We start from the raw sequence: 40,458 nt of genomic DNA on the forward strand, positions 1-40,458 counted from the left end.
CGCCCTGGTCACTGCAGCCACCCGCGCTGCTGACGGTCCCGGGAGTATTCGTCGTCATCAGCCGGGGCTACCACGCGATCACGGTTGGGCTTGCGGGTGCCCGGGATGACGGTGTTCCCGGCGGGCATCGGCCGGTCCGGCGGCCGCTGGTCCTCTATTGGTTCAGACCGGAGTCGCACCAACTCGGCTTCGCCCTGGGCGGCCAGCCGTTGCCGTTCCTCCTCCGGCATGTCCGCGAACTGCTGCATGGCGGCGGGCAACGTGCGATCGAGCACCCGATTGAATGCCTCGCTGTGCATCAATTCGCGTGCGCTGCCCTTGCCTTCGAGGACACCGCGCAGCTGCATCTTCAATTGCGGATCGGTGGTGGTATCCATCAGCACCCGAATCGCCCGGGACAGTTGGCGTGAGGCCCCGAGATCGCCGTGGGCCAGATCAATGGCTCTACCTCCGTGGAAATGGCTGTCGAGAGCTGCGTGAAATAGACTTGGGCGCTGGTCGCCGCGTTACCGTCCCACGTCGCGTCGACAGTCGTCGCGGCCGTCGGGATCGCTGATGTCGAGGGCGGCGCCGTAGGGCCCACGGTCGTGGATCTCGCCGTGGGGTGCGCCGAGTTCGTCGGCGCGCCTGATCAGTTCGGTGAAGGTCTCGAGGGAGTCGACCTCGAGCGCAAAGGCGTCGAAGTCGTTGAGGTGGGGGTGGCTCGCGCAGTAGGCGCGTTCGCGGAGGCCGATGTGGAGATCGGCGTTGGGTTCGAGGAGGACTACGCCGCGGACGGCGTCTTCCTCATAGACCTCGAAGACGGGTTCGAGGTCCAAGAGTTCGCGGTACCAGGCGACGCTTTTGGCGAGGTTGCTGACGGGGAGCTTTACCTGGCGGATCTTGTTGATTCCGAGCGGCATCGGCGGGGTCCTCTGCGTCGACGGCGGTTGGGGTAACGCTACTCGGTGGGGCGTTGAGTGGGCTGTCGATCGGGGCCGCGCCACACCGTAGCCGGATTGTTATGGCAAACAACAAATATCTTTGCGAAACGGCTGTGCTTCGGGTCACAGTGGAATATGTTGCACCAAACAACATTCGCTGCCTGGTCTGATCGGGCGGTGGTTCGACGAAAGGCTCGCCCTCATGCGTAAGGGGATCCTCGGCATTGCGGCCGTATCGGTCGCGCTTCTCACCTCGCTCACTGCCTGCGGGGACGACAACAAGGACTCCGGGGGTGGGGGCGCCAAGATCGGGGTGATCCTGCCGGACAGTAAGACTTCCGCGCGGTGGGAGACGGCGGATCGGAAGTATCTACAGGCTGCGTTCGACGCGGCAGGGATCAAGGCGGATATCCAGAACGCGCAGGGGGATAAGAACGCCTTCCAGACCATCGCGGATCAGATGATCACCAATGGCGCCTCGGTGCTGATGATCACCAACCTCGACAGCGGGACCGGCAAGGCCGTGATCCAGAAGGCGAAGTCGCAGGGTGTGACCGTAATCGATTACGACAGGCTGACTCTCGGCGGTGGGGCGCCGTTCTATGTGTCGTTCGACAATGTGAAGGTCGGCAAGTTGATGGGGGACGGGCTGTCCAAGTGCCTCACCGATAAGAAGGCGGTCAATCCGATCGTCGCGTATCTGAATGGCGGTCCCACCGACAACAACGCGACGCTGTTCAAGAACGGCTACGACAGCGTGCTGAAGCCGAAGTTCGATTCCGGTGAGTATGCGAAGGGGCCGGATCAGGCGGTGCCGGAGTGGGATAACACCAAGGCGGGCACCATTTTCGAGCAGATGCTCACCGGCACGCCGAATCTCGGCGGTGTGGTCGCGGCCAACGACGGGCTCGGCAATGCCGCGATCGCGGTACTGAAGAAGCAGAAGCTGAACGGCCAGATCCCGGTGACCGGCCAGGATGCCACGGTCCAGGGCCTGCAGAACGTGCTCGCGGGCGATCAGTGCATGACCGTCTACAAGGCCATCAAGTTGGAGGCCGATGCCGGTGCGAAGTTGGCGATCGCACTCGCGAAGGGGGAGAAGGGCGAGGCGAACAGCGCCGTCGACGATCCCGAGGCGAAGGCGAAAGTGCCCGCGGTGCTGCTGGAACCGAAGGCGATCTTCAAGGAGAACGTCAACGACGTCGTCGCGGACGGCTATGTCACCAAGGCCGAGCTGTGCACCGGCGAATTCGCCAAGCTCTGCGCGGATAACGGGGTCCGCTGATCGTGTTATCACGCCCCTTCCGCGATTTCGATGAGGGGATCGCGGAAGGGGCGCCCCAACTTGAGGAGCTCCACCCATGCCGGATACCCCGGTCATCGAATTACGCGGGATAGAGAAGAGTTTCGGTCCCGTCCATGTCCTGCACAAGGTCGCGTTCTCCGCGTACTCGGGTGAGGTGACGGCGCTGGTCGGCGATAACGGCGCGGGCAAGTCCACCCTGGTCAAGTGCATCGGCGGCACCCATCCGATCGATTCGGGGGAATTCCTGTTCGAGAGCAAACCGGTGCGTGTGCACAGTCCGCGGGACGCCGCCGACCTCGGGATCGAGATCGTCTACCAGGATCTCGCGCTCTGCGACAACCTCGACATCGTGCAGAACATGTTCCTCGGCCGGGAGAAGAAGCACGGCCTGGTTCTCGACGAGTACGGGATGGAGGAGCTGGCCGGAAAGACCTTGGCGGGCCTCTCGGTTCGGACGGTGAAGTCGGTGCGACAGCAGGTGGCGAGTCTGTCCGGCGGTCAGCGCCAGACGGTCGCGATCGCGAAAGCCGTGCTGTGGAACAGCAAAGTGGTGATCCTGGACGAGCCGACGGCCGCGCTGGGTGTCGCTCAGACCCAGCAGGTGCTCGAACTGGTTCGCCGACTCGCCGACAAAGGCCTTGCGGTGGTGCTGATTTCGCACAATATGAACGACGTTTTCGCGGTCTCGGATCGGATCGCCGCACTGTATCTCGGCCGGATGGCGGCCCAAGTGCGCACCGCCGACGTGACGCACGCGCAGGTCGTCGAACTGATCACCGCCGGTCGCAGCGGAAGCCTCGGCCTCGGAAATGGAGCAAGTGTATGAGCGCCGTGGTTACGGATAAGTTCGAGGCCACGTCCTCGCCGGTGACCGAGCTGGTCAACTCGTATGTCGGACGGGTGCGCAGCGGGAATATGGGTGCGCTGCCGTCGATTATCGCGCTGGCCGTGCTGTCGGTGGTGTTCTGGATCGCGCGACCGGTGTTCATGACGCAGGGCAATTTCGCGAATCTCCTGACCCAGGGTGCGGCCATCGCGGTGATCGCGATGGGGCTGATCTTTGTATTGCTGCTCGGTGAGATCGATCTGTCGGCCGGATTCGCCAGTGGCGTGTGTGCGGCGGTGCTCGCCGTATTGCTCACTGATAAGGGATGGCCCTGGTACGCGGCGGTTCTCGTCTCGCTGCTCACCGGCGTCGCGATCGGGCTGACCATCGGTGCGATCGTGGTGAAGATCGGAATCCCTTCGTTCGTGGTGACATTGGCGGCGTTCCTGGCATTGCAGGGTGTCGCGCTGAAGATCATGGACAACGGGCGCAATATCTCGATCCACGACGAGACGATCGTCGCGATCGCCAATAAGAATGTGCCGCCTTGGCTCGGCTGGGTCATGTACGTGGTGCTGCTGGCCGGATTCGCGTTGATCCAATACCGAAAACTGCGGGCGCGCACCAAACTCGGTCTCACCGGTGAGACCGCGCCGGTGATCGCACTGCGGATCGCGGCGGTCGCCGTGGTGGCGGGCGCTGCGGTGCTGATCCTCAATGACGAACGCAGTCGCAACCCGGCGATCAACTCGCTCGAGGGCATGCCGATCGTGGTGCCGTTGATCGTTGCGCTGCTGCTGCTTTGGACGTTCGTGCTCAACCGCACCTCGTTCGGCAGACATATCTATGCGGTCGGCGGCAGTACGGAAGCGGCCCAGCGCGCGGGCATTCCAGTCGATCGGATCAAGATCTGTGCCTTCGTGCTGTGTTCGACAATGGCCGCGGTGGGCGGGCTGATCGCGGCATCGCGGGCCAACTCCGTCGATCCGAATACCGGCGGCAGTGATGTGTTGCTGACGGCTGTCGGAGCGGCCGTGATCGGCGGTACGAGTCTGTTCGGCGGGCGCGGCCGGATGCTCGACGCGGTGCTCGGTGCGGCGGTGGTCGCGGTGATCAATAACGGAATGGGCCTGATGGGCTACAGCGCGGGCACCAAATTCGTTGTGACAGGATTCGTGCTGCTGTTGGCAGCGGGAGTGGACGCGCTCTCGCGCAAGCGTGCGTTGCCAGGAAGTTGACCAACGACCGGGAGGAGGTTCGCCCGAATGAGAGCTGCACCTTCCCCGGACGAGATCCGGCGGCAGAACCTTGCCGTGCTGCTGCGGCATGTCCACTCCAGCGGACCCATGTCCCGGACCGCGCTCGCCGAGCGAATGGGGCTCAATCGCAGCACCATTCTGGCGCTGACCGCCGACCTCGCTGCCGCCGGTCTGGTCAGCGAGGAGCTGCCGGGACAGACGGGGAAGGCGGGACGGCCGTCGCTGGTGGTGCGGCCGGAATCGGAGCGGGTCTACGGGTTGGCGCTGGATGTCGGGGCGGATCGGCTCGCGGCGGCCCGGGTCGGCCTGGGCGGGGTGGTGCTCGATCGGCGGGAAACGCGCCGTCCCAGTGGGACATTCGATCCGACTGATGTGATCGGTGCGCTGGTGGACCTCGCGGAGAACATGATCCGCGGGTCCGGGCCCGAAACGGTGTGTGTGGGTGTGGGAGTCGCGTTCTGTGGAATGGTGCGCGAGGAGGACGGGGTCGTTCGGTACGGGCCGAATATCGGGTGGGTGGATGTGCCGGTCGGGGCGCTGCTTTCGGAGCGACTCGGGTTGCGCGTAGTGGTCGGTAATAATGCCAACCTCGGTGCGCTTGCCGAACGGGAGCGCGGCGTCGGCGTCGGGGTCGCGGACATGATCTATCTGCACGGTGAGGTCGGTATCGGGGGCGGAATCATCATGGGCGGCAAGCTGCTCGGTGGTGAGGGCGGATATGGCGGCGAGGTCGGGCACATGATCGTGAATCCGGGTGGGCGGGCGTGCACGTGTGGGTCGCATGGTTGTCTGGAGGCCGAGGCGGGCGAGCTCGCGTTGATCGCGGCCGCCGGGCGGCCGGATCTCACCGGGCGTGCGGCGGTGGAGGCGATCGTGGATGCCGCGGCGCGCGGTGATGCCACTGCCCGAGATGCGTTGCACCAGGTGGGGGATTGGCTCGGATACGGCGTTGCCAACCTGGTCAATATCTTCAATCCGACGATGGTCGTGTTCGGTGGGGTGCTTCGCGAGATCTACCTCGCCTCCGCCGCGCAGGTCCGCAGCAGGCTCGCGGTGAACGGTCTACTCGCGGTGCGTGAACGAGTTCGCTTGCGCACCTCCGCACTTGCCGACGACGCCCCCCTCGTCGGTGCCGCCGAACTGGCCTTCACCGACGTCCTCACCGACCCGCTGCAAACCCTGGCCCGCATCTCCGGCTGACTCGCATCAAGATCAGGTGGAATCTGTGCGGGCATCAGCCGAGAAGCCTCGACCAGCAGTGCCACCTGATCTTGATTGTTGACGCCAGAGCGGTCGCTTGGGTGGTTTACCTGCGGCGATATTCGTGGAATGCTGTCGCGGTCCGAGCTCGGGGGTAGTAGTTCGAACTCATTTGGGGGTGCTTCATTGGAGAGACATCCGTCGGGGCTTTCGTATGCGCCGAGGACCGAGCCGCCGTTGTTGCCGTACCGTCCGGCCGGGAGCCGGGCGGAATTCGAGGATCCGCCGCGTGCGTCGCCGTGCCGTACGCCGTTATCGCGGAACGATCAGACCGGACGATCCGGTCCGGCGGGTGTGCGGCGGGCGCTCAGTGCCGGGCATGCCGAGTTGCCGCCGGTCGTCGAATTGGATTCGACGGCACAGCAATTCGTCGAGCGAGCGCTGCGGCTGGCACTCGAGATACTCGACCACCGCCGCCCCGTCGCCCAACTCGCCACCATGGCAACGCCCGCGGTGGTCTCAGCGGTGCGGACCATAGTCCGAGCCGACCTCGCACCCGGCCGCGCACTCGGCGTAGCGGTGCTCTACCGCGCGGGCCTCATGATGGTCGACGCTTCGACCGCGGAAGTCTTCGCCACCTACGACCGCGGCCGCCAACACTTCGCCATAGCGGCACGCATCGCCCGCACCCGCTCAACGGACTGGCGGCTCACCGTTTTCCGGGTGCGGTAGGTTCCGACGCGCGATCCGATGGTCGCCACGGTGCTGATTTCGTTCCGCACCGTGGCTTGACCGCTCAGCCGCACCGATGAATTCTGGGTGGATCCGTCGTCGATACCTCTGGATACACCGACAGCGGTGCGTCAGAGCAGAAGCAATCGATCCGGGACAGTGATCCGGCGGGGTGAGTGGGAGGCAACAATGAGCGGTACCAGAGTGTTGGTGGCGGGGGCGAGCATCGCGGGACCCGCGCTGGCCCACTGGCTGCGTCGGCGGGGAGCCGAGGTGACCGTGGTGGAGCGGGCCCCCGAGCTGCGTCCGGGTGGACAGGCGGTGGACGCACGCGGGGTGACCAAGGAGGTCATCCGGCGCATGGGGCTGGACGCGGCGGTGCGCGCGGCCTGCACCCAGACCATCGGCGCGCACACCGTGGACGCGGACGGCAACGTGCTGGAGACCTTCCGCGTGGACGACGACGGCGGCGACGGATTCATCGCGGAGATCGAGATCCTGCGCGGTGACTTGTCGCAGGTGCTCTACGACGACACCCGCGACGGTGTCGAATACATTTTCGGCGACCGGATCGCCGAGCTCACCCAGGACGCCGACGGGGTCGACGTGGGTTTCGCGGGCGGCGACCGGCGACGTTTCGACCTGGTGATCGGAGCGGACGGGCTGCATTCGGCGCTGCGCACAATGGTTTTCGGACCGCATGAGCAGTTCGTCCGCCACCTCGGGCACGTGCTGGCCTTCTATAGCGTGCCCAACGAGTTCGGGCTGGACCGCTGGCTGATCGAGTACCAGGAGTCCGGGCGCTCCGCCGGGCTGCGGCCCATCCAGGACGCCACCCGGGCGATGGCCATGTTCTCCTTCCCGGCGGCCGACCTCGACGTCGACTACCGCGATGTCGCGGCCCAGAAGCACTTGCTGCGCGAGCGGATTGGCGGGCTGGGCTGGTTGACCCCGGGCATCCTCGCGCACTTGGACGACACCCCGGACTTCTACCTCGACCAGGTCGCCCAGGTGGTGATGGACCGATGGTCGAGCGGGCGGGTGGGGCTGCTCGGGGACGCGGCGTTCAGCTCGTCGCCGATGTCCGGGCAGGGCACCGGGCTGGCCCTGGTCGGCGCCTACCTGCTGGCCGGAGAGCTGGCCGCCGCCGGGTGGGACCCGGCGGCCGGGTTCGCCGCCTACGAGGGCCGGATGCGCTCGTTCGTCGAGGCCAACCAGGAGATCGCCCAATTGAACGCCCGCAGCCGCGACGTCCCCGGGCCGGACACCGAGCCGGGCCCCGATTTCACCGGAGAGTGGTTCGCCGAGTTGGTCGAGCGCGCGATCAACGGCGTCGAGCTGCCCGACTACGCGGGGGTGCCGGACGCCGGGGCCCCGGCCGGAACGCCGATCGCCTCCTCGGCCAGGCCGTAGGAGTCACATAACGTGCCGAGCGGGACAACGCCTCGGTCGGCCACCGCTGGACTGCGTCCGCTCACACCGCGATCCGCGCCCTGGGCAACGGTTGTCGCGTGTTGCCCAGGGCGTTCGAGTCAGCGGATGATCTCGCGTTCGGACAGCCCGTCGGCCGTACGTTCCGACCGATTGCCTGGTGTGCTCGGCGGCGAGTTCGGCAATGCGCCGCTCGAGCCGGTCTGGTTGGCGTTGCCGTGGCTGGCCGTCTCCCGGGGTCGGTATGTCCACGGCAGGCGCGGGTTGCGGGGCGGAACTACGCTGGCTGGATGATCGGCACGCGGCGCAGTTATGACCTGGTGGCCGAGCGTTACGCCGATGAGCTCGGGGATGAGTTGCTTGGGAAGCCGTTGGATCGGGGGATGCTGGAGGTGTTCGCCGAACTCACCGACGGGGGTGTGGTCGCGGATATCGGTTGTGGGCCTGGGCATGTCGCTGCTTATCTTGCGGGGCGGGGAGTGCGGGCTATCGCGATGGATCTTTCGCCCGCGATGTGTGGGGTGGCGCGGCGGACTACTTCGGTGGCGGTTGGGGCGGCCGATATGACCGCGCTGCCGGTGCGGGCGGAAGCGTTGGCGGGGGTGGTTTGCCTGTATGCGGTGATCCATTTGGACGAGCACCAGCGGGCGGCGGCCTATGCGGAGTTCGCGCGGGTGTTGCGGCCGGGTGGGCACGCGCTCATCGCGTTTCACACCAGCGATGCGGACTTTCCGGATGGTGGGGCCAAGACGCTCACCGATTGGTGGGGCCAGCAGGTCGACCTCACCTTTCGTTACCTGGACCCGGACGCTGAATCCGAAGCCTTGGTGAGGGCTGGTCTGGTTCCTGAGGCGCGCTTGGACCGTGAACCACATCCGGATACCGAACATCCGAGCCGACGCAGCTATCTGCTGGTCCAACGCGTGTAGGGAAAGGCGCGAATTGTGTTGCGAGCATTACTTTTCGATGTGCAGGGTACGGCGACGGATTTTCATTCGACCGTCTGCGCGGACGCGCGCCGCATCGGCGGTGCCCGATATCGCCACATCGATTGGCCCGGTTTCGTAGACCATTGGCGCGCCGAGTACTTCGCCGCGCTCCGGAAAGCCGAGCCCGACCGAGACAACTGGGTCACCGTGCATTCGGTCTACGCCAACGCACTGGACGGCCTACTGGGTGACTACGGCATCGACCTATCACCCGACCAACGCGCCGATCTCACCCTCGCCTGGCAACGACTCGAACCGTGGCCCGATGTCGTCGCCGGATTGACCAGGCTCGCAAGCAAATTCGCGATCGCAACCCTGTCGAATGCGGATGTCGCCGCCGTGATGAACATCTCGAAGCGCGCCGCGCTGCCGTGGGATGCGGTGTTCACCGCCGAGATGGCTGGTGCGTTCAAGCCCGACCCCACGGTGTATCGCATGGCCGCACGGTATCTGGGGCTGGAGCCTGCCGAGATCATGATGGTCGCCAGCCACAAATACGACATCCAGGCTGCGGGCGCACTGGGCTTCCGTACGGCCTTCGTCGCACGGCCACTCGAGTTCGGCGCCGGTGGTGACGTGGACGTTTCCTTCGACGACGATTTCGACGTCAACGCCACCGACTTCCTAGATCTCGCAGACCAACTCGGCTGCTGACCTACCCGGTTCGCATGGCACACAGCACATGTGGCGGAGCGATGGAACCCTGTCGGGGTTCGATACCGAGGTAACCGGCGACGAGATGCGGTGCGTCGCGATCGTCGATTCGGTCGAATCCCGCCTCCCGCAAGACATTTGCGATCTCATCGGCGGTAAAGAAGCTGAGCCATGGCTCGCCGATGGACGCCACCAAATCGGCTCGCGCGGTGCGCTGATCCATCTCCTCGCCTTTGGAAGCCGAAGCGGGATAGATATAGTCGAACACCAACCGCACCGGTGTCGCCTGACCCGCGACGAACCGTAGGGTGTCCAGGATCGTGTCCCGAGTCAGATACATGATGACACCGAGCCACACGAAAACGGCCGGGCGGCGCCGATCGAACCCGGCGGCAGCCAATCCTGCTGCGAGCGTCTGGCTTTCGAAGTCGACGGGCGCGAAGATCAGCGACGACGGAAGTTCGATGCCCGCCGCATCGAGCCGCTGCCGCTTCCACTCCTGGGTATCGGGATGATCGACCTCGAACACCCGCACATCCGGATGCGGGTTGCGGTAGGCGAAGGTGTCCAGTCCGGCACCCAGAATCACCACCTGCCGGGTGCCTGCGGCCACGGCGTCGGCAACGGTGTCCTCGGCGAAGCGCGCGCGGGCGGCCAGGAACAGACGGCGTCGGCGACGCATGTCGGTGTCATCCTGATATTTCGTGGTCTCCAGGTCGGCCAGTTGATCTGGCGTGATGCCCGCGATCCGAACGGCCAGCGGATCGGTGAAGATGCGCGGCTCACCCGCGATCTGATGGTAGGCGCGAGCGTAGGCCGTGGCGAGCGCGGTGCGACTTGGCTGACCGAGTTGCATACGCCGAACTTACGTGGACGCTGCCCGGCGCGCTATTCCTCGGTGATGATCAGCGAGGTGGCGATGGGCGCGAGCACCTCGACCAGTTGTGTGATCGGCGGGCGCGGGTCGGCCAGAATCCATTCGTGCGCGACGCCGTTGATCGCGCCGATGAGTGCGCTTGCCGCCCAGGTGATTCCACCACGGACGCGGATATCCGGGCCCGCGATCGAGATGAGCAGCGCCTCGATTGCCCCCGCCCACGCGTGGCGGCGCTCACGGCGGTGCTTCTCCATGCGTTCGCTGACCCCGACCACCTCGACGAAGGCGACCTTGGCCCGGTACGGATCGGAGCTGATCGAACCGATGAACGCCGTCAGCACCGCGGTGAGCCCGGCCGCGATATCCGTATCCGGACCCAGCGCCGCAACGGCCTGCCCGACAACAGCGGCGGACTGGTCCTGGATGTAGTCGTAGGACGCGATGAGCACGTCTTCCCTGGTCTGGAACTCCTCGTAGAACTGCCGCTTGGACAGTCCGGCCGCGGTGCACACATCGGCCAGCGAGCAGTCGGCATAGCCGCGCTCGGCGAAGGTCCGGATGGCGGCGTCCAGGAACCGCTGCCGTCGCTCGGCCTTGCGCTCGCTCACCGCGCGCCCGCCGTACTGCCTGTCCACGATGGTCACAGCTCCGCCTCGCTGGCGCTCGGTTCCGCTGCGACCAAGGGGGTTGTGTCTTTGGTTCCCTCGCTGTGCTCGGTCACAAGCACCACGGTATCCGAGCAGCCACGCGGACTGCTCGGTGTGCTGTGACGGCTCGGTCAGCCCAGGATGAAGGATCTGCCCAGCGCATCCTGTGCGCCATAGAAGAGTAAGAAGACGTAATACAGAACCGTCGAGACCGGTTCATTGAGCACGTGCATGTTTCCTCGGAGCTTCCCCAGCAAGCTATCCGGCACCAACCGGCCGGTTCGGTGAACCGAAAGTTACGGCATATTCCGCCGCTCGGCACATCGAGTCGGCGAATCGGGTCTATTTCTGCCCAAGACCGCGGCCGTTATTGCGATGCACATCACGTCTGTGTCATAGTCGCCAATATGTGAGACGGAGTGGTCTCACAGTAGGCGAAGGGGCTGGAAGTTGATCAATCCGCTGGCGGGTCGCGCCCGGCGAATCATGTTCTCGGCCGGAGTCACGGCCATCGCACTGCTCGCGACGACCGCGGTCACGGTCGCCGAGCCGCCGGAGGATCCGGCAGCGGTGCAACCCGCGGCACCGGTTCCGCTGCCGCCCGAATTGGATCCGGGTTTCTACCATCCGGCGGCAGAGCTCGTCGCGAGCAAGGCGCCGGGCGAGATCATCTCGGCGCGGCAGGTCAATGTCGCCAACTTCGGGTTGATTCCGGTGAATGTCGATGCGTGGCAGGTCTCCTACCGCTCGAACAACAGTCGGGACGAGGCGATTCCAGCGGTCGCGACGGTCGTGAAGCCGCGCGGCTCGGCACCGGACAAGCTCGTATCGATGCAGATCGCCGAGGATTCGTTGGCCGGGTACTGTGCACCTTCCTATGCGCTGCAACAGTTTTCGGTCAGTCCGTTCGTCGGGCAGGTCGTCGCTCCTGCCGAGTGGGTGATTGCGCAGGGCGCGGTGCAGCAGGGCTGGGCGGTCGTCATTCCCGATCATCAGGGACCGAACAATGCCTACGCGGCCGGACCGCTGGCCGGGCGGATCACTCTCGACGGCATCCGCGCGGCGCGCAATCTCGAGCCGATGCGGCTCGCGCCGGATACCCGGATCGGGCTGTACGGCTACTCGGGCGGGGCCATTGCGACCGGTCACGCGGCCGAGTTGAAGCAGGGCTATGCGCCGGAGCTCAATATCGTCGGCGCGGCCGAGGGCGGTGTGCCCGCCGATCTCGGGGTGACGCTGAATGTCGCGAACAACCAGCTCACCTCCGGTTTGGTCCTGGGCGCCATCAACGGGCTCACCCGTGAGTATCCGGATTTCGCCCGATTCATCGACGGGAATATCGATCTGCTCGGCCGGGCGGTGTCGACTGTGCAGGGCGGGCTGTGTGTGCAGTATGTATCCGCGTTGCTGCCGTTCCTGAACCTGAAGGGCATGCTCCGGGTGCCCGGCGATCCGATCCAGCACCCGGCGGTCGTCGATGTGCTCGACAAGACCCGCATGGGTAAGTCGGTACCCGATATGCCGATGTACATCTGGCAGGGCAATCCGGATGAAATCATTCCGGTGGGTCAGGTCAACACGCTGGTCGATACCTACTGCCAAAGCCCTTCCGCGAGTGTGCGATACACCCGCGAGCACTTTGCGGAGCATGTTGTCACCGAGGTGTCGGGCACTGCTCCCGCCCTCCTGTGGCTGCGTGACCGGCTCAATGGTGTTCCGGCACAACAGGGTTGCAGCACCGCCGAGGTGGGCTGGTTGGCCTTGGATCCGAACGGAATCGAGCTGTTGAAGTCGACCTTCGGCGAGACCTTCGCCTCATTCTTCGGTAAGCCCATCGGCGTGAAGTGAGCTGTTCCGGTCCGGATCGACCGATCCGGACCGGAGGTGAGCTAGCGGGTGCCGTGCTGGAGCCCTCGATGATCGGGCCGAAGTTGTTGCCATAGCTGCCGAAGAGATGGCACTCTCAGTCGGCGCTGAACATTTCCTCTGCGCGACGGGTGTCCATGTACTCGCGCACGCGGTGGATCAGACCGTCGCGCAGTTCGAAGATGAAGCAGTAGTCGTTGTCGTAGTGGTTGCCGTTCATCAATGTCGCCCGCATCCGCTCCTCCACGACGACCGTCGCGGCCTCGGCGATGACGGCAGTGAACTGCACGCTTCGATCGGATACGAACACGGCCGGAAACTCTCTGGTCAGAAAGTGCACGATGCGGTCACGACCGACCAGGTGATTGGTGCCGTCGAGGGCGCGGGCGGTGGCGTTCTGCGGCGGTGCGAGCCATTCGGCATCCGGGGTGAATACCGCGGCAATGCGGTCGGGGTCCTGGGTCGCGAATTCGCGCCAGGCTCGGATGATCACATCTTTGCTCGTCTGTGCGTCCATTCGGCCAATCCTGGGTGGGCCGCGGCCGCCGATCACGCCATATCCGGACAGACCGTGTCCGGATATGGCTGGTCGGTGCGCGGCTCGGAGCGCAGACTCGGGGGATGGGATCGTTCGAAGGCGTCGTCACGACCGGCATCTACTGCTTGCCGCCGTGTCCCGGACGCCCCCGAGCGGAGAATGTCGTCCCCTTCACCTCCGCTGCGGGTGCCGAGGCGGCGGGGTTTCGGGCGTGCCACCGCTGTCGGCCCTATCGGAGTGATCGAAAGCCCACGAGCGCATCCGAATTGGTCTGTCGCGCTATCGATCTCATTGCCGTGGGTGTACTGGACGAGGGCAATGAGGCGGAACTCGCCGCGCGGCTGGCAGTGTCGGAACGTCATCTGCGACGGATGTTCCACGAGCAGGTCGGTGCGACGCCGGATCAGCTGGCCCGTTCGCGGCGGGCGCATTTCGCGCGACGACTACTGGACGATACCGATCTGTCGGTCACCGACATCGCCTTCGCCGCCGGATTCGGGAGCCTGCGTCAATTCAATCGGGTGATGGTCGCGATATTTCGCGCAACACCTGTCGAGTTGCGCAAACGTCGGCGGCGTGCGGACCGGCTGGTCGCGGATGGCGGTCTCGCGCTGCGGGTGCCGGTGGCCGAGGGGACGAACATCGAGCGGCGATTGGCACAACTGGCGCGCAGCGCGATCGCTGGTGTCGAGAGCGTCACGTCGACCCGCTACCGGCGCACGATCGACATGGACGGTGATCCGGGCGTCATCGAAATATACTCAGCCGCAACAGATGCCGCGCTTCTCCTGGTGCATGTACCGCATATCGAGGGCCTGATCCATCTGGTGTCCAGGGTGCAGCGGCTGCTCGCAGGGGAGCCGTGGGACCCATTCGAAAATGACATCCGCGGTGTCGTGTCGGACAGCGATGCTCTCGACGATCTCGTCGCGGCCTATGGCAAACCCGTCGGCGGCCTGGAGCAGTTCGGCCTTTCCTATCTCTTCCCGACCCCGACGATGCTCGCCGATTACCCGAGCGGTCTCGATGCCATTGGCGCACAGGCGATCCTGACCGCGCTCGTGCACTGAGACTCCAGGCAGTTTATGAATCGGATGTCTTCATCCTGTCCAGTATTCTGGGTTGCCATTGGTAAAACCAACTGAATTTGTAGGATTCTCCCTTGGGCGACGAGGTCGCGGCATAGGTGAATCGACGGTCGTTTGTGCTGATCGGAACTTTGTCGACGAGTTGCTCGAAGCGCGGTTCGATCGGGACTGGGAGCGTTCTCGGGTCGGGTGTGATCACGGGGAAACAGAGGCGTTCGATCCGAGGAGATTCCCAGCTGAAGGTGGCGTATATATCGAATGCTTTCTCGGTGAGCGAGAGGAATTGGTCGCTCGGGTCCGGAAATCCGGCTTCTCGGTGCAGTGACGTGATGGCGCTGGGTTCGAAGCAGTCGGCAGGCAGACCGGGGAAATACACGTTCATCGTCTTGTCGTGGTAGTCGATGCCGAGCAAGCCGACTCTGTCCTCCAGGCCGTGACGTGCGAACATGCGGACGTGGTCGGCGAGACCGGGCGGCATGGACGGGAGTGCGGCAAGCTCCGATACCTTTTGCACGCCATCGGCAGGAAAGAACGGCCAGACTTTCTTGAAGCCGCCGACTACACCGATGTCGATCCCGTAGCTGTCGATGGGGCACTGTTTCCGGACCTGGTCCAGCAGAGCGCCAACCGGATGATCGGTCTCGGGAATCAGTTTGTTGGCAAGGGCGATGTTGTAAGGGTCGGTGTCTCTCGGCAGCGTCAAAAAACGGTAGTCGAGGTCTCCCGAGCGGCGGGCCTCGGTGACCACTCTGAAAGAGATCACGGACTGTGTGAGCATCGTGCCGTATGCGGTCAGGTTGGGCCAGACCGTGTCTCGCGTGCAGGGGACGTTCCACAACCGCGCGGATTTCTCAATGGCCGCATAGAGATCGTCCAGCTCGGATTCTGTGGTGGGCATGCGTCCTTCCAAAGATGATTGCTACGAACAACATCGCGGTCTCGCCAACCTCAGCTGGCGAGACCGCGAGTCTAGTCGCCTTCCATGCGCCAGGGATGTCACCGAAGGTGGGGAGGGTGGCCCAGGCCCAGTTGTGTTCGCGTTCACCGCGCAATCCGCCGCCAGGACCGGACTCGTTGCAGCGCAACGAAATACAACTCAGCGGCGGTATCCAACCGCCGCCGAGGGCGACCCGATGATCAGTGCGGGAGTGGCGAATTGATCGTGGTGAAGTACTGGATCGCGGCCGCGACGATTACCGGGGCGGTGACCAACAGCTGACCCGCAATGGTGCCGAGCGCGCCGACCGCGATGACGCCGCCGAGACAGCCGACCGCGGCTGCGGGCAGGATCGGACCGAAGAGCCCGATGATGGTGGCGGTGGCGGCCGCCGCTCCGACCGTCCCGCCGAGCACGCATCCAACGGCCGCGCCGCCGAGTCCGCCCACAACCGTGCCGACGATGGCCCCCATGGCGATGGTGCTGCTCATCCGATTCCAGGCCGCGACCTCGCGCTCGTATTCCGATCGGAAGGGTGCCTGATCCTCGAAGGGCAGTGCGACCGGCCGATACGCCGCGCGCGCGATATCGACTTGTGGTACGAGGGTCGTGCTGTGACCGTAAATCGCTGCGGCGATGGGGAATTCGAAATCATCGAGCCGTAGCCGCAAGGGCATCGCGGCGACCAAGGTGCCGTCGGCGGCCTTGATCTGGAAGACATCATTGTCCGACGACATTGTCCCCGAGTCGATATCGATCACACTGGCGCCGTCGACCGCGCGTGCGGTGAAGGCGACGCCGTCGCCCTCGTCCGCGGGCTGGGCCGCGGCCGTGCCCACGGCAGTGGCGACGGCAAGTGTGCAGGTGAGGATGAATGTGGTGACGCGCATGCTTGACCTTTTCGAGTGTGGTGCGTAGCCGGGGTATCGGTTCACGACAGTTGGGCCAGCGTGACGACGACCGCCGCGCTGATCTCCTGCTGGCCGAAGCCGGTCAGGTGGACGCCATCGTCGAGGTGTCCGTCGAAACCCGAGTCGGGGGTGGTTATCGCGAACACATCGACGATCGGCTCCGGCTGATCGGCCAGCAACCCGGCGGCATCGGCCATATCCGAAGTGCGCCAGGCGATTCCGGCCCGCTGAAAGTGCGGGACTGCGGCCGCCTTCGCCTCGTCCACTGCGGCCGGGGTGAGCCATATCCACCGTGCGTCGATGTCACGCATCGCCGAGTCGTGCAGCAGCAGCAGATTGCGGTTCGTTTCCAACAGGCTGACCAGCCGAGGTCCGTCGATCCCGCCGAGGCGCTTGGCATCGTTCGCGCCGAGATGGCAGAGCACCCAATCGGGCCGCTGACTGGTCAGCGTCGACAGTGCGGCGAGCGCCTGTGTTGTGGTGCAACCGGATACGGCCAGATTGCTGAGTCGGATGCCGTCCGGACGACGAATGGCCAGCAGCGCGCGCATTATCTCGAACCAGGACAGCCGATCCGCCGTCGTGCTCCCCCCGATGGCGACGACGTGTTGGCCGGGCTCGAATGGGAGCCGGTCCACCGCGTCGGCCACTTCGGGGTTGGCCAGGAGTTCGGTGGCCGCCGTGTGGACCTGTGCATCGAATCCGGCGCGCAGTCGCTTGTACTCGGCGGGATCCAGGCCGAACAGGCTCGCGATGCGGATGTCGTCGAGTTCGTCGAGATAGGGCAGCACCCGCTCGGGCCGCTGGAACCGGATCAGTTTCTCGATCAGCTCGGCATTCACGCCCAATTCAATTCTCCTATGTGAATCATTCAGTAAAGTGAATGATACTGCGCTGTGTACGATAGGGTCGTGATCGAAGCCGAGCAAGAGGATGCGCAGCACCCGCCACGCACACGGGCAGTGACCTTTCTGCTCGCACAGATCGGCGCGCACGCGGCCCAGCGATTCGCCGAGCGCATCAGCGATCTCGAACTGTCCCCGCCCGATATCGGACTGCTGCGGATGATCGCGACCCAGCCCGGACGCAGTCAGCGGTCACTGTCGGCCGAACTCGGCGTCGTCCCCAGCCGCGTCGTCACCCTGATCGACAACCTCGACCACAAGGGCCTCGTCGAACGCCGCCGTAGCGCCACCGACCGCCGCAACCACGAACTGCACCTCACCCCGAAGGCGCAACAGTTGATGGGCCAGGTGTGGCAGATCGCCACGGCACACGAGGGCGATATCTGCGCGGGACTGGACGACACCGAATACGAACACTTGGCGACCCTGCTCAACCGCATCGCCGAACAACAACAGCTCACCCCGGGCGTGCACCCCGGCTATCGGCGAATGCCGACCGCCGAGTAGGCGTCTGCGCCTTCCACCCCTACACCGTCAGCCGCGAGCAGATCGTGGCTGGCGCGAGGAGGAATTTCCATGCCGCCAAGGAACATTGCGGCCTGGACCACCACCGGTTCCGTCGCTGTATCTACCGCACAACGAAATACAACTGTCCTAACCGGTTGAGTCGTCCTGGCACGGAATCGGCCGCACTGTCGAACGATCGAGCGCATTGAGCACGAGTGCGGCGGTGGTGGGTGAGAAGACCGTGCCGTTGTGACCGGCTTTGCTTGCGGGGCAGACGTTTTGGAGGACGTAGTTGTCGACACCCGGCTCCGTGATCACGGCCTCGTTCTGGCCGAAGGACGAGATCGGGTCGAAACGGCTGCTGATGGTGGTGTAGGCGATGCCGGGGACGGTGATGGGGCTGGAGTTCAGTTCCCGTAGAAAGACCGATCCGGCCAGTAGATCCTTCACCGCGGGCGGTACCGGCAGCTCGTCGCGGAGATTTCCGAGCAGAGTCGCACCGAGCTCGCCGAGCGTGCCGTGTGTCGGCGAGGAAATGGTGGTCACCGAACGGACGCCACCGGCGATCTCCGGATCGGTTTTCACGATGTACTGCGCCATGATGCCGCCCTCGGAATGGCCGATCAGGTCGACCTTCGGGACGCCGAGCCGGGTGGTCAGCGCGGTCAGCTTCTGCTTGATCTCCACTGCCGAATCGGCGAGCGGACCATTGCCACCGCCCCGCATGGCATTGCTGCCGCCATAGGAGAAGGAATAGACGCACAGGCCCGCATTGGCGAGGGTCGGTCCGAGATAACCCCAGGCTCGGTACTCGTCGCCCGCGAAACCATGTAGCAGGACAACGGGAACCGCGCCGGGGACGGTGGGCACGCAGTCGTACCGGTTGACTCCGGGCGGCGTCGGGGCTTCGACCTTGCCCTCCTGTGCCCACCGGGTTTCCTCGTCCTGCACCTGCTCCCAAGTGGCGGTCGGATACGGTCCCGGCTCGGCGGCGGCCACGGGCATCGCTGCGGCGCACAGCGCAAATCCCGTCAGCAACAAGGTGATTCGGCGCAACGTCATGCGTGTGGTCCTTGAATGACCGTGGTCACGCGGATATCGGCGACCGATCGACCGGTCAGCAGGTCGTAGGCGGTGGCCGGTAGTACCCAGGTTTCCGTTGCCTCATCCCAGGATTCGGCGGCCCGGCGAGGGATCGGAATCGCCACCTCGGCAGTCTCGCCCGGCTCGGCTTCGACGACCGCGAAGGCGGCCAGTCGGCGTTCCGGTTGCGATGAATGCGCGATGTACGTCTGGATCGTTTCGTGGCCGGGACGATCGCCGGTATTGCGAACTGTCACGGTGAGCGTGCCGAGACCAGATGCCGGGTCGGGGGCGAAGGTAGCGCTCTCGTATTCCCAGGTGGTGTAACCGATTCCGTGCCCGAACCAGTACGCCGGTGCGGTCGTAAGTCGTTGCCACGCGCGGTATCCGAGAGAGATGTCCTCCTCGTAGGCGAGGGCACCATCGGTCGGCGTGACATTCAGCACCGGCGCATCGTCCTGATGCACGGGCCAAGTGGTGGGCAGCCGCCCGCTCGGTTCGGCCCGCCCCATGAGCACGTCGGCCAGCGCGGCACCTCCTTCCTGCCCTGGAAACCAGGTGAGCAGGATCGCCGCGACATCCGAGGCCCACGGCATGTGCACGGGTGACCCGGTATTCACCACGACCACGGTGCGCGGATTGGCAGCGGCCACCCGCGCGACGAGCTCATCCTGTCGACCGGGCAGCGAAAGCGATGTGCGGTCGAAACTTTCGCTCTCCACCTCGGGGGTGGTGGCGACGACCACGATGGCCACCTCGGCCGCGGCCGCCGCGGCCACGGCTTCTTCGATGAGGGCCTCGGGGTCGATATTCGGTTCCTGATGTCCGAGCGAGAACTTCTCGAAGGCGATGGGCATCTCGGGCAGCGTCGTCACGGTATGGGTAAGACTGATCGAAACCTGCTGTCCCGCAGTGAGTTCGACCTCGAAAAGCGTCTCCGACGGCTGGAGGAAGGCCGCCACCGGGTCGCCCTCGGGGAGGATCGCGTCGTCGAAACAGGTCACATCGCCGACCGTCAGCCGGAACGGCCCGATACCAGCAATGGCCAAGGTATGCGTTCCCGTCGCCCGTGAAGTGAAGGTGCCGGTGACAACGACCCGGTGCAGTTCCCCGACCCCGATACCGTCCGGGAACTCACCGATCCATTCGATCGTGGCCTCCGGCAGCGGATGCTCGCCGAGCACGCGGTCAGCCGCCCCGTAGAGCTGGACCCGCAGGTCGAAACCTTCCTTCGCGGCGGGAATCTTGACCCGGGGATCCGCGCCGACGGCATAGACCAGTTCGGTATCCGCATCGAGCACGGCCCGCAGGCCCGCGAGCGGAGAGACGGTATGCGGTGGAAACACTTGGGCGCTGCCGCCACCGAGCGCCCTCGGCTGGTCGGCGGTCTGGCCGATCAGCGCGATGCGGCGGACTTTGCCGAGCGGAAGCACACCACTCTCGTTGCACAGCAGCACAATCGAGCGTTGGGCGATCTCGCGGGCCAGCGCGTCGCCGTTGATCGTCGTGGGCACCGTGGCGACTTCAGGTGGTGCCCCGGCCAACGCGCCGACCCGGGCGGCGAGCCGGAGCACATGTCGTGCCATCTGCTCGACCGTCTCGGCCGGAACCCGGCCTGCGCGAACCGCTTCCGCGAGGGCATGGCCGAAAACGCTCTGCGGTCCCGGCATCGCAATATCGAGCCCGCCGACGGCCGCGCCGACGGTATTGCGCGCCGCCGTCCAGTCCGAGACGATAGCGCCGTCGAAACCCCAACGTGCACGCAGGAGTTCGTTCTGCAACCCACTGTGCTCGGTCATCGTGACGCCGTTGACGCTGTTGTAGGCCGCCATCAAAGCCCACGGTTCGGCCTGCTCGACCACGGTTTCGAACGGCGCCAGATACAGCTCGTGCAGTGCTCGCTGGGATACCCGCACATCAACGGTGAATCGGTCGGTCTCGGAATCATTGGCCACGAAATGCTTGGGCGTCGCGGCCACACCGCCCTCCTGCACGCCGGTCACATAGGCCGCGCCGATCGCACCGGTCAGCAGCGGATCCTCCGAATAGCACTCGAAATGCCTGCCGCCCAATGGGCTTCGATGCAGATTGAGCGTCGGAGCAAGCAGCATATGCACGCCCTTGCGCCGGGCCTCCTGCGCGAGCAACTGCCCGGCCCGCCGGGCCAGAGCCGGATCCCAGGTGGCGGCCAGCGCGGTCGGGCTCGGCAGGGCGATCGAGGGATCCTCCGGACTCCAGTGCACGCCACGCACGCCGATCGGACCGTCGGACATCACGAGGGACGCCAATCCGATCTCCGGAATCGCGGGCAGGGACCACATGTCCTGTCCGGCGAGCAGGCGGCAACGCGCGTCCAGATCCAGTGCGGCCAACGCCTTTTCGACCACTGCCTCGGCGTCGGCTCGGTGATTCGCCATGTCGGTCGACTCCCTTGTTCGTATGACGCGCGGGCATCTACCTCGAAGTATGGTCGCGCTACCTAGTAACTGGTAGGGAATGTTATCAATACGTTATAAATCCGGATCGCCATCCGGACAGATCAATCGCAGGAACTTGCGCAGCAGCGCGGGCATATCGACCTCATCCGGCGATAGCAACCATTGCTGCTGTAAACCATCCAGAACCGCGATCAGTAATACGGCGGCATCTCGATGTGAGACGCCATGCGGCGGATCGCCGCCCAGTGCGCGCTCCAGGAAGGTTGTCAACATCTCCCGGGCCTGCGCGTACCGATCGACGAAGTAGTCGCGCGCTGGATGGTCCTGGGTGACGCTCTCGGCCGCGAGCACCGTGAACGACTGCACGATTCCGGGTCGCTCGACATTGCGTTCCACCAGTTCGGCAAGGAGTTCCAGGGTTGTCGAACGGCCCTGCGCGGTGGCGAGCAGGACATCGAGATCGTTCTGATCGCGCAATGCGAGCACATTCGCCAGCAGTGTCTGCTTATTGGGGAAGTAGTGCAGCACGCCCTGCTGGCTGAGCCCGACCCGCTCCGCGACGATCGCGATGGTCGCGCCTTGATAGCCGCGTTCCGCGAAAACCTCGAGTGCCGCCTCCAGGATCGCTCGACGACGATCCTCGTGACCGGCCCGGCCCTGGGCCCGCCTCATGCGGTGCACTCTTTTGCTGCGTCCATTGTTCGCAGACTAGCGAATCGCCACCCGCGCCCAGCGCCGCGATCTCACCGCAGTGCGGCGACAACCTGCTGTGCGATGTTCTGCTCGCCGAAGGTGTTGGGATGCAGCGGGACAATGGATGGAGTCGACAGCGAGGGAATCAACCCGTTGATCCACTGCTGATCCGGCGCGGCGCACATATCGTGTCCGAGACTGGAGGTTGCGGTGTCGACGAAGATCGCACCGTGTGCGGCGGAGACATTGCGCAGCAGCGTATTGAGGTCGACCAGCACGTCCTGGAGGTAGTCGGCGTCGCGCGGCCAGGCGGGCTGTTGCGCCGGGCAAGCGCCTTCGCGCGAGGCGGTGGGGTATCCGACGATCACGATCGTGGCTTCGGGTGCGCGTGAGTGGATTTCATCGATCGCGGTGCCGTAGACCGGTGCCAGGGCCTTGGTCCGTTCCGCGAAAGTGTCGACGCCGTTCGCGGTGAAGGTGTCCGCGCATGACGTGCCGTAGGGCTCCGGCAGGAGATTTCCGCACCGCAGGGCCTGGCTCGCCAGGCCGATATCGTTGCCGCCCATGGTCATTGTCACCAGGGTGGTGTCCGGTGTCAGCGCATCGAACTGCGGTGCGGCGGTTCCGGAGACGACGCCGCGCTGCGGGCTCGCGAGGTCGTCCAAGGTGGCCCCACCGCAGGTGACGTCCTTGAAGGTCGCGACGCCGAGCTCCTTCGCGACCAGCGACGGGTAGTTGACCGCGGACCGTGAACACGTGGCGAGTTCGGTTTGCGGAAATACGCCCGCGCCCGCGGCGAAGGAATCACCGAGGGCTACATAGTGGGTGTCCGCGGCCGGGTCTGCGCTCGCTTGCCCGGTAATAGCGGCGCTCGCCGCGACTGTCATCGCGGCTGCGGCGACCGCCGGTCTCACCTTTCCGAATAGGTGGTTCCAGCTGCCGAAAACTTGCATGGTGTCTCCTTGTGAACCCATGACCGGACGAATTCTGGTCTGAACTCCCAGGAGTAACTCGCGCAGGCGGGATCGACCCTGGACATCCGACCGGTACGGGCAGAGTCTAGCCGCGATTCGCCGATCCCAAATAACTTCCGGTTTTGCCGCTGAAATTTTCTGATCGCTGTGCGCTCGGCCGCACGCTGAGATGCCGGGCAACGTTGGGGGATAGCGCATTTCGTCAGACCGTCAGCGACCAGGCCTTGTTTCAGATCATGCCTTTGGGTGGGGCACTGTTGCGTTCCTCACTAATTCGCCTCTACCTGCGGAAAGTCGACGATGACGAATCGTCAGGGTTGACACCGCCCGCTTGCGCTGGCTACGGTCGCCATTGTTCGCGCTGAGTCATCGCCCGCCTCGGCATTAATGGCGGCAGGCTGTCCAAATAGTCTGGCCGAATGTTTCGACTGCGGGGAGGCTGTCGTTATTCTTCGACTCCGGTCGCATTCATGAACAAACTCGGCGGACCTTTCTTTGTGCTTCGAGACAAGATTCTCGCGGCTTTTTCTCGTCCGCCGAGACTCCACCAGTTCCTTTAGACGTTAGGCCAGCTTTGTCCGTCTCGATCTCACCCGCCAAGACCGTGGATGATCTCCCGGGGCCGAGCCGATGGCCGTTGCTGGGGAATCTCCCGCAGATGCGGCCCTCGTTGCTGCACCGTCAGTTCGACGAGTGGTGCGATGAGTACGGCCCGCTCTACCAGTTGAAGATGCCGGGGCGGCACATCGTGGTCGTGAGTGATCCCGATCTGAACCGCGAGATATTCCGTGACCGGCCCGGCGGGTTCCGGAGGCAGTCGGCGATCGAATCGGTCATGGACGAGATGGGGTCCAACGGACTGTTCTCGCTGGAGGGTGAGGCGTGGCGGCTGCGTCGCAAGCTGGCCATGCCCGCCTTCAATGCCTCGCATCTGCGCAGCTTCCATCCCACTCTGGAGACGATCACCGGACGGCTGCGGCAGCGCTGGGAACGGCAGTCGCCCAAGGATATTCGCGCCGACCTGACCCGCTACACGGTAGACGTCACCGCCAAGCTGACCTTCGACTACGACATCAACACCATCGAACAGTCCGGCGACATCATCCAGCGGCACCTGGAGCTGATCTTCCCGCTCATCAACCGGCGGATCAACAGCCCGCTCCCGTACTGGCGTTACGTCAAGCTTCCGGACGACCGGGCGCTGGAGCGCGCACTGGCCGCGCTGCGTACCGATCTCACCGGTGTCATCAGTCGGGCCCGCGCGAATCTGCCTGCGGCGCCGAGGAATTTCATCGAGGCCTTCCTGCTGGCCCACGACGGCAGCGCCTCCTTCACCGATGACCAACTGTTCGCCGAGGCGCTGACCATCCTGATCGCCGGTCAGGACACCACCAGCAATGCCATGGCCTGGCTGCTCTACCACCTCGCGGGCAATCCGGCCGTGCAGGAACGGATTCGCGAGGAGATCACCGAGATCCCCTCGGCGCTGGACCGGCAGCCGTACTTGGAAGCCGTTGTCGCCGAATCGATGCGGCTGCGGCCGACGACCCCGATCGTCGGACTGGAGGCTGCCGTCGACACCACGATCGATGGTGTGCACATCCCGGCGGGCACCTGGGTGATCGTCAATGTGCAGCATGCGAGCCTGCAGGAGAAGAACTTCGAGGACGCGCTGCGCTTCGATCCGGATCGCTGGCTGCGCACCGAGCACGGCACGCATCGGCCCGAGGTCTCCACCCCGTTCGGGGCCGGTCCGCGCTTCTGCCCGGGACGCGGGTTGGCGATGTTGGAGATCAAGAACGTGACCGGCATGGTCTGCCGGAACTTCGAGGTGCGTCTGCCCGCGGGTGCGCAGGCGCCGAAGGATCGCTTCCACTTCGCCGTCATCCCCATCGATCTCGATCTCGACCTGATCCGACGACCCGCCTGACCCCATTCGCCGAGCACACTCTAAGGATGTAGATGTCGTTGCATCGATTGACCGCGACCGACGGTGTCTGGCTGTCGCTCGAATCACCCGATATGCCGATGCATATCGCCTTCCTGCTGGAATTCACCGCACCCGAGGGCGGGGCGGCGCAATTCCTGCGGCAGTGGCGGGCCGGACTGGACGCACCGGCGAGCCTGCCGCAACCGTGGAACTTCCGCCCGCTGAAGTTCCCGCCACCGGGTGTCGCGGCCATGGTGCGTGAGGTCGACGATATCGACCTGAGCGAGCACATCCGGGAGTGGACGCTGCCGGAGCCGGGCAGCCAGGACCAGTTGACCGAACTCGTGTCGTCGATCCATCAGAAGCAGCTCGATATGAGCCGTCCGCCATGGGAATTGCACGTCATCGAAGGACTCGCGCAGGACCGTTTCGCGCTCCTGCTCAAGGTGCATCACAGCCTGCTCGACGGCGCATCGGCCATGCGGTTGTTCACCGATACGTTCACCGAGGATGCCGCCGCCCGCGATGTGCCGGACCTGTTCACCGTGCGCCCGGCCGCCGAATCGGCGGAAGCCGGTAGGGCGAATCCGTTCCGTGCCCTGCTCGCCGCATTGACCGGCGTGCTGGCCTTGTTGCGCGGTGTCGGATCCGCCGTCCGCGATGCCTTCCGGCGTGCACGCGGCGATAAGACCATGGCGCAGAAGGCATATCAACAGCCGAAGACCATTCTCAACGGCACCATCACCGCCGGGCGCGATCTGTCCAGGCGTCGCTACGACCTCGCGCTGTTCAAGCGATTGGCGAAGGCGGGTGACTGCACGATCAACGACATCGTGCTTTACCTCGTCAGCACGGCGCTGCGCGGCTACCTGACCGATCACGCCACGTTGCCCGAAGAGTCGTTGACCGCGGGCGTGCCCACCGATCTGCGCGAGGAGGACGACGCTCGCGCCGGCACCCGCGCTGGCATGATGTTCACCGCGCTGGCCACCGATATCGCCGATCCGCGCGACCGGTTGAGCGCGGTCAAGTACTACATCCGCGCCGCGAAGCAGCATATGGGTGCGATGGCCCCGAACGAGGTCATCGGCTACGGGCTCGCGGTCACCCTGCCGTGGATCCTCGGGCTCAGCTTCGGCTTCACCAACACCGCCTCCTCCCACCCGATGGGCATCTCCAATGTGCCGGGACCGCGAAACCCGCTGTACTGGAACGGTGCTCGGCTCGAGACGATCTATCCGATCTCACTGCTCATGCACGGCAATTCGCTGAACTTCACCTGCATCGGCTACTCGGGCGGGCTGCACTTCGGCGTGCTCGGCGTCCAGGACAAGCTGCCGCCGATGTCGTATCTCACCGGGGCCATGGATGCCGCGCTCGATGAGCTCACCGAACTGCTCCTGCCGGACCGCACACAACTAGCCGCTGGATGACATCCATGTCGAATTACGATGTGGCGATTATCGGCTCGGGCTTCAGCGGGCTCGGCGTCGCGGTGAACCTGCGACGCCTCGGCAATGACAACTTCGTCATCCTGGAACGTGCCGACGCCATCGGCGGCACTTGGCGCGATAACGTCTATCCCGGCTGCGCGGTCGACGTGCCATCGGTGCTGTACTCGTATTCCTTTGCACCGAACGCGGATTGGACCCGCGTGTACGCGACCCAGCCCGAATTGCGTGCCTACACCGAGCAGGTCGTCGACACCTTCGATCTGCGGCGGCATGTGCGGCTGAACAGTGACGTGGCCGAGGCCGATTTCGACGACGAGGCCGAACAGTGGGTGCTGCGGCTGAGCGACGGCAGACTGGTCCGGGCCCGCGCCGTTGTCATGGGTTACTTCTCCCTGCATGCCGAGGCTATTCCGGATATTTCCGGCCGCTCCGGTTTTACTGGGCCGCAGATGCATTCGAGCAAGTGGGACCCGTCATTCGAACCGGCGGGCAAGCGGGTCGCGGTGGTCGGGGCCGGGGCGAGCGCGGTGCAGATCGTGCCCGCGCTGGCGAAGTCGGCGGGTGAGCTCATCTCGTTCCAGCGCACTCCGGCCTGGGTGATTCCGCGTCTGGACCGGCCGATTCCGCCGACGGTACGCAAGATACTGCGCACCGTGCCGCCGATTCGGTTGGCGGCACGCGGATTCGTCTTCCTGTTCCTGGAGGCCATGCACTTCGCCGAATTCCATCCGCGGTTGGTTTCGGTATACGAGTGGGTCGTCCGCAAGGTGCTGGCCGAGCAAGTGCCCGATCCCGAGTTGCGGCGCAAACTCACGCCCGATTACGCATTCGGCTGCAAGCGACCGATGGTCTCCGATGAGTACTACAGCTCGTTCACCCGCCCGAATGTGCGGCTGAGCACCGAGAAGATCACCGAGATCACCGCGACCGGCCTGCGCACCGCCGACGGGGAGTTGCACGAGGTCGACGCGATCGTGTGGGCCACCGGATTCCACGTCCAGGATTCCATCGCCCACTTCCCCGATTTCCGTACCGCGACGACCTCTACGCGAAAGAAGTTCCAGCGCGATGGTTTTCGCGCGTATCGCGGCATCGCCTTCGCGGGGCTGCCGAATCTGTTCGCCGTCACCGGACCGAATACCGCACTGCCGCACACCTCGCAGTTCCTCGCCATCGAACCCACCACGAAGCTGATCGCCAAGACGATCGAGTACATGCGCGCCAAGGGGATTCGCCGCTACAGCCCGTCCGAGCGGGCCGAGCGCGAATGGGTCACGCGGGCACGGAAACTGCTCGGCACCCGGGTGTGGTCGACCGGCGGATGCACCAGCTACTTCATCGATGAGGGCGGCACCAACACCCTGACCTGGCCGGGCGGAACGTTCAGCGTCCGACTCGACCGGCGTCGCATCCGCCCGCAGGACTGGGATACCGGAAGGCCGTGACCTGCGGCGCTGAACCCATGACCGGACGAATAAGCATCGACGAACTTGGGTTCACGCGTTCGGCGTGTCAAGCGACGAGCGGCGAGGCTACTACCTGCCGCCCGTCGCGGGTGTTGACCGTGACGGGCGGTCGTTCCTCGGCGCCACAGCGCACTATTACGAAGGCCAGTCCGTTGGCGTCGAGGGGTTCGGTGCGTTCCTCAACGGTGGACACAACCGACACTGATACGGCGTCGTTGGCGGCCTGACCAATGACTGCGAACCACCCCGGCTCACCATCGGCTCCGGCGCGGAATCGTGTGCTGAGCCGTTGCAACGGTTGGTGGGGTGCGGTGGAGTCGGCGCGCGGCCCGGTCGGACGTGGCGCGCCATAGGTGATGCCCGATGTCGCCCACTGGCCGCCGCCAGGGTGGGCGAACACAATCCATCGGCCTTGTTCGCCATCGATAACCACGGCGGCGATGTCGTCCCGCACGATGGCGCTGACGGGGACGAGATCACGATCAGCGCCGGTCAGGGCGTCGATAGCCACGGTGACCGCTGGATGGTCCAGGGTGTGCATCGACTCAGCCCTTTCGTTGCTGTCAGCAGATCGCGGCGACACTGCTGCTGTTGTCGCTGCCTCGATCCCAATTGCCATTAAACGCGTTCACTATTGCCTCGGTGTGGAACTGGTAGAGGATTCCTGTCGACGAGCACGACGCTGAGTACAGCGTTTCTACGTCGGGGTTGGTGGAGGTGTCGTTGCGTTCGGTCTGCATGTACTGCTTGCCGTCCTTGGGGTCGTACCGCCACAACTTCGTGGTCACGTTCCGCAGCGCGGGTTGGCCGGTGCAGTGCACCTTGAATCCGAAGTTGATCGGTGCGACCGAGTTGTGGCCGGTCTTCCATGGTTCGATCGCGCTGACGAAGCAGACAATTTTGTCGGCCACCGGGACGACCGGTGCTGCGTGCGCACTGGCAGCACTCATGACCGCTGCGGCGACCACGCTCGTGGCGAGGGTCGCTCTAATGCCGATCTTCATTTTGGTTCCTCCATCATGTGCTGCGAGAACGGCCCGGACCGCCGTACGGGGTCGGGCCGCCTTGTTGTGACGGGCCACGCGTCACGACGGCCAGCCAGGTAGGTTGTCGACCCACATGAGAGGCCGGGGATGGTGCCGTCACCGAGGGCCGCCCACAAAGTGGAAGTAGGCATCCCGTGGTAGCGGGCCGGTAGGTGGCGGCGGTGGGAATCTTGTTGGCGGGGATCCTCACTGATCGGCCCACTCGCGGATTGCGTCTGCGATGCGTTCGACCAATTCGACTGGCAGATCCACCGCAGTTGGCGGCCCAACGAGCGGGATCCGCTGCGGCAGTTCGGTATCGATGACGGAGGCGGCGTCGATGTCGATGAACGCCACCCTCAACGCGGAAGTTGTTTCCAGCTCCGGCGCGGGCGTCTCGATGGCGTCGAATTCTTCGACTGACGACCCACTACTGTTGGCGACGACCCAGTACGTCAAGTCGGCGGCGTTGGCGCGGGTCGGTGCCACTCGGCAGGCCGTGCAGCTCACCGATCAGGCGATTGCCGAAGTCGAGCCGCTCGCAGACGAAGAGGCGGGCGCTGCGGTCCTATGTGCGCTGCACATGCGACGCGCGGGCCTGGCCGCTACCGCCAACGATGCCGACACCACCGACACCCACTTCGCCGAAGCGCATGCGCTCGGCGAACGGGTTGGCGACCGCCAAACGTACGGCACGATCGTCGGCCCGACCAATGTCCAGCTGTTCGAATTGTCCGCCGCAGTCGACCTCGGGCGCGTCGGCAAGGCAATCGAGATCGCCGATGCGACAACGTTGCCCGACAGCTATCCGCGCGAGCGAAAGGCGCACTTCTGGCTCGACCGCGCACGGGCCGAACTGTCGGCGGGCAATCCCGACCGTGCAGTCGAAGCGCTCCAGAACGCGCGGGAGGCCGCGCCTGAGTACTTCCAGAAGAGTCGAGCGGTGAAGATCGCCATCAAGACTACCGCTGAGCAGGAACGGCGGGCCAGCAACAAGCTGCGCGCGCTGGCGAACTACGCGGGAATCGTTGACTGATGGCATTACCGGACGAGCCCGGCTTCTATCGGGATGCCATTGGGCATCTGTGGCTGCTCGATGAGGATCACCGTTGGATGTACGCTGCACGCCGACGCAATGACGACTCCCTGACTCCGGTAATGGGCCAGTTCACTGGACGGATGACGCCTGCCCAATTCGAGCATCTGGCGACAGGGCCCAGTGTCGATGTGCTCCCCCTCGAGCGCATCGAGGCCGAGGACGTTCCGCCGGAGATGTAGTCCCGGTGAAAGTGTTTGAAGTCGGCCGGATTCAGCCGAAAGAGCAACCCGGAACGCGCGACGCTCACCGTGAACACGACGACGATCGCCGCCGAGAATCGGCGAACGCGAACAAGGCGTGTGCGAACGAGAGAGCCGACACCGAGGCAAGTGGCGCTGGAACACGAAAAGCCATCCAACGTGGAACCTGAGTAGCGGCGCTGGGTGACGCCGATTCGCTTGTCACACCGTCGGTTCGAGAGAATGCTTGGCAACTTAATGGTGGTCCACGGTCCAAGGTGTGCTGCACAGAGCGTTGTGGTGAGTCGTGGTTGCGCACCAACGGTGATGCACGTTAATGTACCCACTCATTGATGGGAACGGGGTAGTTCCTCATTGCCGGGAGGGTTTGGCAAGCATGATCCGACGTCGACGTCCGATTAAGGCAGTGGCTGCTGCGATAGCCACCTTCACCGTGTTTGCCGGAGTGGTGGTCGCCGCCGCACCGACCCAGGCCACGCTCGGTCTCGATGCGCAATTGACCGCGACTCATGCGGGGCCGCAACAGTATCCGAACGTCTACATCGACTGGGACATCCCGATCACGATGAGTGACGGCACGGTGCTGAAGGCGAATGTGTACCACCCGGCCGACGCCTCGGGCCAGCCGATCGTCGAGCCGACGCCGACCATCGTGAACCTCACGCCGTACACCAAGCTGGTGGCGAATATCGCCGACTCCGTGCTCGCCATCCCCGGCCTGGCCGAGCCGCTGATGCAGGCGCTGCACGGCTTCGATCTCTCGGCCTACGGCCTGAGCGGGATCAGCGATCTGGCACAGGCATTGGCGGGCGGCACCGCGCGCACCTTCGCGGTGGATCGCAAACTGGTGCAGAGCGGCTACACCCAGGTGGTCGTCGATGTGCGCGGCACCGGCTTCTCCGAGGGCACCTGGCAGGTGTTCGGCGATCGCGAGCAGCAGGACGGCGTCGAGGTCGTCGACTGGGCCGCGGCGCAGCCGTGGTCCAACGGCAAGATCGGCATGAGCGGCATCTCCTATTCGGCCATCAACCAGCTGCAGACCGCGGAGCGCAGACCCACTGCGCTGCAGGCGATCTTCCCGATCGTGCCGGGTAGCGATCTGATCCGTGACGTGGCCGCACCCGGTGGCGCGCTCGGCATCGGGTTCATCCCGGAATGGCTGCTCGCCGTCGACGGTACGAAGCTGATTCCCGATGTGGTCTCCATGCTGGCGGGCAAGTTCGACTGGACCTGGTTGGCGGATCGCGTCCGTGACCCGTTCACCTTCTTCAATATGATCATCATGGCGCTGGGCACCCAGAGCATGGATCAGATTCCGCCCGAAATGAATTCGGTGCTCGACGATCAAAGCCCGTTGCGCACGGCCTGGATCGGACATCCCGATCGCATCGATGTGCCCACCTTCGTCTACGGCGGCTGGCAGGACATCTTCGCCTACTCCTCGCCGCGGGTCTACAACGCGATCAATGTGCCCGACAGCCAGAAGAAGCTGGTGATGGACAACAACTATCACATCACCACCGGCTCGGGCATGGGTGACGCCGACGGACCGGCGGCCCTGGATGTATTGCAGCGCGCGTGGTTCGACAAGTGGCTCAAGGGCATCGACAACGGCATCGATGACTACGACCAGGTCACCCTGTGGCAGCAGGGCGGCGGCTGGACCCACACCTCGGCCTTCCCGCGGCCCGATATGGGTTACCGCCGTATGTATTTGAACGCGGCCGTCTCGGGCACCGCGCCGGGCAGCGCCTACGACGGCAGCCTCACCGGGGAGCCGGGCGGACCCGCGCGGGTTTCGATCGGACCCGGCTTGACCACGCTCTGCTCACGCGACGGTGCACAGGGTACGGCGGGCATTCTGCCGCTGCCGGATATCTGCACGAAGGATTCGCGGATCGCGGAGACCAACGGCTTGACCTTCACCAGCGCGCCGGTCGCCGTGCCGACGCAGCTCTCCGGCCCGATCGCGATACACCTCAATACCGTCTTGGACGCCACCGACGGCTACTGGACCGTGACCCTGAACGACGTTGCGCCGGACGGACGTTCGACCCAGTGGACACACGGCCAGCGCACGGCATCCCTGCGCGCCGTCGACGAGAGCAAGGCCACCCGCTCGGCCAACGGCGACTACACCGACCCCTACCCCTATCTGACCCTGGACACCCGCGAACCGATCGTGCCCGGTCAGCCGACGGTCATCGATATCGGAATGTTCGCCACCGACGGTGTGCTGCAACCGGGCCACCGCCTGCGCGTCGACATCTTCGCCGGAAACTTCCCGAGCAGTCTTCCGTTGCGCCCCTTGCTCAATGAGAGCGGATTGAAGCCGCAGCACATCGAGCTGGATCCGAATCAGCCGAGCTGGGTGAACATTCCGGTCGACGGCGAGCCGGGCTGGTGAATCAGGCCGGGCCGGAGCCGAGCAAGACCAGTGCGGCACGAGTCAGTGTGGGCGCCAAGGCCGGTAGCTCCTGCGGCCCCGATTCGATCAGGGTGGCCCTGACTCGATCGTCGATGCCGCCGAGCAGCACATCGATCAGCCCGGGATCGGGTTCGGCGCGAACTTCCCCCGCGCGCACACCGATTCGGGCCGCGGCCACCATCCGATAGCCGAACATACGGTGCGTGCGGGCCCGGCGGGCGATGAGTCCTGGTCCGGCGGCGAGGGTTTCGATATGCAGCGCGCGTGCGGCGCCCGGCTCGGCGGCCAAGAACTCCAGATACGTTTCCAGCGTCGTGCGCACCAGCTCGACGAAGGTGTCCGCACCCGATTCCGTGACCACCCGATCGAGTTCACGGGTGATGACGTCGACCGCGAAATCGAAAGCGGCGGTGAAGCATTCCTCTTTGCTCTCGAACAACCCGTAGAACGTGCGCCGGGCCACCCGGGCCCGGCCGACGATATCGGTGATCGTGGTCGGGCCGTAACCGAGTTCGGCGACCGCCTCCAGTGCGGTGATATATAGCCGCTCGCGCTGTGACGTCACGACTTCGTCCCGGGTCAAGCGATGCGGCCCCCGGGGCAATCGGTCCGGAGAAGCGCTGGTCAAGACGGTCATAATGCCGACGATTCTGCCACACCACGAACTTTCGCCCGGAAATTCTGTCCGGGCGACAAAGACTCAGTGCAGCGCGCTGCCCTGGACCCACTCGTCCCAGGGCACGCCCCAGTCGCCGTTCTGCCAGACCTCGAGCGGTGCGCCGCCGGTATTGCGGACCTCGACCACATCGCCCGGAATCGCGAAATTGTAGAACCACTGGGCATTCGCGAGGCTCAGGTTCAGACAGCCGTGCGAGAGGTTCTGGCTGCCCTGCGCCCAGACCGTGGAATCGAGCTGGTGCAGATAGATGCCGTCGGTGCTGATGCGGGTGGCCCAGCCGATGGCCTCCTTGTAGCCGAGCCGGGAATTGACCGGCAGGCCGTAGGTGGAGGAGTCCATGATGACCGGATTGCCCTTGTCCATCACGGTGTAGATGCCCGGCTGGGTCCAGAAGGTCAGCGTCTTCCCCCCGATGACCTCGCTGCCGCCCCTTCCCATCGAGGTGGGCATGGTGCGGATCAGATTGCCGTTCTCGAAGACCTGCACCTGTTTGGTGTTGTCATCGGCGATGGAGACATGCGACGGGCCGATGGTGAAGGTGGTCTTGGTGTCCTCCTGGCCGTAGAGACCGCCGCCGAGATCCGCGCCGTAGATGTTGGCCGCGGCGGTCACCTTGGTGCCCGGTGCGAAGTATTGCTGCGGCCGCCAGTGCGCGTTGCGCTTGTCGAGCCAGTACCAGGAACCCTCGACCGGCGGGTTGGTCGTCACCGAGAGCCGCTTCTCCGCAACGGCCTTGTCCGGGACGTCCTCGTCGAAATGCGCGACCACAACGGTGCCGACACCGAAGGTGCCGCCGTCGGTCAGCGGTGTGCCGCCGGTGGTGGTCATATAGACCTTGGTCTGGTTGTTCGGCGCCAGCGTGCTGAAGGTCGAGGTGGTCGGCCCGACGCGGCCGGTGATGGTGAGGCTTTCGGCGCTGATCGTGTAGGTGTGCCCGTAACCGAGTGGATCGACGGGCTTCCACGCCGTCTTGTCCGGGGTGTAGATGCCCTCGATCGAACGGCCCGCCTCATTGGTGAGCTTCACCGAGGTGAGCATGCCGTCGTTCGCGGTCACCACGACCGGCGCGAGCGGATCGATATTGTTGCCACCGCCCGGCGTGATGACGATCGGGGGCGGCGGCGGTCCGGCCTGGGTGGTCGGCGCTTCCGACTTCGATGAACATCCGGCGACGAGCAACATCATCACCAATGCAAAACCCGCAGCTGCTCTCCACCGGAAGCGGCGACTCGACATGACTCTCCTGTGTTTCGCCGTGCGTTCCCTGCGGCGCACCTACGACATACTGGCCCGTGCCGTAGTTTACCGGCCATTTCGGGCGTGGTTCGCCGCCGCGGGTGTGACCTGCGCGAACATCCGCATCAGTTGACGCAGGGCACGCTGCTGCCGATTGTGGTCGCGACCGGCTTGCCCGCATCGGGTGCGGGTGTGGCAGAGGTGGTGGTCGCGGACGCGCTGGTGGTCGGCACGAGTTCGGTGGGCATGGTGAAATCGGTGCCGACGACCACGCTGATGTGGCCGGGTTCGACATTCGGCGATACGGTCGCGGTGAGGCCGAGGAGGTCGCCGAGCTGCGCGGCATCGGTCTCGGCGCCGGTCCCGTAGGTGATGGTGGAGGTGGCGCGGGTGGTGCCGTTGTCCACCGTGCCCGCCGGATAGCCGCGCTTGGTGAGAGCGGTGGAGAGTTGAGCGGCCCGGCCGGTGTATCCGCTCGCATTGCGGACATCGACGATGCTGGTCGGGGTGCGCGTCGAGGTGGTCGGCGTGGTTTCGATACCGAAGGCGGCGCGGACTTCCTTCTTGATGGCCGCCGGATCGACGATATTGACGTCCTGTCCGTCGATATTGTCGTAGCGCAGCACCGGCAGCGTCCGGAATTCGACCGAGATCGAGCCCGCCGAACCGAGGTCGCGGGCGAAGTCGAGCAGGTTCCAGCCGTCGGACAGCACGATATCGCGGTGTGCCACATCCATGAGACCGGAGAGCTTGCTGAAGTTGGTCAGCGTGCCGGTGTCCTTCAGCGATTTGGCGACCGAGGTGAGGAAGGCCTGCTGGCGGTGGGTGCGGTCGAGGTCGCCGTTCTCCAATCCGTGGCGTTGGCGCACGAAGGACAGCGCATTGGCGGCATCGAGATGCTGCGGGCCCGCGGGGAAGACGGCGCCGGAGTAGTAGCTGTCGTCGACCGCATGGTTGAGGCAGACGTCGACGCCGCCGAGCTTGTCGGCCAGATCGTAGAAGCCGACGAGTGAGATTTCGGCGAAGCGGTCGATGGGGACGCCGACCAGATTGCGCACGGTCTGCACGATCGATGCCCGTCCCGCCTCGCGGCCCGCGCGTTCCAGGGCCACCTTGTCCTTCGTGCCCGAGTTTTCCAGCTTGGTCTCGGTGGCGGCCTTCTTCAGCCCGTAAGCCTCCTTGATCTTGGCGTGGTCGTAGCCCGGAATGCCGGAGACCGCGACATAGTCGTCGCGCGGAATGGAGAAGGCGACGATCTTGTGCATATCCGCGGGAATATGCAGCAGGATCAGCGAATTCGCGTTGTAGCCGCCGTTGTCGCCGTCGCCGGCGTGCAACTGGTCCAGGATCGCCTTCGGCAGGTCGTTGCCGTCGAGGTCCTTGCGGGTATCCAGGCCGATCAGCAGGATATTCAGATCGCCGCCGAGTGAACGTGGTGCATCCTTGCCGATCGCGTCGGTGTGGGTGAAGCCGCTATCGAATTCGTTCTTGGCCGACCAGGCGAATCCGGTGCCGGACACAATGGCGAGAGCGGCGATCGACGTCAGGACGCGCATTGCGATCTTTGCCGCTTTGCGGGCGCGATGGGGTTTCGGGTCCGCTCGTCGGTGCGCTGCTCGCCGGTGCCCGGTGCGGTGAGTCTCGGTGATTTTGGGAAGCTCGACGGTGTCGTCATCCATGGCGGCGGCCTAGTTCCCGGGTCATTCTCGCCGCCTCAGCTTTCGTCTCGGGTCACGACACCAGCGCATGTCCGGGTCATACCCGCTAACGACTTGTTGCCACGCTCAACCTTGCCAGTGTTACCGACAGCGCTCGGGGCAGGCAAGGATCGGACATTGTGATCTGCACAGATTGACGATCTAGTCTCGTATACATGGCTGCTCCCGTGTTGCTCGTCCTCGGTGCCGGTCCCGGCGTCGGGCTGTCCGTCGGCCGTCTTTTCGCGCGCGACGGGTATGTAGTGGTGCTGGCCTGTCGGCTCGGCGCGGAGGCCGAGCCGTTGGCGAAGGAATTGCTGGGCGAAGGTTTCGATGCCGAAGGTGTCGGCGTGGATCTGGCCGATCCCGACGATGTCACTCGAGTTGTGACCGCGGTGGGCGAGCGGCACGGGCGCATCGACGTGCTGCACTTCAACCCGAGCATCTTCCGGCAGGCGGATCCGCTGCGGTTGACGGTGGCGGAGTTGATCGAGGACTTCACGATCGGCGCCGCGGCGCTGCTGCCCGCGGTGCAGGCCGCGCGGCCGTTCCTCGCCCCCGGCGCGCGCGTGCTGGTCACGGGGAGCGCCGCGGCGGATAAGCCGTGGCATGAAGCGGCATCGCTCGGTGTGCAGAAGGCGGCGGTGCGCAATCTCGTCACCAGCCTGGACACCACCATGGCGCCCGACGGTTTCCGGGCGGTCGCGGTGCAGATCAATGGCGTGCTCGGTGAAGGTGCGTTTACCCGGGAGCGGGTCGCCGCGGCATTGCACGCCGCCGCCGTCCGCCCCCTCGACGACTGGACACCGCATGTGTCCTATAACGGCTGATCCGACAAGACATTCCGACCAACGACGCGCCAGCGCCGGATTCTCCTTCGACCCGAACGGGACCCGCGCGGGGGCCACCGTCCGCACCGGAGGACCGGCCGAGCGGGTCGCGACGAAGGAGGATGGATGCGGTGGTTCAATGTAGCGACGGCTTTGGTTGCCGCACTTATGATTTCGCTGCCGCATCTCGCGGCGTCCTCGGCCCAACCGGCCACGGTGCACCCCCAGGTGCTGCAAGCCAGGCTGGATGACCTGGTCCGTTCGGCTTTCGTGCCAGGGGGGCAGCTGGTCGTGACGGCCGACGGCGACGCGACTCAGATCAATAGCGGCGTCGGCGATCTCGCGACGGGCGCTCCGTTCCCGGATGACGCACAGATTCGGATCGCGAGCAATACCAAAACATTCGTGGCGACCGTGGTGCTGCAATTGGTGGGCGAGGGGCGAGTCGAACTCGACGCTCCGATCGAGCGTTATCTGCCCGGTGTGGTGCGCGGCCCGGGCGGCGACGGGAATCTGATCACCGTCCGAAATCTGTTGCAGCACACCAGCGGTATTCCGGACTATCTCCTTCGATTGGACTGGGGGTCGATCGAGGCATTGCAGCGGTACCAAACCGCGGATCAGTTGATCCGACTCGGTTTGGATATGCCCGCGCTGTTCGCGCCCGGTTCGCGTTTCAGCTACTCCAATACCAATTACCTGCTGGCCGGAAAGCTGATCGAGCAGGTCACGGGACGGCCGCTGGGCGTCGAGGTGACCTCCCGGATCCTGATCCCGCTGGATCTCCAAGACACCTATTGGCCCGCATTCCCGCAGGAGAACGTGATTCGCGGTCCACACCCGCGCGCGTATCAGATCTTCAACGGTGCCCAGGTCGACATCACCGATATCGACCCGGGCTGGGGCCTGGCCGATGGCGCGCTCGTCTCCACCGATGCCGATCTGAACCGCTTCTTCACCGCCCTCCTGTCCGGAAAACTGCTTCGCCCAACCGAACTCGCCGAAATGCAGCACACCATCCACGGCGGCGACCCAGCCCTTCCCGAAGATGTCGGCCTCGGCCTATTCCACCGCACCAATGCCTGCGGCATCGATATCTGGAGCCACGGCGGCGCCATGGACGGCTTCTTCGTCTTCGGCGGCTACACCCCCACCCGCGCGATAACCGTCAGCCTCAACCAAGTCCCACCCCTGTTCGGCCTCGGCTACAAGGGTGCAATGGACAACCTGGTAGACGGCGCCTTCTGCGGGTGAGGGAGTCTGTTCCGCGGAACTACTTCGGTGCGGGCGGCGCGGGTTGGGTCGTCGTCTTGTCCGCGAACCGGGTGGTGCCGTCCGGAGCCATCATCGTGTTGACGTAATCCACGCCGGAGGCGATCAGCACCGGTCCGCCCACGACAATCGTGCCGAGGATCCCGCCGAGGGCCGCGCCGGTGGTCAACCCGAGGATGCAGCCTGCGGCAATGGTGGCGACACAGCCGACGACCGCGCCGATAGCGGTGCCGACGAAGCCGCCGACCGCCGTGGCAAGACCGAACTGCGTGGCGAATTCATTGCGGGCGGCATTGTTTTCGCTCATCGATGCGACCGGCTTGATGGCCAGTGGCTGCGAGATGTCGAGTCCGGCGGGCTTCTGCGGCGCCAGTTCCAGTACCGTGCCGTCCTTTTCGACCACCGGCTTGACCGGAATGTCGGTATCGGCGGCCCGGAACCGCAGCGGCAGCGTGAGGACGACGTGACCGTCGGTGTCGGCCAGATCGACGACATCGACCACATCGGCGATATCGGCGGCCTTGCCGTCTTTATCGACCAGCGTGCCGTCCTTGTCGACCAGCCGCCCGTCGCCGCCGGCCGCGAGCTCGCTTTCCGCCGCCTTGGACAGGGTGAAGGTGCCATTGCGCACGCTGGCCACCACTGTCTTGTCGACTAGTTTGACCGAGTACGTGATGTCCTGCCGCGGGGGCGCGGCGACCGGTTCGGCATGCGAAACTCCGGCGCCCAAGGTCACGGCACCGATGACAAGGATCGCCGCCGCAGTGCTATCGCAAAGCTTCATTCGGGTATTCCGTTCAGTCATCAGATTATTCGCTCTTCGCAACGCCCCGTGCAGGCTCGACTCGCCTGCTCGAGCAACTCCCCGTGCAATGTACTCGTATGCGCGGCAAGGAGGTCGAGGGGAGCCTAGCCGAGCCTGCGGTGCGAAGCGACCGGATTCGGAGCGAAAAATCGATGCCAGCTATGACACGGTTACTTCCTCCGGTGTGTCGACCCGCGGCGCGGGCCGTGTCCGCAGCAGCAGCAACCCGAGCAGTGCGGCGGCGACGCTGAAGCCCGCGCTGATCCACGCGCCGGTCGACATGGCATCGGTGAACGCTTCCTTGGCCGGTTCGACATATCCGAGTTGGAATGCGGCGCCGATGGATTCACGTGCGGCGACGGGTGCGTCATCGGGCATATGCGACGTGAACACACCGGCCAGTACGCTTCCCAGGATCGCGATGCTGATCGCCATGCCGACCTGCTGCAGCGTGTCGTTCATGGCCGAGCCGACGCCCGCATGCTCGAGCGGAATGGCGCTCATGATCGCGGCATACGCGGCCGGACCCGCCAGACCGCCGCCGATCCCCATGACCAGCATGCTGGCCAGCACCGCGAAGTATCCGGAACCGACGGCCAGGATCGCGAACGCCACGCCCATGACGAGCAGACCGGCGACGATGAGCGTCTTATTGCTCAACTTCTTGCCCAGCGTCGCGCCGAGACCGTTGCACACCGCGGCGGCCACCGCATACGGCAGCAGCGCCAGTCCCGCCTTCATCGGCCCGTAGCCGAGTACGAATTGCAGGTACTGGGTGAGCATCAGCATGATCGCGCCCATACCGAACACCATCAGCAGCAGCGTGCAGCAAGTGCCGGTGAAATCGCGATTGCGGAACACCGCCAGCGGCAGCATCGGATGCGCCGACCGGCTCTCCCAGACCACGAACGCCAACCCGGTGACCACGGCGAGTCCGATCATCGGAATGTTCCACTCGCGCTCGATGATCACGTAGACCGTCGAGGTGAGCGCGACGATGGACAGCAGCACGCCGATCAGGTCGACCGGCCGCTGCTGACCGGTCGATTCCGGCATCAGCACCAGCGCGGCCACAATCGCGAGCACCGCGACCGGGATGTTCAGCAGGAATACCGAACCCCACCAATAGTGCTGCAGCAGAAAGCCGCCCAGCGTCGGCCCGAGCACGATGCCGACCATCGACACGGTGGACCAGGCCGCCATCGCCTTGCGCCGCTCGTCCTCGGCGAAGGTGGTCATCAGGATGGACAGGGTCGACGGCATGAGCAGCGATCCGCCGACGCCCATCAGGGCGCGCGCCCCGACCACCTGCCACGGCTCGGTCGCCAACACTGCCGCGAGCGATGCCGCGCCGAACAGTGCCAACCCGATCACCAGCATGCGCCGTCGGCCGAACCGATCGGACAGGCTGCCCGCGGTGAGCAACAGTCCAGCGAAGACGAGGACGTAGGCGTCGAGGATCCACTGGACATCCGACGGCGTCGCGTCGAGTTCCCGGATCAAGGACGGAATGGCGATATTGAGCACAGTGCCATCGATCATCAGCACCAGCA

The 40,458-nt window shown here is 65.0% G+C and carries 40 protein-coding genes; 20 read left to right on the forward strand and 20 right to left on the reverse strand.

The window, feature by feature from the left end:
* Positions 1–8 precede the first annotated feature (8 nt).
* Together NP3_RS19365 and NP3_RS19370 are read right to left on the reverse strand one after the other, a co-directional pair.
* Positions 9–377 carry a hypothetical protein gene (locus NP3_RS19365; protein WP_063042997.1) on the reverse strand — a complete coding sequence of 123 codons (369 nt, stop codon included), beginning with the start codon at positions 375–377 and terminating at the stop codon, positions 9–11.
* A gap of 129 nt (positions 378–506) precedes the next feature.
* The gene (locus tag NP3_RS19370; RefSeq protein ID WP_063042998.1) at positions 507–902 is read right to left on the reverse strand and encodes a VOC family protein; all 396 of its coding nucleotides are present in this window, start codon (positions 900–902) and stop codon (positions 507–509) included.
* A 223-nt stretch (positions 903–1,125) separates the two neighbouring features.
* Between NP3_RS19370 and NP3_RS19375 the strand changes: the two genes are divergently transcribed.
* The 9 genes from NP3_RS19375 (at position 1,126) to NP3_RS19415 (ending at position 9,320) form a co-directional block, all read left to right on the forward strand.
* Complete coding sequence (locus NP3_RS19375; protein WP_063042999.1) at positions 1,126–2,208, forward strand: sugar ABC transporter substrate-binding protein; 1,083 nt, start codon at positions 1,126–1,128, stop codon at positions 2,206–2,208.
* Between the two features lie 76 nt (positions 2,209–2,284).
* Positions 2,285–3,055, forward strand: coding sequence for an ATP-binding cassette domain-containing protein (locus tag NP3_RS19380; RefSeq protein ID WP_063043000.1), 771 nt, complete (start codon positions 2,285–2,287; stop codon positions 3,053–3,055).
* Positions 3,052–4,293 carry a sugar ABC transporter permease gene (locus NP3_RS19385; protein WP_063043001.1) on the forward strand — a complete coding sequence of 414 codons (1,242 nt, stop codon included), beginning with the start codon at positions 3,052–3,054 and terminating at the stop codon, positions 4,291–4,293. The genes NP3_RS19380 and NP3_RS19385 overlap by 4 nt, the downstream gene beginning before the upstream one ends.
* Before the next feature lie 27 nt (positions 4,294–4,320).
* Entirely contained in the window at positions 4,321–5,514 is a 1,194-nt protein-coding gene (locus NP3_RS19390) for an ROK family protein (protein WP_063043002.1), read from the forward strand.
* Between the two features lie 186 nt (positions 5,515–5,700).
* The gene (locus tag NP3_RS19395) at positions 5,701–6,246 is read left to right on the forward strand and encodes an Rv3235 family protein (RefSeq protein ID WP_157124400.1); all 546 of its coding nucleotides are present in this window, start codon (positions 5,701–5,703) and stop codon (positions 6,244–6,246) included.
* Positions 6,247–6,435: 189 nt separating this feature from the next.
* Positions 6,436–7,659 (forward strand): FAD-dependent monooxygenase, encoded by a 1,224-nt coding sequence (locus tag NP3_RS19400; RefSeq protein ID WP_063043004.1) that lies wholly within the window; start codon positions 6,436–6,438, stop codon positions 7,657–7,659.
* Between the two features lie 126 nt (positions 7,660–7,785).
* A complete protein-coding gene (locus NP3_RS19405; RefSeq protein WP_063043005.1) occupies positions 7,786–7,971 on the forward strand; it encodes a hypothetical protein in 186 nt (61 codons plus the stop codon).
* Positions 7,968–8,606, forward strand: a complete 639-nt coding sequence (locus NP3_RS19410; protein WP_063043006.1) for a class I SAM-dependent methyltransferase — start codon at positions 7,968–7,970, stop codon at positions 8,604–8,606. Before NP3_RS19405 ends, NP3_RS19410 begins: the two co-directional genes overlap by 4 nt.
* Positions 8,607–8,618: 12 nt before the next feature.
* The gene (locus NP3_RS19415; RefSeq protein ID WP_063043007.1) at positions 8,619–9,320 is read left to right on the forward strand and encodes a haloacid dehalogenase type II; all 702 of its coding nucleotides are present in this window, start codon (positions 8,619–8,621) and stop codon (positions 9,318–9,320) included.
* Between the two features lies 1 nt (position 9,321).
* Here NP3_RS19415 and NP3_RS19420 read toward each other — a convergent pair whose 3' ends face one another.
* Entirely contained in the window at positions 9,322–10,176 is an 855-nt protein-coding gene (locus tag NP3_RS19420) for a class I SAM-dependent methyltransferase (RefSeq protein ID WP_063043008.1), read from the reverse strand.
* Positions 10,177–10,208: 32 nt separating this feature from the next.
* Entirely contained in the window at positions 10,209–10,841 is a 633-nt protein-coding gene (locus NP3_RS19425; protein WP_063043009.1) for a TetR/AcrR family transcriptional regulator, read from the reverse strand.
* A 453-nt stretch (positions 10,842–11,294) separates the two neighbouring features.
* Here NP3_RS19425 and NP3_RS19430 point away from each other — a divergent pair, with 453 nt between their 5' ends.
* Entirely contained in the window at positions 11,295–12,692 is a 1,398-nt protein-coding gene (locus NP3_RS19430; RefSeq protein WP_063043010.1) for a lipase family protein, read from the forward strand.
* A gap of 115 nt (positions 12,693–12,807) precedes the next feature.
* Here NP3_RS19430 and NP3_RS19435 read toward each other — a convergent pair whose 3' ends face one another.
* Positions 12,808–13,227, reverse strand: coding sequence for a nuclear transport factor 2 family protein (locus NP3_RS19435; RefSeq protein ID WP_063043011.1), 420 nt, complete (start codon positions 13,225–13,227; stop codon positions 12,808–12,810).
* Positions 13,228–13,331: 104 nt separating this feature from the next.
* Here NP3_RS19435 and NP3_RS19440 point away from each other — a divergent pair, with 104 nt between their 5' ends.
* Positions 13,332–14,318: a helix-turn-helix domain-containing protein gene (locus tag NP3_RS19440; RefSeq protein WP_084508703.1), complete on the forward strand. Its 987-nt coding sequence runs from the start codon at positions 13,332–13,334 to the stop codon at positions 14,316–14,318.
* 13 nt (positions 14,319–14,331) lie between these two features.
* Here NP3_RS19440 and NP3_RS19445 read toward each other — a convergent pair whose 3' ends face one another.
* From NP3_RS19445 to NP3_RS19455, 3 genes are all read right to left on the reverse strand, one after another.
* Complete coding sequence (locus tag NP3_RS19445; protein ID WP_063043013.1) at positions 14,332–15,234, reverse strand: aromatic prenyltransferase; 903 nt, start codon at positions 15,232–15,234, stop codon at positions 14,332–14,334.
* 239 nt (positions 15,235–15,473) lie between these two features.
* On the reverse strand, positions 15,474–16,163 hold the full coding sequence (locus NP3_RS19450) for a DUF8020 domain-containing protein (protein ID WP_063043014.1): 690 nt from the start codon (positions 16,161–16,163) through the stop codon (positions 15,474–15,476).
* 41 nt (positions 16,164–16,204) lie between these two features.
* Positions 16,205–17,026, reverse strand: a complete 822-nt coding sequence (locus NP3_RS19455; RefSeq protein ID WP_063043015.1) for an SGNH/GDSL hydrolase family protein — start codon at positions 17,024–17,026, stop codon at positions 16,205–16,207.
* A gap of 69 nt (positions 17,027–17,095) precedes the next feature.
* Between NP3_RS19455 and NP3_RS19460 the strand changes: the two genes are divergently transcribed.
* The gene (locus NP3_RS19460; protein WP_245721022.1) at positions 17,096–17,596 is read left to right on the forward strand and encodes a MarR family winged helix-turn-helix transcriptional regulator; all 501 of its coding nucleotides are present in this window, start codon (positions 17,096–17,098) and stop codon (positions 17,594–17,596) included.
* A gap of 147 nt (positions 17,597–17,743) precedes the next feature.
* On the opposite strand, the gene NP3_RS19465 is transcribed toward NP3_RS19460, so the two are convergent.
* The 4 genes from NP3_RS19465 to NP3_RS19480 form a co-directional block, all read right to left on the reverse strand.
* Complete coding sequence (locus NP3_RS19465) at positions 17,744–18,658, reverse strand: esterase/lipase family protein (RefSeq protein WP_063043016.1); 915 nt, start codon at positions 18,656–18,658, stop codon at positions 17,744–17,746.
* Positions 18,655–21,096, reverse strand: coding sequence for a beta-glucosidase family protein (locus NP3_RS19470; RefSeq protein WP_063043017.1), 2,442 nt, complete (start codon positions 21,094–21,096; stop codon positions 18,655–18,657). The genes NP3_RS19465 and NP3_RS19470 overlap by 4 nt, the downstream gene beginning before the upstream one ends.
* 93 nt (positions 21,097–21,189) lie before the next feature.
* Complete coding sequence (locus NP3_RS19475) at positions 21,190–21,789, reverse strand: TetR/AcrR family transcriptional regulator (protein ID WP_063043033.1); 600 nt, start codon at positions 21,787–21,789, stop codon at positions 21,190–21,192.
* Between the two features lie 71 nt (positions 21,790–21,860).
* Positions 21,861–22,763: an SGNH/GDSL hydrolase family protein gene (locus tag NP3_RS19480; RefSeq protein WP_245721023.1), complete on the reverse strand. Its 903-nt coding sequence runs from the start codon at positions 22,761–22,763 to the stop codon at positions 21,861–21,863.
* 625 nt (positions 22,764–23,388) lie between these two features.
* Between NP3_RS19480 and NP3_RS19485 the strand changes: the two genes are divergently transcribed.
* The 3 genes from NP3_RS19485 to NP3_RS19495 are packed head-to-tail and all read left to right on the forward strand — an operon-like array spanning position 23,389 to position 27,613.
* A complete protein-coding gene (locus NP3_RS19485) occupies positions 23,389–24,714 on the forward strand; it encodes a cytochrome P450 (RefSeq protein ID WP_169814517.1) in 1,326 nt (441 codons plus the stop codon).
* 32 nt (positions 24,715–24,746) lie between these two features.
* The gene (locus NP3_RS19490) at positions 24,747–26,147 is read left to right on the forward strand and encodes a wax ester/triacylglycerol synthase family O-acyltransferase (protein WP_063043019.1); all 1,401 of its coding nucleotides are present in this window, start codon (positions 24,747–24,749) and stop codon (positions 26,145–26,147) included.
* Between the two features lie 5 nt (positions 26,148–26,152).
* Complete coding sequence (locus tag NP3_RS19495) at positions 26,153–27,613, forward strand: flavin-containing monooxygenase (protein WP_169814518.1); 1,461 nt, start codon at positions 26,153–26,155, stop codon at positions 27,611–27,613.
* Positions 27,614–27,680: 67 nt separating this feature from the next.
* On the opposite strand, the gene NP3_RS19500 is transcribed toward NP3_RS19495, so the two are convergent.
* The 3 genes from NP3_RS19500 to NP3_RS48065 all read right to left on the reverse strand — a co-directional run bounded on the left by NP3_RS19500 (position 27,681) and on the right by NP3_RS48065 (position 29,016).
* On the reverse strand, positions 27,681–28,175 hold the full coding sequence (locus NP3_RS19500; RefSeq protein ID WP_063043021.1) for a hypothetical protein: 495 nt from the start codon (positions 28,173–28,175) through the stop codon (positions 27,681–27,683).
* A 22-nt stretch (positions 28,176–28,197) separates the two neighbouring features.
* Entirely contained in the window at positions 28,198–28,638 is a 441-nt protein-coding gene (locus NP3_RS19505) for a hypothetical protein (protein ID WP_157124402.1), read from the reverse strand.
* A gap of 228 nt (positions 28,639–28,866) precedes the next feature.
* A complete protein-coding gene (locus NP3_RS48065) occupies positions 28,867–29,016 on the reverse strand; it encodes a hypothetical protein (protein ID WP_157124403.1) in 150 nt (49 codons plus the stop codon).
* Between NP3_RS48065 and NP3_RS19515 the strand changes: the two genes are divergently transcribed.
* The 3 genes from NP3_RS19515 (at position 29,000) to NP3_RS19525 (ending at position 32,365) form a co-directional block, all read left to right on the forward strand.
* Positions 29,000–29,695: a hypothetical protein gene (locus tag NP3_RS19515; RefSeq protein ID WP_157124404.1), complete on the forward strand. Its 696-nt coding sequence runs from the start codon at positions 29,000–29,002 to the stop codon at positions 29,693–29,695. The genes NP3_RS48065 and NP3_RS19515 overlap by 17 nt on opposite strands.
* The gene (locus tag NP3_RS19520) at positions 29,695–29,937 is read left to right on the forward strand and encodes a hypothetical protein (protein ID WP_063043025.1); all 243 of its coding nucleotides are present in this window, start codon (positions 29,695–29,697) and stop codon (positions 29,935–29,937) included. The genes NP3_RS19515 and NP3_RS19520 overlap by 1 nt, the downstream gene beginning before the upstream one ends.
* A 397-nt stretch (positions 29,938–30,334) precedes the next feature.
* Positions 30,335–32,365, forward strand: a complete 2,031-nt coding sequence (locus NP3_RS19525; RefSeq protein ID WP_063043026.1) for a CocE/NonD family hydrolase — start codon at positions 30,335–30,337, stop codon at positions 32,363–32,365.
* Between the two features lies 1 nt (position 32,366).
* Here NP3_RS19525 and NP3_RS19530 read toward each other — a convergent pair whose 3' ends face one another.
* The 3 genes from NP3_RS19530 to NP3_RS19540 form a co-directional block, all read right to left on the reverse strand.
* Positions 32,367–32,951, reverse strand: coding sequence for a TetR/AcrR family transcriptional regulator (locus NP3_RS19530; protein ID WP_245721024.1), 585 nt, complete (start codon positions 32,949–32,951; stop codon positions 32,367–32,369).
* 135 nt (positions 32,952–33,086) lie between these two features.
* Positions 33,087–34,301 carry a L,D-transpeptidase gene (locus NP3_RS19535; protein ID WP_063043028.1) on the reverse strand — a complete coding sequence of 405 codons (1,215 nt, stop codon included), beginning with the start codon at positions 34,299–34,301 and terminating at the stop codon, positions 33,087–33,089.
* Between the two features lie 125 nt (positions 34,302–34,426).
* Positions 34,427–35,980, reverse strand: coding sequence for an LCP family protein (locus tag NP3_RS19540; protein WP_063043029.1), 1,554 nt, complete (start codon positions 35,978–35,980; stop codon positions 34,427–34,429).
* Between the two features lie 194 nt (positions 35,981–36,174).
* Between NP3_RS19540 and NP3_RS19545 the strand changes: the two genes are divergently transcribed.
* Positions 36,175–36,828 carry an SDR family NAD(P)-dependent oxidoreductase gene (locus NP3_RS19545; protein WP_063043030.1) on the forward strand — a complete coding sequence of 218 codons (654 nt, stop codon included), beginning with the start codon at positions 36,175–36,177 and terminating at the stop codon, positions 36,826–36,828.
* A 126-nt stretch (positions 36,829–36,954) separates the two neighbouring features.
* On the forward strand, positions 36,955–38,082 hold the full coding sequence (locus tag NP3_RS19550) for a serine hydrolase domain-containing protein (RefSeq protein ID WP_063824821.1): 1,128 nt from the start codon (positions 36,955–36,957) through the stop codon (positions 38,080–38,082).
* Between the two features lie 19 nt (positions 38,083–38,101).
* Here NP3_RS19550 and NP3_RS19555 read toward each other — a convergent pair whose 3' ends face one another.
* Positions 38,102–38,884: a DUF8020 domain-containing protein gene (locus NP3_RS19555; RefSeq protein ID WP_063824822.1), complete on the reverse strand. Its 783-nt coding sequence runs from the start codon at positions 38,882–38,884 to the stop codon at positions 38,102–38,104.
* 180 nt (positions 38,885–39,064) lie between these two features.
* Positions 39,065–40,456 carry an MFS transporter gene (locus tag NP3_RS19560; protein ID WP_063824823.1) on the reverse strand — a complete coding sequence of 464 codons (1,392 nt, stop codon included), beginning with the start codon at positions 40,454–40,456 and terminating at the stop codon, positions 39,065–39,067.
* Positions 40,457–40,458: the final 2 nt, after the last annotated feature.

This window comes from Nocardia pseudovaccinii NBRC 100343 (assembly GCF_001613225.1).
In the GTDB taxonomy this organism is placed as follows: domain Bacteria; phylum Actinomycetota; class Actinomycetes; order Mycobacteriales; family Mycobacteriaceae; genus Nocardia; species Nocardia pseudovaccinii.

What these genes read in the sequence shown, in the direction of transcription:
- NP3_RS19365 (WP_063042997.1), bottom strand. Translation starts at nt 377, where the DNA reads ATGGATACCACCACCGATCCGCAATTGAAGATGCAGCTGCGCGGTGTC.
- NP3_RS19370 (WP_063042998.1), bottom strand. Translation starts at nt 902, where the DNA reads ATGCCGCTCGGAATCAACAAGATCCGCCAGGTAAAGCTCCCCGTCAGC.
- NP3_RS19375 (WP_063042999.1), top strand. Translation starts at nt 1,126, where the DNA reads ATGCGTAAGGGGATCCTCGGCATTGCGGCCGTATCGGTCGCGCTTCTC.
- NP3_RS19380 (WP_063043000.1), top strand. Translation starts at nt 2,285, where the DNA reads ATGCCGGATACCCCGGTCATCGAATTACGCGGGATAGAGAAGAGTTTC.
- NP3_RS19385 (WP_063043001.1), top strand. Translation starts at nt 3,052, where the DNA reads ATGAGCGCCGTGGTTACGGATAAGTTCGAGGCCACGTCCTCGCCGGTG.
- NP3_RS19390 (WP_063043002.1), top strand. Translation starts at nt 4,321, where the DNA reads ATGAGAGCTGCACCTTCCCCGGACGAGATCCGGCGGCAGAACCTTGCC.
- NP3_RS19400 (WP_063043004.1), top strand. Translation starts at nt 6,436, where the DNA reads ATGAGCGGTACCAGAGTGTTGGTGGCGGGGGCGAGCATCGCGGGACCC.
- NP3_RS19405 (WP_063043005.1), top strand. Translation starts at nt 7,786, where the DNA reads ATGATCTCGCGTTCGGACAGCCCGTCGGCCGTACGTTCCGACCGATTG.
- NP3_RS19410 (WP_063043006.1), top strand. Translation starts at nt 7,968, where the DNA reads ATGATCGGCACGCGGCGCAGTTATGACCTGGTGGCCGAGCGTTACGCC.
- NP3_RS19420 (WP_063043008.1), bottom strand. Translation starts at nt 10,176, where the DNA reads ATGCAACTCGGTCAGCCAAGTCGCACCGCGCTCGCCACGGCCTACGCT.
- NP3_RS19435 (WP_063043011.1), bottom strand. Translation starts at nt 13,227, where the DNA reads ATGGACGCACAGACGAGCAAAGATGTGATCATCCGAGCCTGGCGCGAA.
- NP3_RS19440 (WP_084508703.1), top strand. Translation starts at nt 13,332, where the DNA reads ATGGGATCGTTCGAAGGCGTCGTCACGACCGGCATCTACTGCTTGCCG.
- NP3_RS19445 (WP_063043013.1), bottom strand. Translation starts at nt 15,234, where the DNA reads ATGCCCACCACAGAATCCGAGCTGGACGATCTCTATGCGGCCATTGAG.
- NP3_RS19450 (WP_063043014.1), bottom strand. Translation starts at nt 16,163, where the DNA reads ATGCGCGTCACCACATTCATCCTCACCTGCACACTTGCCGTCGCCACT.
- NP3_RS19465 (WP_063043016.1), bottom strand. Translation starts at nt 18,658, where the DNA reads ATGACGTTGCGCCGAATCACCTTGTTGCTGACGGGATTTGCGCTGTGC.
- NP3_RS19470 (WP_063043017.1), bottom strand. Translation starts at nt 21,096, where the DNA reads ATGGCGAATCACCGAGCCGACGCCGAGGCAGTGGTCGAAAAGGCGTTG.
- NP3_RS19475 (WP_063043033.1), bottom strand. Translation starts at nt 21,789, where the DNA reads ATGAGGCGGGCCCAGGGCCGGGCCGGTCACGAGGATCGTCGTCGAGCG.
- NP3_RS19480 (WP_245721023.1), bottom strand. Translation starts at nt 22,763, where the DNA reads ATGCAAGTTTTCGGCAGCTGGAACCACCTATTCGGAAAGGTGAGACCG.
- NP3_RS19490 (WP_063043019.1), top strand. Translation starts at nt 24,747, where the DNA reads ATGTCGTTGCATCGATTGACCGCGACCGACGGTGTCTGGCTGTCGCTC.
- NP3_RS19495 (WP_169814518.1), top strand. Translation starts at nt 26,153, where the DNA reads ATGTCGAATTACGATGTGGCGATTATCGGCTCGGGCTTCAGCGGGCTC.
- NP3_RS19500 (WP_063043021.1), bottom strand. Translation starts at nt 28,175, where the DNA reads ATGCACACCCTGGACCATCCAGCGGTCACCGTGGCTATCGACGCCCTG.
- NP3_RS19505 (WP_157124402.1), bottom strand. Translation starts at nt 28,638, where the DNA reads ATGAAGATCGGCATTAGAGCGACCCTCGCCACGAGCGTGGTCGCCGCA.
- NP3_RS19515 (WP_157124404.1), top strand. Translation starts at nt 29,000, where the DNA reads ATGTCGATGAACGCCACCCTCAACGCGGAAGTTGTTTCCAGCTCCGGC.
- NP3_RS19520 (WP_063043025.1), top strand. Translation starts at nt 29,695, where the DNA reads ATGGCATTACCGGACGAGCCCGGCTTCTATCGGGATGCCATTGGGCAT.
- NP3_RS19525 (WP_063043026.1), top strand. Translation starts at nt 30,335, where the DNA reads ATGATCCGACGTCGACGTCCGATTAAGGCAGTGGCTGCTGCGATAGCC.
- NP3_RS19535 (WP_063043028.1), bottom strand. Translation starts at nt 34,301, where the DNA reads ATGTCGAGTCGCCGCTTCCGGTGGAGAGCAGCTGCGGGTTTTGCATTG.
- NP3_RS19540 (WP_063043029.1), bottom strand. Translation starts at nt 35,980, where the DNA reads ATGGATGACGACACCGTCGAGCTTCCCAAAATCACCGAGACTCACCGC.
- NP3_RS19545 (WP_063043030.1), top strand. Translation starts at nt 36,175, where the DNA reads ATGGCTGCTCCCGTGTTGCTCGTCCTCGGTGCCGGTCCCGGCGTCGGG.
- NP3_RS19550 (WP_063824821.1), top strand. Translation starts at nt 36,955, where the DNA reads ATGCGGTGGTTCAATGTAGCGACGGCTTTGGTTGCCGCACTTATGATT.
- NP3_RS19555 (WP_063824822.1), bottom strand. Translation starts at nt 38,884, where the DNA reads ATGAAGCTTTGCGATAGCACTGCGGCGGCGATCCTTGTCATCGGTGCC.